Below are 56,931 nucleotides of genomic sequence, written 5' to 3' on the forward strand. Positions count from 1 at the left end.
GGTGCCGGCGGTGATGACCCCGGCGTTGGCCACGGCCGCGTCGAGGCCGCCGAGCTCCGCGGCCCCCTCGTCGACGGCGGCCTTGAGCGCGTCGGCGTCCCGGATGTCGACGACCCGCGACACGGCCCGGCGGTCCAGGGCCTCGACGAGCCGGACGGTCTCGGCCAGGTCCTCCTCGGTCGCCAGTGGGTACTCCAGCTCCGGCACCGGCCGGCAGAGGTCGACGAGGACGACGTCCGCGCCCTCCTCCGCCAGCCGCAGCGCGTGGCTGCGGCCCATCCCGCGTGCGGCCCCGGTGACGAGGACCCGCTTCCCGGCGACCCGGCCTGCTGCGGCGGTGGTCATCGGACCGTGAAGCCGGCGTCGAGCGGCCAGGCGATGCCGGTGATGAACTTGGCCTCGTCGGACACGAGGAAGGCCACCGCGTTCGCGATGTCCTCCGGCTGGAGCATCTCGATCGGCAGCGCGTTCTGCATGCCGGCGATCATGTTGTCGCCGGAGGCCGCGGCCTGCTCGAACTGCTTCGCCATCGCCTCGTTCATCGTCATGCCGCTCATGACGCCGGTCGGGTGGATGGTGTTGACCCGGATCCACTCCTTCGCCAGGTGGCCGGCCAGCGACTGCGCCAGACCGACCAGACCGCGCTTGGACGCCATGTAGGCGAGGCCGCTGGCCTGGTCGGCGGGGGAGGACTTGATGCCCGCGGTCGAGCTGGTGATCACGATCGAGCCGCCGCGCCCCGCCTCGCGCATGGCCGGCAGCGCCGCCCGGATCGTGTGGTAGACGCCGGTCAGGTTGGTGTCGATGACGTCCTGCCACTCGGCGAGCAGGTCCTCCTCGTCGCCGAGGCGGATGATGCCGGCGTTGGCGATGACGATGTCGACCCGGCCGAACTCGGCCAGGCCCTCGTCGAAGGCGGCCTTCAGGCCGGCGTAGTCCCGGACGTCGGCCTTGCGGGCGACGATCCGCCGGTCCTCCTTCTCGACGAGGGCGACCGTCTCGGCGAGGTCGGCCTCGCTGGCGTTCGGGTAGGTCATCGTCGGGATGTCGGCGCAGATGTCGACGGCGATGATGTCGCAGCCCTCGCGGGCCAGGCGGACGGCGTGCGCGCGCCCCTGGCCGCGGGCGGCTCCGGTGATGAAGGCGACGCGGCCCTCGAGTCCGGGCATGGATGAGCTCTCCTCCTCCGACCGGCGGGATGCCGGTCGGTGCTGGGGTGGTCGTGCGGGGATGTGCGGCGTCGGGCGGCTCAGCGGGCGGCGAGCATCTTCCCGAAGAGGTCGTCCTCGACGGCCTTCGCGAGCGCCGTGCTCCTGACCTCGGGGGCGTAGGCGGCGTAGTGGCGGACCAGCTCGTCCATCTCCGGGCGGCTGATGTCGCCGGAGTGCAGGGCGGAGCCGACGTGGCTGAGGATCGGCATCGGCGCCTCGGCGTTGGCCACGCACGGCACGGTGATGAAGCGCCGGTCGCGCTGGGTCAGGCCCGGACGCTGCCACAGGTGGCCGAAGACGAAGTTCAGGATCCCGGCCTGCTGGTAGGGGGTGTTGCGGGCCGGCGCCGGCGTGATGTTGATGTCGGCGAAGCACTTCTCACCGGCCTGCAGCCGCTGCTCCCAGTCGTTCTCGCCGAGCGTCTCGTTCGGGATCTCGGGCCAGTCGGTGACCTCCTCGCCGCGCTCCTGGCGGATCCGGGTCCACTGCTCCTTGATGCTCATCTCCACGCGGGAGGCCTTGGGCCAGCCGCTGTAGACGGCGAAGTGGAGGACGAACTCGAGCAGCTCCTCCAGCGTCATGTCGCCGCTGTTCATGGCGGCGTAGAAGTGCTCGTCCATCGCCTGCTGGTCGGTGGCGAAGCCGACGCAGACCAGGGTCACCCAGCGACGCTCACGGCGGGTGAGGCCCGGAGCCGCCCACAGGTCGCCGAACAGGCTGTCGCGGCGCGCCTGCTCGGCGCCGTCCGTGGTCGCCGGCGGGTCGACGGTCATGACCTCGCGGTAGACGTCGTCGGTCGTGAGTGTCATGTGCAGCCTCTTCCGATGTGATCCCGATAACTGTTCTGCAATGTAAGTCACCTGTCTTCCGGCTGTCCAGCATGGTTCCATGCCCGCATGACAGGAGTGGTCCCCTCGACGCAGGAGCAGCTGGTCCGGGTGGGGGAGCGGCTGTTCGCCGCACACGGACTGGACGGGGTCTCGCTGCGGCAGATCGGCGTGGCCGCCGGGAACGCGAACAACTCCGCCGTCCAGTACCACTTCGGGTCCAAGGACCAGCTGGTGCGGGCGATCTTCGAGTACCGGCTGCCACGGCTGCACGCCCGGCGGGCGCTGCTCATCGAGCAGGCGGCTGCCGGTGACCTGCGGGCGTGGGTGGAGTGCCAGGCCCGGGCCATGCTCGAGCAGAGCGAGCTCGACGACAGCCACTACGCCGGTTTCCTGACCGTGCTGCACCACTACGGGCGGTCCGACGTCTTCGACGGCCTGCCGGAGCCGTACGCGAGCAACTCCCGCTCGTACTTCGACCACCTGCGGTCGCTGCTGCCGCACCTGGCCGACCCACTGCGCGGCCACCGCATCTCCCGCGCCAGCAACCTGGTGGTGCACACCGCCGCCGACCGCGAGCGTGCGCGGGAGCAGGGGATCCCTGTGCTGCCGTTCGCGCTCGAGCTCGAGAGCCTGGTGGACGGGCTCGTCGGGTTCCTGCAGGCGCCCGCGTCCGACCGCACGACCGCCGCCCTGGAGTCCGCCGGCGACACGGCGGTCGGCTGGGCGCTCAGCATCTGACGTGCCGAGCATCTGAGCGGCGGCCCCCCGCCCCGGCCGGGCGGGGGGCCGTTCCGTCAGCTCCCGAGTGTGATGCGGGTGTTCTTGACCTGGGTGAACTCGTGCAGGCCCTCGATGCCGCCGAGCCGCCCGTAGCCGCTCTCCTTGTAGCCGCCGTAGGGACCGCTCGGCTGGATCTCGCTGAACGCGTTGATCCACACCGAGCCCGCCTCCAGTCGTCCCGACACCCGGTGCGCCCGCTCGAAGTCCGAGGTGTGCGCGTAGGCGACCAGGCCGAAGTCGGAGTCGTTGGCGATCGCCACGGCCTCGTCCTCGGTGTCGAAGGGCATCACCGAGACGACCGGACCGAAGGTCTCGATCTGCGCCAGGGGGCTGCTGTTGGGCACGTCGGCGAAGACGGTCGGCTCGATGTAGTAGCCCTCGGCGAGGTCGCCGCCGAGTCGCTTGCCGCCGGTCAGCAGCCGCCCGGTGCCGGAGCGCACGGCCTCGTCGATGGTCCCGGTGATCCGGTCGGCGGCCGCCGCGCTGACGACCGGCCCCATCATCATGGAGGGGTCGAACGGGTCGCCGATCGGCACGTGCGCGACGGCGGCCACGAGCCGCTCCTGGAACTCGGGGTAGATGCTGCGCTCGACCAGGATGCGGCTGCCGCACGCGCAGCTCTGACCGGACTGGGTGAGCGGCCCCATGAATGCGGCGATCATGACCGCGCGGTCCAGGTTCGCGTCGGCGAACACCACGTTGGCCGACTTGCCGCCGAGCTCGAACGACAGCGGCTTGAGGGTGTCGGCCGCGGCGACCGCGATCTTCTTCGCCGTCGCCCCGCTGCCGGTGAAGTGCAGCTTGCCGATGCCGCGGTGCCGGACGAGCGCGTCGCCGGCCTCGGGGCCGCCGGGGACGACGTTGACCAGGCCGGCGGGCAGCCCGACCTCGCGGCAGAGCTCACCGAAGCGCAGCGGGGCCAGCGGGGCGAGCTCCGGCGGCTTGATGACGACGGCGTTGCCGCCGGCAAGGGCCGGTGCGACGGCCATGGCGATGCCGACGAGCGGGCCGTTCCAGGGGACGATGACGCCGATCACGCCGTAGGGCTCGCGGGTGATCATGTTGACGTCGTGCGAGCCCATGACCGGGGCGGTCTGGCCGGTGACCTTGTCGATCCAGCCGGCGTAGTAGTCGAAGAACTTCGACAGCAGCCCGACCTGGCCCGGCGCCATCATGATCGGCACGGCGTAGTCGTGGACGTTGAGCCGGGCGAGGTTCTCGGTGTCGGCGTCGATGGCCCGCGCGAGGGCGATCATCAGCTCGCGCCGCCGTTCGACGGGCAGGGCCGCCCACTCCCGCTGCGCGGCCGCCGCGCTGCGCACGGCCCGGTCGATCTCCTCCGGGCCGGCCATCGGGATGACCGCGTTGACCTGGCCGGTGCCCGGGAAGACGTGGTCGAACGTGCCGCCGGAGGCCTCCGCGAGGCGGTCCTCGCCGATGAGCAGTGCAGGCTCGGTGTCGATCGTGGGTGTCGCTGTCATGGTTCCTCCGTCGGGTCGGCCTTGTGCACCCTGTCACAGTCGTCATCAGAGTAAGACACCTGTCTTGAGCGGGGAAGACCCGTAGCCGGCACCGGGCGCGATCCGCGGAACGCCGGCCTGGGAAGTCGGCCATGAGCGGCGATGGGTGCTGGGAACTCGTGACGATGCAAGCTCGCCACCCCGCCCCGCACGCCTCCGGTACCTGCACTGGCGCCTGGATCCGGCCCGCCGACGTCATCTGCACCAGGACCGCCATCCATCACCCCGAGACGCCGAGGTCCGGGCGGGTGCTCATCGCCGACGTCGAGACGACCCGGGTCGACCGGAGCTGCACCGCCGAGGCGCCCACATGCCCCCGACGGCCACCGACGTCCTCGGCACGTGGGCGTGTTCCGGCGGGGCTTGTGCCGGACTGTTGACCTCGACGTCGAATTCGGCCAGGCTCCGCCGGGCACCTGTGCTGCGGTTATTGCGACCGACATCACTTTCATGTTTGACTAAGACATCTGCCTTATCGAGGACGGTCGCGGGCGGACGCCCTCGTGACGCGCACCCACGATGCCCGAGCCCAGATGGACGACGAGCCCCGACACAGGCCGGTGACGGTCGATCGAGCGGGCTCTCGACGCCGCGGAGAGGACAGCCTGATGAGCATGGACAGTGCCCAGACCGAGGAGGCGGTGGAGCGACCCCCCATCGACTTCCGCCGTCCCGTCGCGGCCGACATGGTCGAGCACCCGCCCGGCTGTCCCTTCGACCCGGCGCCCGGGATGGTGGCGCGGCGCGGGCAAGGTGCCGTCCAGCCGTTCCAGCTGCTGACCGGGATGACCGCCTACCTGGTCACCGGGTTCGCGGAGAGCCGCTCGGTGCTCGCCGACCCGCGGTTCTCGGCGGACAAGTTCCGCAATCGCGAGGCCACCTCGTTCCGGCCGGAGGAGGTCGCGGCCATGGGCGCGGCGGCCGAGCGCGGCGGCTGCCCCGTCGTCTCCCCGGCGGACGCCGCGCCACGAGGCGACGGCTACTTCATCTTCATGGACCCGCCCGAGCACACCCGGCTGCGGCGGCTCCTCACCGGGCACTTCACCGTGCGCCGCATGCAGAAGCTCGAGTCGCGGTTGCGTGAGATCGCGGCCGAGCAGATCGAGGCGATGCGGGCGGCCGGCACCGAGGCCGAGCTGATCCGCGACTACGCGCTGCCGATCCCCTCGCTGATGATCAGCGAGCTGCTCGGGGTGGACCCCGACGACCGCGACCACTTCCAGGAGTTCACCTCGGTCGGCACGAACGTCGAGGCCACCGAGGAGGAGCGGATGGCCGCCAGTGCTGTGCAGCAGCGCTTCATGCGGAAGCTGGTGGCCGACAAGCGGGCGGACCCGGGCGAGGACATCATCTCCGACCTCGTGCGTGCCACCGACGCCGGACTGACCGACGCGCAGCTGGTCGACATCGCGATCGTCCTGCTCGGCGCCGGCCACGAGACGACGGCGAACCTGCTCGGTCTGGGCGCGCTCGCCCTGATGACGCACCCTGACCAGCTGGCGGCCCTGCGCGCCGACCGGGAGTTGTTCGACAACTGCGTCGAGGAGCTGCTGCGGTTCATGAGCATCGCGCAGCTGGGCGTCACCCGGATCGCCACCGAGGACGTCACCCTCGGCGGCGTGGAGATCCCGGCGGGCGCGACGGCGATCGTGGCCATGCCCGAGGCCAACCGGGACCCGCAGCACTTCACCGACCCCGACCGGTTCGACGTCACCCGCCCGCGCCCCTCCCACCTGGGCTTCGGCCACGGCGTGCACCAGTGCCTCGGGCAGCAGCTGGCCCGCATGGAGCTCAGCATCGGGCTGGAAGAGCTGTTCACCCGCCTGCCGGGCCTGCGGCTCACGGTGCCGCTGGAGGAGATCCAGATCAAGACGGAGATGCTGATCTTCGGCGTCCAGTCGTTGCCGGTCACCTGGGCATGACCCGGGCCGGAGCCTGCGTGCGAGGAGGCGACTCCGCGTGCGGATAGGGGTGGACGGCGACGCGTGCATCGGCGCCGGGCAGTGCGTGCTCGCAGCGCCGGACCTGTTCGACCAGGACGAGGACGACGGCCTGGTGCGGCTGCTCGAGCCGGCGCCGACCGGCGCGCAGGAGAGCGGTGCCCGCGCGGCCGCCGCCGCCTGCCCGGCGTCGGTGATCACACTCCGCGACTGAGCGCCGGACCCCCGTTCCACTCCGCACCACTCACCTTCTGAGGAGCACTCATGGGAAAGCTCGACGGCCAGGTCGCGTTCATCACCGGAGCGGCCCGGGGGCAGGGCCGCAGCCACGCCGTCCGCCTGGCGGAGGAGGGTGCGGACATCATCGCGGTGGACATCTGCAAGCAGATGAAGACCGTCGGCTACAAGATGTCGCGGCCGGAGGACCTCGAGGAGACCGTGCGTCTCGTCGAGGCACTGGACCGCAGGATCGTCGCCGTCGAGGCCGACGTGCGCGACGGTGACGCCCTGCAGCAGGCGTTCGACGACGGCTCCGCGCAGCTGGGCGCGGTCACCATCGTCGTGGCCAACGCCGGCGTGGGGCCGGGCGCCGTCGCTCCTCCCGCGGAGCAGTGGCAGGAGGTCGTCGACGTCAACCTCACCGGCGTCTGGAACACCGGTCGCGTCGCCATCCCGTCCATGATCGAGAACGGCCGGGGCGGGGCGATCGTGCTGACGAGCTCCACCGGAGCGGTGATCGGCTCTCCCACCAACTACCCCGGCATGCTCGCCTACACCGCCGCGAAGCACGGGGTCCTCGGCCTCATGCGCTCGTGGGCCAACTTCCTGGGCCCGCACAACATCCGGGTCAACAGCGTCGCGCCGACCACGGTGCGCACGCCGATGGCGAACAACGGGGACGTCTCCCTGATCGTCAAGCACGCCCCGGAGCTGGCGAACTCCCTCGCGAACGCGCTGCCGGTGGAGGCCGTCGAGCCACGGGACATCTCCAACGCCATCGCCTGGCTGGTGTCCGACGACGCGCGCTACGTGACCGGCTCGCTGATCCCCGTGGACGCCGGCAACATCAACTGGCGCTGAGATGACGGCCGCCGCCCGGTATGCGGGCGCCCGCGTCCAGCGGGTGGAGGACGCGCGGCTGCTGACGGGGCACGGGAGCTTCGTCGACGACGTCGTGCGTCCGGGGATGCTGCACGCGCACTTCGTCCGCAGCCCGCTGGCGAGGGGGCGGATCACCGGGATCGACGTGTCCGCGGCGCTCGCGCTGGACGGCGTGCACGCGGTGTTCACCGCCGAGGACCTCAACCCCGGCGTCCGCGAGCCGTGGTACTCCCTGGTGGGACCGAAGGTCCCGGACACCCCGCGTCCGGCACTCGCCGAGGGCGAGGTCCGGTTCGTCGGTGATCCGGTGGCTCTCGTCGTCGCGGTCGACCGCTACGTCGCCGAGGACGCGGCCGCGCTGGTCGTCGTCGACTACGAGCCGCTGGAGCCGGTCGTCGACTACAAGACGGCGACCGGGTCCGAGGAACTGGTGCACGCGGCCTACCCCGGCAACGTCGCGGGGACGATGAGCGGGCGCCCCGCCGAACAGCTCGCCGAGGTCTTCGCGTCGGCGGCGCACGTGGTCGAGGAGACGATCCACCAGCAGGCCTACCAGGCGGTGCCGATGGAGACCCGCGGGTTGATCGCGGAGTACTCCGCCCACGACGGCGGGATGACGATCTGGGCGTCGACGCAGGTACCGCACGAGGTGCGGCTGTTCTGCTCCCGGGCGCTGGGCCTGTCCGAGCACCGCGTCCGCGTGATCATGCGCGACACCGGGGGCGGGTTCGGGCAGAAGGCGCTGCCGCAGCGCGAGGACCTGTGCGTGATGCTGGCAGCGCTGAAGGTCCCGGCCGCGGTCAAGTGGATCGAGGACCGGCAGGAGAACCTGTCGTCGGCCGGGCAGGGCCGGCACGAGCACGGCACGGCGCGGCTGGCCTTCGACGCCGACGGCACGATCCTGGCCGCGGCGCTGGACCACGTGCAGGACGCCGGGGCCTATCCGGTGCCGTGGCCGGTGATGACGGCCGTGGTGGTGGGGATGCTGTTCCCGGGGCCGTACCGCGTCCCGGCGGCCACGTTCACCTGCACCTCGGTGTTCTCCAACACCAACGGGCGCACCGCGTACCGGGGGCCGTGGCAGTACGAGACGCTGGCCCGCGAGGTGCTGCTGGACGTCGCGGCGCGCGGGATGGGGATCGACGCCGTCGAGCTGCGACGGCGCAACCTGCTGCGCCACGACGAGCTGCCGGTGACCAACCCCAACGGGATGCCGTACAGCGACATCAGCCCGCTCGAGACGTTCGAGCACGCGCTGGAGATCCTGGACCACGAGTCCTTCCGCCGGGAGCAGGCGGCCGCCCGCGCGGCCGGGCGCTACATCGGTGTCGGGACCTCCAGCTACGTGGAACCGACCACCAGCGGCCGCGGGTTCCACGGCACGGAGGGCGCGACGATCCGGATCGAGCCCTCCGGCGTGGTGAACGTGTACGTGTCCGGCGGGTCCAGCGGCAACAGCCTGGAGACCACGGCCGTCCAGCTGACCGCGGACGCGCTCGGCGTGGACATCGGCCAGGTCAACACGATCCAGGGCGACACGGCGGTCACGCCGTTCGGCGGCGGCACCGGGGGGAGCCGGTCGGGCTCGATGATCGCCGGCGCGGTCGCGGAGACCGCGGCCGGGCTGCGCGAGCGGCTGCTGGCGATCGCCGCGCACCGGCTGGAGGCCGCGGTCGAGGACCTGGAACTGGCCGACGGCCGGGCCCAGGTCCGGGGTACCCCCGGCGCCGGGCTGTCGCTGGCCGAGATCGCCGACATCGCCTACTTCGACACGCGCAAGCTGCCCCCCGGGGTGCCGCCCGGCCTCGAGGCCAGCGGCCGGTACCAAGCCCAGAGCCCCACGATCTGGGCGAATGCCACCCACGTGTGCACGTGCGAGGTCGACGTCGTGACCGGCGCGGTGACGATCCTGCGCTACATCGTCAGCGAGGACTGCGGCCCGATGATCAACCCGAACGTCGTCGAGGGGCAGATCGCCGGCGGCACGGTCCAGGGGATCGGCGGCGCGCTGCTGGAGAACAGCGTCTACGACGAGGACGGCAACCCGATCACCAGCACCTTCGTGGACTACCTGCTGCCCACGAGCACCGAGGTGCCGGTCATCGAGTACGGCCACGTCGAGACCCCGGGCCCCGGACCGGGTGGGTACAAGGGCGTCGGAGAGGGCGGCGCCATCGGCGCACCGCCGGCGGTGGTGAACGCCGTGGCCGACGCGCTCGCGCCCTTCGGCGTCACCATCACCCGGCTGCCGATGACGCCGGCCTCCATCGTCGCCCTGCTGCAAGAGGCCGAGGCGAACCAGGGGGTGCGGGTGTGAAGCCGGCCGCGTTCGACTACCACCGGCCGGACAGCCTCGAGGAGGCGGTCACCCTCCTGGCCGAGCTGGGCGACGACGCCAAGGTCATCGCCGGCGGCCAGAGCCTGATGCCGATGCTCGCGATGCGCCTGGCCGCGGTCGACCATCTGGTCGACCTGCGCCGGGTGGGTGAGCTCCAGGGCGTCGTCGACCGCGGCGACGCGCTGTGGATCGGCGCAGGCACCACGCAGGCGGCGATCCAGCGCTCGGCGGACATCGATGCCGCGGTGCCGCTGCTGACGCGCTCCACCCCATTGATCGGGCACTTCCAGATCCGCAACCGCGGCACCCTCGGTGGCTCCGTCGCCCATGCGGACGCCGCCGGCGAGTACCCCGCGGTGGCCCTGACCCTGGACGCCGAGATCGAGGCGTCCTCCGTCCGCGGACGGCGGGCCATCCCCGCCGGTGACTTCTTCAGCGGCTGGTGGACCACCGCGCTGGAACCGGACGAGGTGCTGACCGGCGTCGCCTTCCCGCGCTGGCACGGACGCTCCGGGTTCGCGATCGAGGAGTTCGCCCGCCGCCACGGTGACTACGCCATCGCGGGGGCGACGGTGGCCGTCGAGCTCGACGACGACGACAGGGTGCGGCGCTGCTCCATCGGTCTGTTCGGGCTCGCCCCCCAGGTCGAGCGCGCGGCTGCCGCGGAAGCGGCCCTCGTCGGGACCGTCGCGGGAGACGTCCGCGCCGACGAGGTCGGGGAGACAGCCGTGTCCGGGTTGGACTCCGTGCCCTCGGACCTGCACGGTCCGGCGGAGTACCGCACGCGAGTGGGCGCGGCCATGGTGGCGCGCGCCTGGGAGAAGGCCCTCCAGGAGGCGCGCAATGGCTGATGTGGACGTCCGGATGACGGTCAACGGCGTCGCCCGGCGGAGCACCGTGCCTCCGCGGCTCACGCTCGCCGACCACCTGCGGAGCACCTGCGGGCTGACCGGCACCCACCTGGGCTGCGAGCACGGGGCCTGCGGGGCCTGCACGATCCTGGTCGACGGCGACGCGGTCCGGGCCTGCCTCATGTTCGCCGTCCAGGCCGACGACACCGAGATCACCACCATCGAGGGCATCGCCGACCGCGACGGGCGGCTGTCGGTGGTGCAGGAGGCCTTCCGGGAGCACCACGGACTGCAGTGCGGCTTCTGCACCCCCGGCTTCGTCGTCTCGGTGACGGCATTCCTGCGGGACAACCCCGATCCGTCCGACCAGGAGATCCGCGAGGCGCTGTCGGGCAACCTGTGCCGCTGCACCGGCTACCAGGGGATCTTCGCGGCGGTCCGGGCGGCGGCCGACGCGCTGCGAGCCACCGACGCGGACGCCGGTGCGGCCGCCCGGGACGGCAGCCACCCGTGACCGGCACGAGTCCCCGGAGGGGTGCGGTCCTGCTGGCGGCGGCCCTCGTCCTCGTCGGGTGCAGTTCGTCGGCCGATGACTCGGCCGACGCGACGGACGCGCCCGGCACGGGCGTGGTCGAGATGTCCGTTCCGGACATGACGTCGGCGCCATCGGCGTCTGCCACGGCCGATGTCGCGTCCGCGGAGGTGATCATGCTGAAGGTCCACGTCGACGACATCGACGAGGCCGGCGACTTCTACGGGACCGTCTTCGGGGCGACGCTCGCCATGGACCTCGGCGAGGGTCACCGGGTGATGACGATGCCCGGCGGGCCGGGCTTCATCCTGATCCAGGACCGGGCCGACGAACGGAACGACTGGAATGCGCAGTTCCTCATCCAGGTGTCCGACCTGGAGCGGACCGAGGCGTTGGCCCTCGAGAACGGTGCCGAGCACCAGCAGGCGTTCGAGGGGTCGCCCGGTGGCGAACAGGCCTTCTCGGTCGACCTCCTGGACCCCTGGGGCAACCAGATCGAGATCCTGCAGCGGGGCTGAGCCGGGCCGACCCGGACGACCCCGCGGGCAGGGCTACGACGCGAGCAGCCGGCGCAGCCACTGCAGCCGTGCGGCGCGGGCGTCCCGGGAGACCTGGGCGTCCGGCGCCATCTCCGTGAAGCCGTGGAACGCGCCCTGCCACACGTGCAGCTCGGCGACGCCGCCGGCCTGCCAGATCCGGCCGGCGTAGGTCACGTCCTCGTCGCGGAAGGTCTCCGCGGAGCCGACCTCGATGAACGCCGGAGGCAGCGCGGACAGGTCGGTCGCGCGGGCCGGGGCGGCATAGGGGGAGACGTCGGGACCACCGCAGGCGTCCCCGAGCAGCGCCGTCCAGCCGGTCTGGTTCGCGTCGCGGTCCCACAGCCCCACGCCGGCCATCTGCCGGGCGGAGGGCGTGTCGTTGCGGTCGTCCAGCATCGGGCACAGCAGCAGCTGGCCGAGCAGGGCCGGGCCCCCGCGGTCGCGGGCCATCAGCGCGAGCGCGGCCGCGAGACCACCCCCCGCGCTCTGCCCGGCGACGACGACCCGTGCCGGGTCCAGGCCCAGCTCCGCGGCGTGCTCGACGGTCCAGGACAGGCCGGCGTAGCAGTCCTCGACCGGTCCCGGGTGCGGGGTCTCCGGCGCCAGGCGGTACTCGACCGAGACGACGGCCGTCCCGAGCTCCTGCGCCCAGTCCAGGGCGTCGTCCACCCCCATGCCGTTGTTCCCGACGATCATGCCGCCGCCGTGCATGGTGTAGACGACGGGGACGGGCGCCGGCGCCGCCGTCGGCCGGCAGACGAGCAGCGAGATCTCCGGTGCGCCCGCCGGCCCCGGGACGGTCCGCTCCTCGACGGTGAAGGCCCCGCCGCGGCTCAGCTCGTCCGCGGTCGGCCGTGGGATCCCGACGGCGGTGCGCATCGCCGGGATCAGGTCGGCGGTGATGCGCACCGCCGTCAGCATCTCCGCCATCGGTGCGAGTACCGCGGCGCACTCGGGATCGAAGGGCGGCGGCGGGCCGACCGGCCCGGACGGTCGTGCGGTGGGCGAGGACGTCGACGTCACGGGGACCTCCGGGTCGGAGCGGTCTGCGGGATCGGGCGGCGCAGGACGTGGGTCCCGCCCGCGAGGGTCACGGGGGCGCCGTCCCCGAGGTCCACCCGGGCGGTGGTGCCCGGCGGCACGGTGACCTCGAGGGCGACCTCGTCGCCGTCGAGGCGCCAGCTGCTCGCCGCCCGGCCGTACGGGGTCTGGATGCCGGCGCGTGCCCAGGTGAGGCCGCCCCCGACCAGGGGCCGGACGTCGAGGACACCGAACCCCGGCTCGGCGGGGGCGATCCCGGCGACGTGCTCGGTGAGGAACCGCGCGACCGTGCCGAACGCGTAGTGGTTGTGGCTGTCCGTGGCCTCGCCGGTGGGGGTGTGGCCCTCCCAGGTCTCCCACACCGTGGTGGCCCCCCGTTCGACCTGGTACAGCCAGGAGGGACTGGTCGTCTGCAGGAGGAGCCGCCAGGCGACGTCGGGGCGGCCGCCGTCGACGAGCACGGGCAGCAGCATCGGCGTGGACAGGAAGCCGGTCCCGAGGTGGTCGCCGGCCTCCTCGACGAGGGACACGAGGCGGTCCACCGCGGCCGGCCGCTCCGCGGGCTCGAGCAGGTCGAAGGCCAGGGCGCGGACGTAGTCGTCCTGCCGGTCGGTGCCGATCCGGCCGTCGGCGGCGAGGAAGACCTCCCGCCACGCGCTGCGGACGGCATCCGCCAGCTCGCCGTAGCGCTCCGCGTCGGCGTCCTCCCCGAGGATGCCGGCGATCCTCGACAGCAGCCGCGCCGAGTGCTCCAGACAGGCCGTCGCGATGACCGGGCCGTGCCGGTGGGCGTCGGTCACGGACGCGATCGGGTCCTCGCCGGGCCGCAGCCACTCGCCGTAGTGGAAGCCGGTGTCCAGCACGAAGCGGTCGACGTCCGGCCGCCCGGTGACGGCTCCCCGCGCGAGGTCCTGCTCGTTCCGGGCCCGGCGGGCCAGCTGGTCGACCCACGCGGTCATCGAGGGGTACTGCCGCCGCAGGACCGTGCGGTCGCCGTAGTAGCGGTACAGGGTCCACGGGAGCAGGACGGTCACGTCGCCCCACCCGACCGAGGTGGCCATGCCCGCCCACATGTCCTCCAGGCCCCCGGAGAACCGCGACGCCTCGGCCGGGACGACGACCGGCACCCGGCCGTCGGGCAGCTGCTCGGCGGCGACGTTGCGCAGGTAGCGCCGCAGGTAGGCCTGGGCGTCGACGAACGTGGTGGCGGTGGGGCCGAAGACCTGGATGTCGCCGGTCCAGCCCGAGCGCTCCCGCGTGGGGCAGTCGGTGGCCGTGTCGACGAAGTTGGACCGCAGCGACCAGCCGACGTTCGCGCGCAGCCGGGTCAGGCGGGGGTCCGAGCAGTCGAACTCCCCGGTCCACGGCATGTCGGTGGACAGGACGACGCCCTCGACGTCGGCCGGGTCCAGCGGGTCCGGGAGGCCGTCGACGGCGACGTAGCGGAAGCCGTGGATCGTGAACCACGGGGACCACCAGGTGTCGGTGCCGTCGAGCACCACCTCGTCCCGCTGCGGCCGGGCCTCGACCATCTCGTTGGCGAGGTAGTCGAGGTCGAGCTCGCCGTCGGGCCGCAGCAGCTCGCTGTGCAGGAGTCCGACGGTCGTCCCGGCGGGCCCGCGGAGGCGGATGCGGACGACCCCGGCGACGTTCTGCCCGAGGTCCACGACCTGGGCGCCCGACGGCGCACGGCTCACCGAGACCGCCGGCAACCGGCCGACCTCGGTGACCCGCCCGACCTCCTCGGCGACCAGCCGGCGCTCCCCGGGCAGGACCTCGGCGGCGGCGAACCGCGCCGGCGCGACGGATGTGGTCGACCAGTCCGCGTCGGGGACGCGCAGGTCGACGCGCTCGCCGAGCTTCGGGTCGCTGGTCAGGATGCGCCCCGCACCCGCCAGCCAGGAGCCGTCCGATCCGACGGTGAGCGAGCTGCCGTCGGCGAGGTCGACCTCCAGCTGGACGAGTCCGGCCAGCCGGTCGCCGTACACCGCCGGCCGGTTCCCCACGCCGTTGCGCCCCCGGAAGCGACCCTCGGCGACGACCATGCCCAGCACGTTGCCGCCGGTCCGCAGCGCGTCCGTCACGTCGTACGTCTGGTACTCCACGTACTCGTCGAACGGGGTCCACCGGGGGACGAGGGCCGGCCCGGTCAGGTCGGTCCCGTTGACGAGGAAGCGGTACCAGCCGAGCGCGGAGACGTACGCCCGGGCCCGCACGACCGGCGCCGGGACCTGCACGTCGCCCCGCAGGTACAGCGATTGGACGTCGTCGGGTCCCGTCGGAGCCGGCCCGGTGACCCAGTGGGCCTGCCACTGCGCGTCGTCCAGCAGTCCGGTCTCGAACCGGCCCTCGCCCCACGGCCCCGGCTCGCCGGCGGGGTCGGTCCAGACCCGCACCCGCCACCGGTAGGAGCGGCCGGACGCCAGCGGCGACCCGGCGTACCGCACGCCGAACGGCTCGCCCGACTCGACCCGGCCGCTCTCCCAGGCCAGCTCGTCCTCGCCCTCGTCGCCCGGGGACACCTGCACGGCGTAGGCGACCTGTGCCTCGCTGCCCGGAGGCAGGCGCCAGGCGAACTCCGGACGGGCCGAGCCGATCCCGCGGGGATCCACCCGCGTGTCGGTCCGCAGGTCGACGGGGGCGGCCGGTGTCATGCCGTCCTCCGGTCGTGGGACCCGAGGTACCCGATCGACGCCTCGAGAGCGGCGAAGACGTCGCCGTCCACGGAGTCGAACTCCAGGACGTCGAACGCGACGGCCGGCGCCGCGGCGAGGATGCCGGCGAGGTCGAGCTCGCCGTCGCCGAGCGGCCGCAGGTCCAGCGCCTCCGGGTCGTAGGCGGTGCCGGCGGCGAAGGGATCGGGCCCGACGGCGCCGTCCTTCAGGTGCAGGGCGTGCACGCGGTCGCCCAGGCGGTGCAGCAGCGCGGGCACGTCCTCACCCGCCGTGGCGGCCCAGAAGACGTCGAGCTCGAGGACGACGCGGGGGTCGAGCAGCGCGACGAAGTGCTCGTAGGCGGTCCGGTCGCCGAACCGGCGGGAGAACTCGAACGTGTGGTTGTGGTGGCCGACCCGCATGCCCCGCTCGGCCGCGCGGTCGGCGGCCGCGTTGAGCCGGTCCGCCGTGCGTGCCACGTCGTCGGCCGTCTGCCACCGCTGCGCCGGGACGACGGGGTCGATCAGCACCTCGACGCCGATGTGGCGTGCGGCGTCGAGCGTGACCTCCAGCGGCGGCAGCGGCACCATCCGGCCCTCGTACTCGATCTCGTCGGACAGGAACGGGCCGTGCCCGGTCGGCGCGGTCATCCCGTGGCGGGCGAGGGCGGCGGGGAGCTCGAGGGTGCGGTCGTACACCGAGAACGGCTCGACGGTGTCGACGCCGAGAGCGGCGAGACGGGCGAGGGTGCCGTCGAGGTCGGCGAGTTCCTCGCGCACGCTGTAGAGCTGCACCGAGAGACGGGGCATGGTCGCGCGCTCCTAGAGGGCGATCGGGATGTCGCGGTACGGCGCGAGGACGACCGGGCCCATCAGGCCGGTCCGCTGCCAGTCGGGCGTGGCGTAGTTCGGGTTCCCGCCGGCCCGGACGGCGTTGAACATCGTGGTGGCCACCCGGACGGTGAGCGTGTTCGTGCCGGGGACGAGCAGCCGGCCGAGGTCGATGCGGCCCCGGTCGGACTGGTCCACGACGACCGCGGTGCCGTTCACGGTCACCTGCACCGTGTCGACGGCGTCGCCGAGGTCGAGCCAGGCGCCGTCGTCGTCCCCCCAGGACGCCGGGAGTTCCACCGTCGTGGTGTACGTGCCGACGCCCGAGGCGCGGCTGAGGTCCACCGGCGCGGTGGTCTCCAGCCAGGAGGGCAGCCGGCCGTCGTCGTCGGCGGCCACGGGGAACGGTTCGTGATCGGTCTTCCGGCTGGTCCACTGCTCGTCGCCGGCGGTCCAGCTCTGCGCCCGCAGCGTCCAGTCGGTGAGGTGCCGGGGCGGCGCCAGCCCCTCGGTCCGGACGGTCCGTTCCGTGCCGTCGCTCAGTCGTGCCCGGTGCTCGCCGTCCGCCGGAGCGCGCAGGAGCAGCCGGCCCGCGTCGTCGACGAGGACCTCGGCGTCGGCGGCGACGGCGTGCACCCGCGGAGCGGGGGAGAGGCCCGCCGCGCCGGGCGCGAGGGCGATCACCACCGTGTCGTACGGCGCGATCCGCACCGGGAGCGTGACCCGGCCACCGTCCCGGGCGTACCGCCCGATCGGCGAGATCCGCCCCGTCCAGGTGTCGAGCAGGTGGGGGACGCCGTCGCCGGTCAGCGAGAGCTCGCCCGCGTACACGTCGGCCGACCGGTTGTAGACGACGTCGTAGACCACGCCGTCGGCCTCGCGGCGCACCAGTCCCAGGGCCGGCGTCGGCTCGGACGGGGCGACCCGCGGGGAGATGCCCACCGCGGCCAGGGCGCCGGGCAGCTCGGCCTCGGTGGCGACCCGGATCACGGTCGGCTCGTCGAGCAGCGCGGCGACGGTGGTCCGGAGCCGGCTGTCGTCCGGGTCGGCGGCGTCGTGGCCGGTCCCGCGGGAGGGCGGCTCGCCGACGACGAACAGCCGCAGCCCCTGACGAGCCAGGTCGAGCAGCCGGTCGGCGTGCGCGCAGTCCATCGTGCGCTGCTCGTTCAGCACGAGCGCCGCGTGGCCGGACCGGTCGGCGAACAGCCCGCCGTCGGGCTCGACCGTGACGCCGTCCAGGAAGGCCGGCGCGACGTACTCGTAGGTGTAGCCCGCGGCGGAGGTGGCGGAGTCGGTGCCCAGCATGTGCCGCGGCTCCTGCTGGTCGCTGACGGCCTGCCCGGCCAGGCCGAGGTCCTCGTAGTAGACGCCGAGGTCGAGGACCGCGCGGCCCTGCCGCAGCACCAGCTGCTTCCGGGCGAGGCTGTCGTTGACCGCGCGCACGTCCGGCCAGCCGGGCTGCCGCGGGCCGAAGTACTCCCCGGCGTTGAGGACGCCGAAGATGTCCCACGGGTGGTAGCCCGGCCACGCGCCGCCCCGGCCGTTCGAGCCCTCCTCAGCCTCGGGTGCGTCGCGGTAGGGGAAGCCATGCCAGACCACCTGGTTGACGCCGCCGGCGAACGCCTTGTGCACGCTGTCGAGCAGGCCCTGCGCGTACTTCCCGCCGAGGGAGGACCCGTCGCCCCCCTCGGCCCAGCCGCCGGGCACGTTCGGGCCGGCCACGGTCGACCGGTAGGCGCCGAAGAAGTTGGCCGCCAGCTCGGCGGAGACGATCGGCCGGCCGCCGAGGTGCGCGCCGGCGGAGAGGACGCGGTGGTCCTGCTCGGCGCCGAACGGGTTGGGGCTGCCGAAGTCCAGCGACTCGCCCTCGGGGATGCCGGCGGCCGCCGCGGCGACCCCCGAGGCCAGCGGCGGCCCGTACACCTGGGCGCGGAACTGCAGTCCGTGGGACTGCGCCCAGGCCTGCATCGGGACGACGTAGCGCTCGACGTAGAGCTCGCTGAGGGTCTGCCGGTAGTCCTCCCGGACCCGCGGGCCGATCCCGGGCAGCTCGAACGCCGGCTCCGCGGTGGCGTGGATGCCGGTGCCGAGGAGCGCGGGCAGGTACGGCGTGGGGTCGTAGCCGCGGCGGGCGGTGAACTGCTCCAGCAGGTCCGCCGGCCACTTCTGGCTCTCGCCGAGCTCCAGGGAGTCCTCGAACACCGCGCCGCGCCCGATCCGCCGCAGTCCCGCGCGGACGGCGTCGGTGAGCACGTGCTCGTCCCAGAAGTCGGTCTGGATGCCGACGCCGGCCTCGCTCCAGTGGTCGACGACGTAGTTGGGCTGCGTGGCGGTGAACCCGTTCCGCTGGGCGACGAGGCCCGAGGCGGTGCGGACCAGGTCCAGGAGCACCCACGGGTTGCCGTTCCCGGCCGGGAAGGTGTGCGTCAGCCCGCCGTCCACCACGAGGTCCGTGACGTCCCGTACCGAGGCCGGGTCCAGGACGACCGGCCCGCCGTCCGCGGGGGAGGGCTCGGCGTACTGGGCGACGAGCGTGCGGACCCGCGTCGTCCGGGCGACGTCGACGACCGGTTCGCCCGTGTCGTGCGACTTCACGAGGGGGGAGACGGAGAGGACGCCGGGGACGGCGGTGCGGTCGCCGAGCCCCGTGACGGTGACCTGCTCCGCCGTGGCCCCCTCGCCGACGGTCACGGTGTCGCCGGCGGCGAACCCGCCCAGGTCGTCGACGGCGAGGGTCCGGTCGCCGGCCGCCGCCGGGGCGCGCAGGGCGGTCGTGACCGAGGGCGGGTCGACCGCGGGGAGCGGGCCGCTGCGGGTGCTGCCCGGCGCCGCGGACTCGCAGCCGTTCAGCAACTGCTGCTCGGCCTCGGGCTGGTTGAAGCTGCAGAGCGTCGGCACCGTCGGCGGGTACTGCGGGCCGAGGTTCTGGTCCACCGACAGCCCGAGGGCGGCCGCCGCCTCGATGACGACCTCCATCCGGTGCGCCCACAGCGGCGTGCCCCACCCGTGCTCGGCGAGGAAGTCGTTGGACTGGTGGCCCGCGCCGGCGACGACGAACGGGGACACCTCGACCCCACCCGCCCCGGCGTCGGCCAGCTGCTGCAGCTGCTCGCGCAGGACGTCGTCCTCGGTGTACGCCAGCGGCAGCCACCAGCGGTAGAGCGGCCGCACCCCGACCGGCGGCTCGGCGAAGGTCTCCGGGGTCAGCTGCGGTCGGGACGGGTCCGGCGGCGCTGCCGTCATGGTCGTGCTCCTGTCGCCCGGGCGGGGAGGGGGAGGGGCGTCAGCTCGGGCGCGATGCGCCGTCCAGCCGGATGACCTCGCCGTTCAGATAGGGGTTGTCGACGACGGCCAGGGCCAGCTGTGCGAACTCCTCGGCCCGCCCCAGGCGCTTGGGGAAGGGGTTCACCTGCGCCGCCCACTCCTGCAGCATCTCGGACGGGGCGGCACCCATGATGGGCGTCTCGATGAGGCCGGGCGCGATCGCGCAGACCCGGATCCCGACCGCGGCGAGGTCGCGGGCGGCGGGCAGGGTCATGGCGACGACGCCGCCCTTGGACGCCGCGTAGGCGAGCTGGCCCGCGGCCCCGTCGTAGGCGGCGATGGAGGCGACGTTGAGGACCACGCCCCGTGCGCCGTCCTCGCCCGGCTCGGTGGCGGCCATGGCGGCCGACGCGAGGCGGAGGACGTTGAAGGTGCCGGTCAGGTTGACGGCGAGGGTCCGCTGCCAGAGGTCGACCCCGTGCGCGGCGCCGTCGGCCCCGACGATGTTCTCCACGTTCGCGATCCCGGCCGAGCTCACCGCGATCCGCAGGGGCCGGCCCTTGCTCGTCGCCTCGTCCACGGCGGCCCGGACGGAGGCCTCGTCGGTGACGTCGGTGCGGACGAAGGTGGTCGCACCGCCGAGCTCGGCAGCCAGGGCCGCACCGCGGGCCTCGTCGAGGTCGAGGATCGAGACGGCCGTGCCGCGGGCGGCCAGTGCGCGCACGGTGGCCTCGCCGAGGCCGGAGGCCCCGCCGGTGACGATCGCGGCGACGTCGTAGTCCAACACGTCTGTCTCCATCCTGAGGCTTCTGACTTAAAGTCGCGTCACCGTACGACCTGGGCGGCCGGATCGCGAGGACGCGATCACGGGCGCCCGGTCCCGGCCGACGATCACGGCAACACGCGGCAACCCGTCGTCGACGGCGTCCTCCGGGGGCTGGCACGACGGCGACCCGGCTCCGCCGTACGGCGGGTCGACAGGACCGACGACGAGACCACAGGCAGAGACGAGGTCGCGATGACGTTGCCGGCGGACGGTACCGACAGGGAGCCCGAGCCCTCCCTCGGCGAACCCCAGGGCCCGGGGATCCCCCGCCTCGTGCGGGCGGGGCAGACGTGGCACCTGCTGGTCGACGGCGCCCCGTACCTCTCGGTGGGCGGGGAGCTGCACAACTCGAGTCCCTCGAGTCCGGCGTACATGGCGCCCATCTGGGACCGGCTCGAGCGCAACGGGGTCCCCTCCGTGATCGGAGCTGCCAGCTGGCAGCTCGTCGAGCCGGAGGAGGGGACGTTCGACTTCACCGCCGTCGACGATCAGGTCGAGCAGGCCCGCAGCAGGGGGATGCGACTCGTCCTCATCTGGTTCGGCTCGTACAAGAACGCCGATTCTGCCTATGCACCCACGTGGGTGCGCCGGGACGAGGAGCGTTTCCCCCGAGCCGAACGCGACCCCGAGCGGCTCCTCACCGGTCGCTTCACGATCGACGGGCCCGCCCTCAGCGTGTTCGCCGAGGAGCTGCTCGAGGCCGATGCCCGTGCGTTCGCCGCTCTCCTGCGTCACCTGCGCGAGATCGATCCCGGGCACACGGTGATCGCGGTGCAGGTGCAGAACGAGGTCGGACTGCTGGGTGACAGCCGCGACCGCAGCCCCCTGGCCGAGGCGGCGTGGGCGGCGCCCGTGCCCGTCGAGCTGCTCTCCGGTCTGGCAGCACGGGCCGGCCACCTCCACCCCTGGGTCGCGGACCTGTGGGCCCGCCACGGCTCGCGGACGCAGGGCACCTGGGCGGAGGTCTTCGGAGAGGGGCGCGATGCCGAGGAGGTGTTCATGAGCTGGGCGTTCAGCCGCTTCGTCGGGCGGGTCGCCGAGGCGGGCATGGCCGAGCACCCGCTCCCGATGTACACCAATGCGTGGCTCGGTCCGCAGCCGAACGCACCCGAACCCGGCCAGTACCCCAGCGGCGGGCCGGTGTCCCGCATGATCGACGTCTGGCAGATCGGTGCGCCCCGGCTCGCGTTCCTCTCCCCGGACATCTACGTCGACGACTTCGCCGGCGCGGCGAGCGGCTACGCCGTCGCCGGCAACGCGGTCTTCGTCCCCGAGGCACGGCCGGAAGCCGGGCTCCTCTTCCTCACCCTCGGCCGCTTCCGGGGCATCGGATTCCACCCCTTCGGCGTCGAGGACCTGCCCGACGGCCACGAGCTCTTCGACGCCTACGCCGCGATCCGGGGGATGCACGGGATCATCGCCCAGGCGCAGGAGTCCGGCGCGATCCACGGCTTCTCCGTCGAGTCCGGCCAGGAGGAGCGGGTCTCCTTCGGCGGCTACGACCTGACGATCTCCGGACCGCTCGACACCCGGGGCATGTTCGGGGAGGGAACCGGGTCGGCGGCCGAGCCCCTGACGGGCTACGGCCTGCTCATCCACACGGCGCCGGACGAGTTCCTCGTCGTCGCCCGTGGCGCCTGGGTCCGGTTCTCCCGGCCGGACGCCGTCGTCGAGCTCGACCGGCTGACCGAGGGCACCTACCGGGACGGGGAGTGGACGCCGGGGCGGGTGCTGAACGGGGACGAGCGCTACTTCATGTTCCCCAGGGACGGGATCCGGACGGTCCGGATCGAGCTCCTCCGACGCCCCCGTCGATCGTGACCGGCACGCCCCCGGGGGCCGGACCGGTGGCGGCCGCCGCCCGCTGTCCCAGACGTACCGGCACGGCGTGGCCCGGACCGCCGCCGGGGCCATCCGCTCGTCCCCGCTGTGACCGGGGCTACAACGACGGCAACTCGTGGCAACCGATGTCGTGCGTGTTGCCAGGCTGCTTCCCTCATGCACGTCGGAGGACCTGCATCCGCGCGGCCCCAGCCCACGGCAGCGCGCAGTCCCCGGATCCCGGTCCACGCGGACCCACCACACGGGCATCACAAGGGAGTGGTCCATTGCTCACCCAGTCCTCGCGCCGGCGACAGCTGTCGCGGCGCCTCACCGCGGTCCTGGGGGCTTCGGCGGTCCTGGCGACAGCGGCCTGCACCGGAGGGTCGGACTCGTCCGGCGGCTCCTCGAGCGACGGCGGCACGGGGGCCAGCGATGCCACCATCGCCCTGTCCATCCAGGCCCAGCCGGCGTCCCTGGACCCGTCGCTGCTCCAGGAGGGGCAGCAGGGCTACATCTGGGGCTCGATCTTCGACACCCTGCTGTACCTGGACAACGACGGCCAGGTCCAGCCGAACGCGGCCGAGAGCTGGGAGTACTCCGAGGACCTCAAGACCCTGACGCTCACGCTGCGCGAGGGGATGACCTTCACCACCGGCGACCCGGTGACCGCCGAGGCCGCGCGGGCGACGCTGGAGCGCACCCGCACGACCGCCGGCCCGCTGCAGTCGCGGCTGGAGTCGGTGACCTCGGTCGAGGCGCCCGACGACCGGACCGTCGTCATCGGCCTCGACGCACCCGACGCCGGCCTGCTGATCGCGCTCGCCACCGGCGCCGGCGTCATCGGTGACCCGGCCACCTTCGACGCTCCCGAGACCGCGTTGGACCCGGTGGGCTCGGGCGCCTACGAGCTCGACGACGCCGCCACCTCCGTCGGCTCGACGTACGTGCTGAAGCGCCGCGACGACTACTGGAACGTCGACGCCTACCCGTTCGAGACGGTCACCGTCCGGGTGATCGCCGACGCCACGGCCCAGTTCAACGCCCTGCTGGGCGGCCAGCTGGACGCCGGCCGGATCAACCCCGACCAGGAGCAGCAGGCCTCCGGGGCCGGCTTCACCGTCAGCGACCTGATCCCCACGGCGAGCGCCACGCTGCTGCTGCTGGACCGCGACGGGGCGATCGTGCCGGCGATGGCCGACGTGCGGGTGCGCCAGGCGATCAACCTGGCCCTGGACCGGGAGGGCTTCAGCACCGCCCTCCTGCAGGGCAACGCCCAGCCCACCGAGCAGTTCTTCAGCCCGCAGGGGCCGGCCTACGTCGAGGACCTCGCGGGCACCTACGACTTCGACCCGGACCGCGCCCGCGACCTCATGGCCGAGGCGGGCTACGCGGACGGCTTCTCGATGACCCTGCCGAGCACGGTCTTCTCCACGACGTTCGAGCCCACGGTGACCCAGGCGCTGGGTGACATCGGCATCGACGTCACGTGGGAGCCCCAGCCCCCGCAGAGCAACCTGGCCTCGATCCAGTCGGGCAAGTACCCGGCGGCGTTCTGGTTCGAGGGCCTGGACCCCGCACCCCGGCAGGTACAGGGCCACTACACGACCGACGCCACGATCAACCCCTTCCACACCGACTTCTCCGAGATCGAGGGGTTGCTCGCGGACGCTGCGTCCACGACCGACGAGGACCAGCAGCGCGACGCGTACCAGCAGATCGGCACCATCGCCGTGGAGGAGGCGCTCGACGCACCGATCGCCTACGTCGGCACCCGGTGGGCCACCGCCGACGGTGTCGAGTACCTGCAGAACGGTGCCAACGTCTTCAGCACCATCCGGGCGTTCGGCGTCTCCTCCTAGTTCCGCCGGTCCCGGGCGGCGGACCCGACCCGCCGCCCGGGACCCGGTCCCCCTGTCGAAGGAAGCTGCGATGACCCTCTACGTGCTGCGGCGCCTGGCCATCGGCCTGGTCCTCGCGGTCCTGGTCACCTTCATCACCTACCTGCTGCTGAGCCCGTCGTTCGACGACATCGTCGTCAGCAAGCTCGGCCCGACGGGCGCGACGCCGGAGGCGGTCGCGGCGGTGAAGACCGATCTCGGGCTCGACCGGCCGATCGTCGTCCAGTACCTGGACTGGCTCGGCGGGGTGCTCCACGGGGACTTCGGCATCTCGTACTTCACCAGCCAGCCGGTCGGTGACGCGGTGGCCTCCCGGCTCGCGGTGACCCTGTCGATCGTGCTCGTGGCGCTGGCCATCAGCGTGGTCGTCAGCGTGACGCTCGGCGTGCTGGCCGCCTACCGCGGCGGGGCGGTGGACCGCATCGTGCAGTCGGTCTCCCTCATCGGGCACCTGGTCCCGTCGCTGCTGATCGCCATCGCGTTCGTCTACATCTTCGCCGTGAAGCTCGGCTGGCTGCCCGCGACCGGCTACACGCCGCTGTCGGAGGACCCGGTCGGCTGGCTCAAGAGCATCACGATCCCGGTCATCGCCCTGGTCATCGGCGGCATCGCCAACCTCTCCGCCCAGATCCGCGGCGCGATGATCGACGAGCTGCACAAGGACTACGTCCGGACGCTGCGCACCCGCGGGATCGGCACCCGGTCCATCGTGCTGAAGCACGTGCTGCGCAACGCCGCGGGGCCGGCGCTCACCGTCCTCTCCCTGGAGTTCCTCACCATGCTCGGCGGCGCACTGATCATCGAGAGCGTGTTCGCGCTGCCCGGCTACGGCCAGTTCGCGTTCACCTCGTCCCTGCAGGGCGACATCCCCGTGATCATGGGGATCACGCTCTTCGGCACGCTGCTCGTGGTCGGCGTGAACCTGCTGACCGACCTGGTCAACGGCTGGCTCAACCCGAAGGCGAGGGTCCTGTGACCGAAGTCGGAGTGCTCGACGCGGAGGTCGCACCGGAGCCGGCACCGGCTCCCGGCCCGGGCCGCCGGTCCCCGTGGCGCCGGTTGCTGCAGGACCCGCAGGCGATCGTCACGCTCGTCGTCCTCGTCGCCTACGTCGTCCTCGGGCTGCTCGCCGACGTCATCGCCTCGCACGGCCCGAACGAGGCGTCGCTGCAGGCCTACAACGCGCCCTTCGGCACCGACGGCCATCCCCTGGGCGCCGACAGCAGCGGGCGCGACATCCTGTCCCGGCTGCTGCACTCGATCAACACGAGCCTGGTCTCGGGGCTGATCGGCGCCGGCGTGGCCCTGCTGGTGGGCGTGACCTTCGGTCTCATCGGCGGGTACTACGGGCCCCGGCTCCGGTCGGGGACCGAGTGGGTGTTCGCCCTCATCCAGACCTTCCCCGGCCTGCTCCTGCTGATCGTCCTGATGCCGATCACCAAGGGCGACTACCGCTTCACGATGCTGATCTTCGGCTTCCTGCTCGCTCCGGGCGTCTACCGGATCACCCGGAACCAGGTGCTCGGGGTGAAGAACGAGCTCTACGTCGACGCCGCGCGTGTCTCGGGGCTCACCGACCGGCGCATCCTCGGCCGGCACATCCTGATGGCGGTGCGCGGCCCGGTGATCATCGCGGCGGCCTTCATGTTCGGCACGGCCATCGCGGTGCAGTCCGGACTGGCCTTCCTCGGTGTCGGCAACAACCAGGTGCCCAGCTTCGGCGCGATGATCTCCGAGGGCTTCAAGAACCTGTACTCGGAGCCGATGCAGTTCGTCTGGCCGAGCCTCGCGCTCGGGATCCTGACCGCCGCCCTGGTGCTCCTCGGCAACTCGTTGCGGGACGCGCTGCAGGGCGCCCGCCGCAAGCCGGCCAAGATCGCCGCCCCGGTGGTCGCGCCGGGTGCGGCCGTCGGCTCCGCGTCGCCGGCGGGTGCCGACGACGCCGGCGCCGTCCTGGTCGTCGAGGACCTCGCGATCGCCTACCCGACCCCGTCGGGCGAGCTGCGCGAGGTCGTGGACGGCGTGTCCCTGCGGCTGGGCCCGGGGGAGACGCTCGGCCTGGTGGGCGAGTCCGGCTCGGGCAAGACGCAGACGGCCTTCGCCACCCTGGGCGTGCTGCCCCCGGAGGCGGTCGTCACCCGCGGGTCGATCCGGCTGGAGGGCCGCGAGGTCCTCGGGTTGAGCGAGCGCGAGCTCCGGACGCTGCGCGGACGGTCGATCGCCTACGTGCCGCAGGAGCCGATGTCCAACCTGAACCCGTCGTTCACCGTCGGCGCCCAGCTGGTCGAGGGCGTCCGGGCCTCGACCGACGTCTCCCGCGCGGAGGCCCGGGAGCGGGTCATGGCACTGCTGACCCGCGTCGGGATCCCCGACCCCGAGCGCACGTTCCGCTCGTACCCGCACCAGATCTCCGGCGGCATGGCCCAGCGGGTGCTCATCGCGGGTGCGGTGGCCAGCCGGCCCAAGGTCCTCATCGCCGACGAGCCGACCACCGCGCTCGACGTGACCGTGCAGGCGGAGATCCTCGACCTGCTGCGCGACCTGCAGTCCGAGCTCGGCATGGCCGTCCTGCTCGTCACCCACAACTTCGGTGTGGTCGCCGACATCTGCGACCGCATCGCGGTGATGCAGGAGGGCCGGGTCGTCGAGACCGGCGAGACGACGGAGATCTTCACCGCTCCCCAGCACCCGTACACGCGGATGCTGCTGGGGGCCATCCTCGACGAGGAGACGGTCCGGACCGACGGCCCCGCCGCCGTCGCCGTGCCGCTCGGGACGGACGCGTGATGACCACACCCCTGCTCGAGGTCAGCGACCTGCGGGTCGCCTTCCCCGGCCGCGGTTTCCGGGCCAAGCCGGTCGAGGTCCTCCACGGCGTGGACCTGTCCATCGCCTCCGGCGAGGCGGTCGGCGTGGTCGGCGAGTCCGGGTCGGGCAAGACGACGATCGGCCGCGCCATCCTCGGTCTGGTCAAGCCGAGCGGCGGCCGGATCGCCTTCGCCGGGCAGGACATCACCGCGGCCCCGGCCAAGGCCCGCCGGGCGCTGGCCCGCGAGATCCAGGTGGTCTTCCAGGACCCCTACACATCGCTGAACCCGGCGATGGAGATCGGCGACATCCTCACCGAGCCGCTGGTCATGCACGGTGCCACCGCTAAGGACGCCCGTGCCCGCGTGCGCACCCTGCTGGACCAGGTCGGGCTGCCCTCGGACGCCGTGCGCCGGCTGCCCCGCGAGTTCAGCGGCGGTCAGCGCCAGCGGGTCGCCATCGCCCGCGCGCTCGCCCCGGGGCCGAAGCTCATCGTCTGCGACGAGCCGGTCTCGGCGCTGGACCTGTCCACCCAGGCGCGGGTGCTCGACCTGTTCATCGACATCCAGCGCCGCACCGGCGTGGCCTACATGTTCATCTCGCACGACCTGGCCGTGGTCCGCCACGTCAGCCACCGGGTGAGCGTGCTGTACCGCGGCGACATGGTGGAGACCGGTCCGGCCGACAAGGTGACCTCGGCACCCGACCACCCCTACACGCAGAAGCTGCTGCTGGCCGCCCCGGTGTCCGACCCGGTCGCCCAGCGAGCCCGCCGGGAGGAGCGGCAGCGCCGGGCACAGGCCGAGGCGGCAGGAGCCCCGGCCGGCGCGGCCTGACCGCGGTGGGCGACGTCCCGGTCCTCCCGGGCTTCCACCCGGATCCCTCGATCTGCCGGGTGGGGGAGGACCACTACCTCGTCACGTCGAGCTTCGAGTACTTCCCCGGGGTGCCGCTGTTCACCAGCCGCGACCTGGTGCACTGGGAGCAGGTGGGCAGCGTGCTCGACCGGCCCGACCAGCTGCGGGTGCGGCCCGGCCAGGCCGGCGCCGACGGCGGGATCTACGCCCCGACGATCCGGCACCACGGCGGCCGGTTCTGGCTGGCGACGACGAACATCGACCAGATCGTCGACGGGCACCTGATCGTGCACGCCGAGGACCCGGCCGGGCCCTGGAGCACCCCGGTGTTCACCGCCGGCACGCTCGGCGTCGACCCCGACCTCGCCTGGGACGACGACGGCACCTGCCACCTCACCTGGTCCGACCCCTTCGGCGGGATCGCCCAGGCGACCGTCGACCCGTTCACCGGCGAGCTGACGTCGCCGCCGCGCCCGCTCTGGGAGGGCACCGGCCTCGCCCATCCGGAGGGCCCGCACCTGCACCGGCGGGGCGCGTGGTGGTACCTCGTCGTCGCCGAGGGCGGTACCGGCCCGGGGCACGCCGTGTCGGTGGCCCGGGCGCCGGCGCCGACCGGCCCCTTCGAGAGCTGCCCGGCCAACCCGGTCCTGTCCCACCGCAGCACGGGCTCGGCGGTGCAGAGCACCGGGCACGCGGATCTGGTGGAGCTGGCCGACGGCAGCTGGGCGATGGTCCACCTCGGCGTCCGGCCCCGGGGCAGCTTCCCGAAGTACCACGTGAACGGCCGGGAGACCTTCCTGGCCGGGATCGACTGGGTCGACGACTGGCCGGTGGTCGTGGAGGACCGCTTCGAGGTGCCGCCCGCGGAGACCTCCTTCGTCGACGACTTCGCCGGACCGGCCCTGCACCCGCGGTGGATCGCGCCAGGCGTGGACCCGACCGGCTTCGCCCGGCCCGGCGAGGGCGGCCTGCGCCTGGCCGCCGGCCGGGCGCCGGAGAGCCGCGAGGCCGAGCGGCTGCTCGCCGTCCGGTGCCGGGACGAGCAGTGGACGGCGACGGCGACGGTCCCGCACGGGGACGCCGCGCTCGTCGTCCGCCTCGACGACGCCCACCAGGTCTGCCTGGAGCGGGTCGGGGACGCGGTGGCCGTGCGCATGGTGGTCGGGCCGCTGGACCAGGTCCTCGCGCGGACGACGGGCGTGCCGGCGGACGCGCCGCTGGCCGTCCGCGCCGTCGACGTCGCCGGGGAGCCGGGGTTCCGCAAGGGCCCCGACCGCCTGGAGCTCGGCGTCGTCGAGGACGGGGACGTGCGCGTGCTCGCCTCGGTCGACGGCCGCTACCTCTCCACGGAGGTGGCCGGCGGCTTCACCGGCCGGGTGGTCGGCGTCGAGGCGCTGGGCGGCGACGCGGTCGTGTCCCGCGTCACCTACACCGGCGGTGCCGCGCTCAGCTGACGGGCAGCGGCTGCCGGGGCTCCATCCCCGCGGCGCGGTAGACCGCGTCCAGCACCCGCATCGTCGCCGTGGCCTCGCGGGCGCCGGTGACCACGGGAGCGCCGGACAGCACGGAGTCGCGGAAGGCCTCGACCATGTACGAGTACGTGGTGCGCTCCTCGGGGCCCTCGGTCTCCGTGCCGTCGGGCGTGGTGAGGACGAGCTCGCCGTAGAGGTAGGGGTGGTAGGGCATGCGGACGGCGAGCGTGCCCGCCGTCCCGGTCACCCGCAGGTCGGCGCCCCAGTCGGCGCCCTCGGCCATGCTCGCCACGACCCGCCCCTCGACGCCGCCGGCGAACGCGAGCTCGGCGGTCATCGCGGCGTCGACGCCGGCCTCGTCCTGCGCCGTGGCCGACCGCACCTCGGGCTCGCCGAAGAGGTGGCGCAGCAGGGTCACCGGGTAGACGCCGAGGTCCATGAGCGCCCCGCCGCCGAGCGGCAGCTGCCAGCGGATGTCGCCGGCGCGGTCGGCGTGCGGCGTGACGAAGGTGGCCTCCGCCGTCGTGACGTCGCCGAGGACGCCGGACCGCAGGATGCCGGCCATGCGCTCCCAGCGCGGGGAGAAGCGCGAGTGCATGGCCTCCATGACCACCAGTCCGCTGCCGTCGGCGCGGTCGGCGATCCCGGCCGCCTCGTCGGCGTTGGCGGTGAACGGCTTCTCGCAGAGCACGTGCTTGCCGGCCTCGATCGCCCGCCGGGTCCAGTACCCGTGCAGCGCCGCCGGGGTCGGGACGTAGACGGCCGTCACCTCCGGGTCCTCGACCACCGCCTCGTAGGAGTCCAGCACCCGCGGGATGCCGTTCTCGGCCGCGTACTCCTCGGCCCGGCTCCGGTCGCGGGCGGCCAGGGCGACCACCTCGACGTCGTCCAGCCCGGCGGCGGGGTCGAGCAGCCCGCCCTTGACGATCTTCGCCGCGCCGAGGACGCCGAACCGGACGGTCACTGGTCCAGCTCCGGCACGAGCCCGCCGAGGAAGGCGTGGATGGCGGCCGGCATGCCGACCGACTCCCGGTCGAGCAGCCACTGCGTCTGGACGCCGTTGATCAAGGACACGGTCATGGTCGCGAGGGTCTCCGGATCGATCGGGGAGGAGAGCAGGCCGCGCTCGGCGAGCGCGGCGAAGATGTCGCGGAAGAAGCGGCGGAAGGCGCGGGAGCGCTCCACGTAGTAGTCGTGCGCGGGGTGGTCCGGCGAGGTCGCCTCGGCCGAGAGCACCGTGTGCAGCTCGACCAGGCCGGGCTGCTGCTCGTTGCGGTCGAGGACGGCGAGCATGCCGCGCAGGGCCTCCAGCGGGTGCTGACCCGGGTCGAGCGCGGCGGCCGACCGGAGGTGCTCGGTGCTCTCGTCGGAGCGCAGCTGCAGGACGGCGACCAGCAGGTCCTCCTTGCGGCTGTAGTGGTGCAGCAGGCCGGTGTAGCTGAGCCCGGCACGGCGGGCGATGTCCTTCATCGTCATGCCGTAGAAGCCGGTCTCGCCGAGGGCGTCCGCGCACGCCGCGACGATCCGGCTGCGGATCTCGGCGGACTTCGCGTAGGGCCCTCGGGCGGCGGGCGCAGTCATCCGGGACCTCCTCCAATGAATGTCGTATTGCGGTTCGAGATTCATGCTAGCGTGACCTGGACCACGCGGGCCAGTGGCCCCGCGGTGCGTCCCCCCGCATCGAGATCTCCAGCCAGAACGAGGACGACTCCGACATGACGCAGCTCCGGCCCGGGTTCCTCTGGGGCGCCGCCACGGCCCCGCACCAGATCGAGGGCAACAACGTCAACAGCGACTGGTGGGCCCGCGAGGGCTTCATGCCCGGCATGGAGCGCAGCGGCGACGCGGTCGACAGCTACCACCGCTACCGCGAGGACATGACCCTGCTGGCCGAGGCCGGGCTGAACTCCTACCGCTTCGGCATCGAGTGGGCCCGCATCGAGCCCGTGCCCGGCGCGTTCTCCCGCGCCGAGCTGGCGCACTACCGCCGGATGATCGACACCGCGCTCGAGCTGAGGCTGTCCCCGGTGGTGACCCTCAACCACTTCACGCTGCCGAAGTGGTTCGCCGACGAGGGCGGCTGGCTGGGGGAGCAGGCGATCGACCGCTTCACCGCCTACGTCCGCGAGGCCACCACGATCCTGGGCGACGTCCCGTGGGTCGCCACGCTCAACGAGCCCAACATGCTGGCGATGATGATCACCGCGATGCGGGCGTTCATGTCCGGCGACCTGGGGGAGTGGCAGAGCCCCACCGTGGAGGCCGACGCAGCGGGCGACGCGGCCGGCGACTCCGAGGAGCTGACTGCGGGCCGGCCCTCGGTCCTCCCGCCGCCGGACCCCGAGATCGGCCGGAAGCTGGCCGAGGTGCACGCCGCGGCCCGCGAGATCGTCCGCGAGCGCACGGACGCCGGCGTCGGCTGGACCGTCGCCAACGGCGCCTACTACGCGCTGCCGGGCGGCGAGCAGAAGCTCGAGGAGATCCGCTACATCCGCGAGGACCTCTACTTGGAGGCCGCCCGCGGCGACGACTTCATCGGCGTCCAGTCCTACTCCAGCCAGGGCGTCGACGAGAACGGGCTGGTCCCGCACCCCCCGCACCCGGACAACACCCTCGTCGGCACCGCCTACCGTCCCGACTCCCTGGAGACGGCGATCCGGCACAGCTGGGAGGTCACCGGCGGCGTGCCGGTCATGGTCACCGAGAACGGCATCGCCACCGCCGACGACGAGCGCCGGATCGCCTACACCGGTGCGGCGCTGCGCGGCCTGCTCGCTGCGGTCGACGACGGCATCGACGTCCGCGGCTACCTGCACTGGACCGCGCTCGACAACTACGAGTGGGGCCACTGGGAGCCGACCTTCGGCCTCATCGCCGTCGACCGGCAGACCTTCGAGCGGAAGCCGAAGCCCAGCCTCGGCTGGCTGGGGGACGTCGCCCGCCGCGGCGGCCTGCCCGACTGACCGCCCGACCCGCGACCACACCGACCCGGAGAGAGACCCCTGTGCTGAAGCCCCGTCCCACCCCCACCCGCGAGCTCGTGAACCTCGACGGCCTCTGGCGCTTCGGCGTCGCCGGCCGCGTGCAGGACGAGCCGTGGACCGGCCGCCTCGAGACGCCGCTCGAGGCGCCCGTGCCGGCCAGCTACAACGACCTGTTCACCGACCCGGCGATCCGCGACCACGTCGGCTGGGCCTGGTACCAGCGCCAGGTCCGCGTCCCCCGCGGCTGGGACGGCGAGCGGGTGCTGCTGCGCTTCGACGCGGCCACCCACGCCGGCCGCGTGTACGTCGACGACCGGCTGGTCGCCGAGCACGTGGGCGGGTACACGCCCTTCGAGGCGGACATCACCGACGTCGTGAGCGCGGGGCAGGAGTTCCGGCTCACGGTCGGCGTCAGCAACGAGCTGACCAACGTGACGATCCCGCCGGGCAAGATCACCGTGGACCAGTTCGGCACGCGGAAGCAGACCTACCTGCACGACTTCTACAACTACGCCGGGCTGGCCCGGTCGGTGTGGCTGTACAGCCGCCCGGCCACGCACGTCGAGGACGTCACCATCCGGACCGGCGTGGACGGCTCGGCGGGCACCGTCGACTACGCCGTCCGCACCAGCGCAGCCGCCGACGTGCGGGTCCGGGCGCTCGACGAGACCGGCGCCGAGGTCGGGTCCGGCACGGGGGCCGAGGGCACCCTGCGGATCGACGGCGTGACGCTGTGGCGCCCGGGTGCGGCCTACCTCTACGACCTGGTCGTCGAGGTGCTGGACGGCGACACGGTCGTCGACAGCTACACCGAGCCGTTCGGCGTCCGGACCGTGGAGGTCCGCGGCACCGAGTTCCTGATTAACGGCGAGCCGTTCTACTTCACGGGGTTCGGCAAGCACGAGGACACCCCGGTCCGGGGCAAGGGCCACGACGACGCCTACCTGGTGCACGACTTCCAGCTCATGGAGTGGATCGGCGCGAACTCCTTCCGCACCGCCCACTACCCGTACGCCGAGGAGGTGCTGGAGTTCGCCGACCGGCACGGGATCGTCGTGATCGACGAGACCGCCGCGGTGGGCATCAACCTCGCGGTCCAGGGTGGGCTCACCGGCCTCGCCCCGGAGCCGACCTTCTCGCCGGAGACCTTCAACGACGAGACCCGCGCCGCCCACGCCCAGCACCTGCGCGAGCTGATCGCCCGGGACAAGAACCACCCCAGCGTCGTGATGTGGTGCATCGCCAACGAGCCCTCCTCCAACGAGGAGGGAGCGCGGGAGTACTTCGAGCCGCTCATCCGGCTCACCCGCGAGCTGGACCCCACCCGCCCGCTCACCTCGACGGCGGTGATGTTCGCCCGGGCCGACAACGACCTGATCGCGGACCTGCTCGACGTCCTCTCGATCAACCGCTACTTCGGCTGGTACGTCGCCACCGGGGACCTCGCCACGGCCGAGACGTACCTGGAGGGCGACCTGCGGGCCTGGGCCGCTCTCGGCAAGCCGGTCATGATGGCCGAGTACGGCGCCGACACCATGCCCGGCCTCCACTCGGTGTGGGACCAGCCGTGGTCGGAGGAGTACCAGGCGTCCTACCTGGAGATGAACCACCGGGTCTTCGACCGCGTCGAGGCCTTCGTCGGCGAGCACGTGTGGAACTTCGCCGACTTCCAGACGTCGAACGGCATCCACCGCGTGGACGGGAACAAGAAGGGCGTGTTCACCCGGGACCGCAAGCCGAAGACCGCCGCGCACACGCTGCGCAGCCGGTGGCGCGGGCTGCAGAACCGCAAGCCCGGCACCGCGGGCTGACCCGGCCGGCCGGCGCTCGCGTCAGCGGGCGCCGGCCCCCGCCGTCAGCCGGCCCAGGGCCTCCAGGAGCGCGGGGAGCCGGGGCCGCAGCCGGGCGGCGGCCTCGATCTCCTCGGCCGAGGGGACGACGAGCGGCGGCTCCCCGGCCTCCGGCAGCAGCACGCCGGGTGCGTCCTCCAGCCGGGTGGTGTGGCCGAGGGCGTAGAGGGCGAGCGCCGCCGCGCCGAGCGCACCGCCCTCGGCGTCGGACCCCACGCGGACCGGCCGGCCCAGGGCGGCGGCGACGGACGTCCGCCACAGCGGCGACCGGAAGGCCCCGCCGGTGGCCCGCACCGTGCTCACCGGGGCGACGGTGTCGAGGACGTCGACCACCGAGGCCAGTTGGGCGGCCACGCCCTCGACCGCGGCCCGGACCAGGTGTGCCCGGGTGTGCGCCCGGCGCAGCCCCAGGAAGGCGCCGGGGATGTCGGGGTCCCACAGCGGTGCCCGCTCGGCGACCAGGTACGGGACCATGACCAGCCCGTCGCTGCCCGGGGGCACGCTCCCGGCGAGGGCCAGCAGCGCCTCGTCGGCGCCGCCGTCCGCCAGGTCCGGGGCCAGGGCGTCGGCCGCCCACCGGACGACGTGCGCGCCGTTGCTGATCGCCCCGCCGACCACCCAGTGGTCGGCGGTGAGGGCGTAGCAGAACAGCCGGCCGGCGGGATCGGTCGCCGGCCGGTCGACGACGGTCCGGACCGCGCCGCTGGTGCCGAGGTTGAGCCCCGCGGTGCCGCGCTCCATGGCACCGGTGCCGAGGTTGCCCAGCGGTCCGTCGGCGGCACCGGCCACGACCGGCGTCCCGGCGCGCAGCCCGGTGCGCGCGGTCAGGGCGGGGGAGGAGCTGAGGATGGCCGTCGTCGGCAGCACGTCGGGCAACTGGCCCCGGTCGACCCCGGCGACCTCCAGCGCCCCGGGGTACCAGTCGCCCGCGACCAGATCGAGCATCCCGGTGCCCGACGCCGAGGAGAGCTCGGTGACGAGGAAGTCGGTGAGGGCCAGCAGCACGTACTCCTTGAGCCCGACCCACCACCGGGCCCGGGCGCAGGTGGCCTCGTCGGAGGCGGCGAACCACATCAGCTTGGTCAGCGGCGACATCGGGTGCACCGGCGTCCCGGTCACCCGGTGCAGCTCCGGGGCCAGCCCCGACTCGCGCAGCCACCGCGCCTGCCCGGTCGCCCGGGAGTCCGCCCAGGTCAGCAGCGGGCTGACCGGCCGGGAGTCCCGGTCGAGCGCGAGCAGGCCGTGCATCGCGGTGCCGACGGAGACCGCCGTGACCGGCGCACCCGCGGTGGCGGTCACGCACTCCCGCAGCGCCTCGAGCGTGGCGGCCACCACCGCGTCGGGGTCCTGCACCTGCCAGCCCGGCCGGGGCTCGGAGAGCGGGTACTCGCGCAGCGCGGTGGCCCGCCAGGCCGAACCGGGGGAGAAGGCGACGGCCTTGGCCGCCGTGGTGCCGACGTCGAGCCCGATGACGACGTCCCCGGGCGGCGGACCTCCCGGCGCACCCACCGGCAGCCCGCTCACCGGCGGCCCAGCAGCCCGGCGGTCTCCGCGCGGACGGCGCCCACCAGCTCGGCGTCGTCGGCCAGCGCCGGGTCGAGGGCGGCGAGCGCCCGGGCGACGTCCCCGGTGAGGTGCCGGAGCTCCTCGGCCCGCACGTCGCGGACCGGCAGCCCGCTGCCGCTCAGGTGGGCGACCCACGCGCCGAGGACGGCGACGACCGGCGCCGGGAGCCGGCCGGCGGCCCGTTCGAGGCGGAGCACCGGCAGCAGCCGGACGGGGAGCTTCTGCGAGCCGTCGGTGGCGATCTGGGCGAGCGCGTGCCGCATCCGGGGGTTGGCGAACCGCTCCAGCAGGGCCGCGCAGTAGCGCTCGGCCTCGTCCCGGGGCACGGAGAGGTACGGGATGCAGACCGCCCACCACTGCCGCAGGAGGGCGGCGCAGTGCTCGTCGGCGACGGCCTCGGCCACGGACGTGCAGCCGCGCAGCCCGCCGACGTAGGCGAGCAGGGAGTGCCCGCCGTTGAGCAGCCACAGCTTGCGCTGCTCGAACGGGGTGACGTCGTCGGTCAGGACGGCGCCGGCCCGCTCCCAGGCCGGCCGGCCGCCGGGGAACGCCCCGGCGACGACCCACTCGCTGAACGGCTCGGTGACCACCGGCGCGCGGTCGTCGGTGCCGGTGGCGGCCCGCACGGTCGCGACGTCCTCGGGAGTGGGCTCGGGGGTGATCCGGTCGACCATCGTCGTGGCCGTGGCGACGTGCGCGCCGATCCAGTCCGGCAGCGTCGGGTCGACCGCCGCGGCGAACTCCCGGACGACCCCGGCGAGCGCGGCGCCGTTGTCGGGGAGGTTGTCGCAGGGCACGAGGGTCAGCGGACCGGCGTCGGTGGCCCGGCGGGCGAGCAGGCCGGCCACGAGCCGGGCCGGCACCGACCCGACGGCGGCGCGGGGGTCGGCCCGCAGCGCGGCGAGGTCCCGGGCCACCTGCGGGGCGCCGGTGTCCAGGGCCCCGTCGGGCCGGCGGGCGTAGCCGGCCTCGGTGACCGTGGTCGTGACCACCCGGACCGCGGGGTCGGCGAGCAGGTCCAGCCAGGCGCCGGTGTCGGCCGCGGCGTGCGCCCGGACGACCGAGCGGACGACGTCGAACCGGTCGCCGTCGGGAGCGCGGGTGACCAGCGTGTACAGCCCGTCCTGGGCGGTCAGCGCGTCGGCGAGGTCGGGGCGCCGGCCGGTGAAGGCCGCGATGCCCCAGTCCTCGCCGTCCCGGGAGCCGGCGCGGTCGGTGTACCAGGCCTGGTGGGCGCGGAAGAAGCTGCCCAGCCCGAGGTGGACGGCGCGCACCGGTGCCGCCGCGCCGGGCCCGCGGCGCAGCGGACGGGCGGTCACAGCTTGAAGACCTCGCGCGGCCGGCGGTCGACGAGGTCGACGGCGATCTCGCCGGCCTCGTCCTCGCCGAGGACGTGCTCGGCGACGAGGCGGGCCAGGTAGCCGCTGTCCAGGCGCCGGGACATGTCGTGCCGGGCCGGGATGGAGCAGAACGCCCGGGTGTCGTCGATGAACCCCGAGGTGCGGCGGAAGCCGGCGGACTCGGTCACCGCCCCGCGGAAGCGGCGCACGGCGTCCGGGGCGTCGAGGAACCACCACGGCGCCCCGACGTACACGGCGGGGTAGAAGCCGGCCAGCGGGCCGAGCTCGCGGGAGAAGACGGTCTCGTCGAGGGTGAACAGCACCAGGTGCAGCGAGGGGTGCGTGCCGAAGCGCTCGAGCAGCGGGCGCAGCGCGTCGGTGTACTCGACCCGCAGCGGGATGTCGTGGCCGGTGTCGGGGCCGTGCGCCTCGAAGGTCGGCCGGTGGTGGTTGCGCCGGACGCCGGGGTGCAGCGTCATGACCAGCCCGTCGTCGCACGACATCCGGGCCATCTCCAGCAGCATGTGCCGGCGCAGCGCCACCCGCTCGGCCGCCGACGCCGTCCCCGCCAGGGCGGCGCGGTAGACGCGGTCGGGGTCCGCGAGGGGTTCGGTGCCGACGTCCTCGTGGCTGTGGTCGGCCGAGGTCGCGCCGTGCGCCCGGAAGTGCGCCCGGCGGCTCTCCATGGCCTCGACCCAGCCGGCCCAGCTGCCGGTGTCGACGCCGCTCACCTCGCCCAGCCGCGCCACCGCGTCGGCCCAGCCGGGGGCGGCTGCCTCCAGGTACCGGTCGGGCCGGAAGGTGGGGATCACCCGCCCGGGGAACGCGGGGTCGGCGGCGAGCTCGGCGTGCGCGGACAGGTCGTCGCACGGGTCGTCGGTGGTGGCCAGGACCTCGATGCCGAAGCGCTCGAACAGCGCCCGCGGCCGGTAGGCGTCCTTGGTCAGCCGCTCGGCGACCTGGTCGTAGATGGTGTCGGCCGTGGCGGCCGACGGGCGCACCGCGATGTCGAACACCTCGGCGAGCTCGGACTCCAGCCAGTAGCGCGTCGGGGTGCCGGCCAGCACCGACCAGTGCGTGCAGAGCCGGCGCCACACCTGCCGGGACTCCGCCTCCGGCAGCGGCCCCTGCCCGACGCCGAGGTCGGCCAGCGACACCCCGCTGGCGTGCAGCAGGCGGGTGACGTAGTGGTCCGGCGTCACGAACAGACCCGCCGGGTCGGCGAACGGGACGTCGTCGGCGAGCATCCGGGGGTCGACGTGCCCGTGCGGCGACAGGATCGGCAGTCCGCGTACCGCGTCGTAGAGCCGGCGGGCGATCGCCCGGACACCGGGGTCGGCCGGCAGCAGGCGGTCCGGGTGCCGGTCGAGCGCGGCGGGAGCGGACATGCCGACCATGCTGTGGATCAGGACACGTCCCCCGGAACGGGTTGCCACGAGTTGCCGCCCGCCCTCCCGGCCGTCGCCGGTGAACGGCGCCGACGGTTGCCCCCGCTGCGCCGGCAGCGCATGGTGCGGCCATGACGCAGGTGTCCTCGCCCCGGTTCCGCACGGCCGCCTCCGTCACCACGCTCGGCGGCGCGGGCGACGTCCTGCCCGACGACCGGGTGACCGACTTCCTCGCCGAGTGCCTGGCCGGCCAGGACCTCGACGGGCGCAGCGTCTGCGTCGTCGTCCCGGACGCCACCCGCAGCTGCCCGCTGCCGCTGCTGCTGTCGGCGGTGCACGGCGCGCTGGTCGGGCGGGTCAGCCGGCTGACCGTGCTGATCGCGCTCGGCACCCACGCGGCGATGTCGGAGGCGCAGCTGGCCCGCCACCTCGGCTACCCGGCCGGGGACCTCGCCGCCCGCTATCCCGGCACCACCGTGCTCAACCACGAGTGGGCCGACCCGGACACCTTCGTCTCGCTCGGGACCATCCCGGCCGAGCGGGTCGCGGAGCTGTCGGAGGGCCGGCTGGCCGAGAGCGTCGACGTGCGGCTCAACCGCGCCGTCGTCGAGCACGACGTCGCGCTGGTCCTCGGTCCGGTGTTCCCGCACGAGGTGGTCGGCTTCTCCGGCGGCAACAAGTACTTCTTCCCGGGCGTCGCCGGCCAGGAGATCATCGACCTCTCGCACTGGCTGGGCGCGCTCATCAGCAGCGCCGACATCATCGGCACCCGGGGCACCACCCCGGTCCGGGCGCTCATCGACGAGGCCGCCGCGCTGGTGCCCGCCCAGCGGCTCGCCGTCTGCGTCGTCGCCCAGTCCGGCAGCGGCGCCCTGCACTCGGTGGCCTTCGGCGAGCCGCAGGGCGCGTGGGCCGCGGCCGCCGACGTCTCCGCGCAGACCCACGTCCGGTACCTCGACGCCCCGGTCCGCCGGGTGGTGTCGGTGGTCCCGGAGAAGTACGACGACATGTGGACCGCGGCGAAGGGCTTCTACAAGGTCGAGCCGGTCGTCGCCGACGGCGGCGAGGTCGTGGTCTACGCCCCGCACATCACGCAGATCTCCGCGATGCACCCCGAGATCGAGGAGATCGGCTACCACTGCCGCGACTACTTCGTGCAGCAGTGGGACCGCTTCTCCCACCTGCACTGGGGCGTGCTCGCGCACTCCACCCACCTGCGCGGCGCCGGCACCTACGACGCCGCCACCGGGGTCGAGCAGCCGCGGGTGCGGGTCACGCTCGCCACCGGCATCCCCGAGGACGTCGTCCGCGCGGCGAACCTGGAGTACCTCGACCCGGCCGAGGTCGACCTCACCGCGGCCGCAGCCGACGCGGACACCCTGCTGGTGCCCGAGGCCGGCGAGGTCCTGTTCCGGCTGGCCCGCCCGTGACGGCGGACGCGGAGCTTCGGCGGCTGCGGGAGCGGCTGGCGGAGGTGCCGCTGCGGGCGGTGGCCTGCAGCGGCGGGGTGGACAGCCTGCTGCTGGCGACGGTCGCGCACCGCGCGGACCCGGCCGGCACGGTCGTCGTGCACAGCGTGACCCCGGCGGTCCCGGCCGCCGCCACCGCCCGGGTGCTCGAGGCGGCTGCCCGCGAGGGGTGGACGCTGCGCACGGTCCGCTCCGGCGAGTTCGACGACCCGCGGTACCTCGCCAACCCGCGCGACCGCTGCTACGTCTGCAAGTCCCACCTCTACGACGCCATGGGCGAGCTGGTCGACCGCGTCGGCGGCACCCACGTCCTCCTCTCCGGCGCCAACACCGACGACCTGGGCGAGTACCGGCCGGGCCTGCGCGCGGCCGCCGAGCGGGGCGTGCGCCACCCCTACGTCGAGGCCGGCATCGGCAAGGCCGGCATCCGCGCGGTCGCCGCCTCCCTCGGCCTCGACTGCGCCGACCTGCCGGCCGCCCCCTGCCTGGCCAGCCGCCTGTACACCGGCACGCCGGTCACCCCGCTCCGGCTGCGGGCGGTCGAGGTGGGGGAGGAGCTGGTCACCCGGCTCACCGGGATCCGCGTCGTACGCTGCCGGCTGCGCGACGACGAGGTGCGGATCGAGGTGCGCGACGCCGACCGGTCCCTGGTGGACGACGCGGTGGTGGCCGCCGTCCTGGCGGCGATGCGCGCCGTCGACCCCGGCGTCCGGGACGCGGCGCTGGACGGGGAGGCCTACCGCCCGGGCCGCGCCTTCGAGCTGACCCCGGTCGGCCGATGAGCGACCCCGACCCCGGGTACGTCGACCTGGGCTTCGCGCGGGTCGACACCGACCGCCTGGAGCGGACCGGTGACCCCGAGGTCGTGTACGGCGCGGGCAAGACCACCGAGGAGGTGCTGGCCGTCGTCGCCACGCTCCGCGAGACCGCGCCCGGCCGCCCCGCTCTGGTCACGCGGGCGACGCCGGAGACCGTGGCGGCCCTCCGCGGTCGCTGGCCCGGCGCCACGGTCGACCGGACGACGGTCGCGGTGGGCGAGCTGCCCGAGCCGCGTGGCACCGTCGCCGTGGTCACCGCCGGCACCTCCGACGAGCCGGTCGCCGCGGAGGCGGCCCTCACGCTGCGTGCCTCCGGTGCCGGTGTCGTCCGGGTGACCGACGTCGGCGTCGCCGGCCTGCACCGGGTGCTCGCCGCCCGGCCGGTGCTCGCCGGCGCCGACGCGGTGGTGGTCGTGGCCGGCATGGAGGGCGCGCTGCCCAGCGTCGTCGGGGGGCTGGTCGGCACGCCGGTGATCGCCGTGCCCACCAGCGTCGGCTACGGCGCCAGCTTCTCCGGTCTGTCCGCCCTGCTCGGGATGCTGAACTCCTGCGCGCCCGGCGTCGTCGTCTGCAACATCGACAACGGGTTCGGCGCGGGCGTGGCCGCCGCGCGGATCGCCCGGGGCCTGGCCGCGGCCCGGGAGAGCAACGCGTGAGCCGGATCGGCTGGCTGGACCTATCCAACGGCGTCTCCGGCGACATGCTCCTCGGCGCGCTCGTCGACGCCGGCGTCGCACTCGACGACCTCCGCGCAGCGCTCGCCCCGCTCGACGTGCCGGTGACTCTGCGCGCGGAGGAGGTCCGCCGGGGCGGGCTGCGTGCGGTCCACGTGCACGTCGACGCACCCGAGGCCGGCCAGCCGCACCGCACCTGGGCCGACGTCCGGCTGCTGCTGGACCGGCTGCCCGAACCGCTGCGCTCCTCCTCGGCGGCCGTCTTCGAGGCCCTGGCCCGGGCCGAGGCGCACGTGCACGGCGTACGGCCGGAGGAGGTGCACTTCCACGAGGTGGGTGCGCTCGACGCGATCGCCGACGTGGTGGGCGTCTGCGCCGGGTTCGCCGAACTGGGCCTCGACCGCCTCGTCGTCTCGCCGATCGCGCTCGGCGGCGGCTCCGCCGACACCGCGCACGGCCGCATCCCCGTGCCGGGGCCGGCCGTCCTCGCGCTGCTGGCCGCCACCGGGGCGCCGGCGCACGGGGGACCCGACGACCAGGAGCTGGCCACCCCGACGGGAGTGGCCCTGGCGACCACCCTGGCCGACGGCTGGGGCGCGATGCCGGCGGTGCGGGTCGGCCGGACCGGCGTCGGCGCCGGCGGGCGCGACCCGGCGCACCGGCCCAACGCGGTCCGGCTGGTGGTGGGGGAGTCCGCCGCTCCGTCGACCGGTGCCGAGGAACTGCTGCTCGTCGAGGCCACCGTCGACGACCTCGACCCGCGGGCCTGGCCGGGCGTCCTCGCCGCGCTGCTGGCCGCCGGTTCGCGGGACGCCTGGCTGACGCCGGTGCTGATGAAGAAGGGGCGCCCGGCTCACCTCGTCACGGCGCTGACCGAGCCCGCGGCCACCGACGCGGTGCGCGCCGTCCTCTTCGCCGAGACCCCCACGCTGGGGGTCCGGGAGACGCCCACCCGCCGGTACGCGCTGGCCCGGGCCTTCCGCACCGTGGACCTGGACGGGCAGCCGATCGCGGTGAAGCTGGGCCTCGCCGCCGACGGCCGGGTGCTCAACGCCATGCCGGAGTGGGAGGACGTCGTCCGCGCGGCCGCGGCGCTGGACCGGCCGGTCAAGCAGGTGCTGGCCCAGGCGCAGGGCCTGGCGGCGGGGCTGGACCCGGCGGGCGACGGCTAGCGGGTCAGGCCTCGGGTGCCGCCGCCGGTGCGGGCACGCTGCGCCGCCGGCCGCGCCGCGCGGTCGAGCCGCGGACGACGAGCTTCACCGGCAGGACGGCGGACAGGCTCGTGCCCCGCTGCCCGCTGGCGACGAGGGTCAGCAGGTGGCGGGTGGCGGTCGCGCCCTCGGTGTAGAGCGGAGCCGCGACGGTCGTGAGGCCGGGCGTGATCAGGTCCGCGACCGGGATGTTGTCGAAGCCGACCACGCTGACGTCGCGCGGCACCCGGACGCCGCGGGCGGTCAGCCCGCGGACGAGACCGATGGCCAGCTGGTCGTTGTAGGCGATGACGGCCGACGGATAGCGGTCGCCGAAGTCCTCGGCCGCGCGGACCCCACCGGCGAGGTCCGGCGGGAAGGGCCCGGCGCGGCGTGCCCGCAGCGACAGGGCCGCCGTCGCCTCCAGCACCGCCCGCCACCGGGCGCCGTCGGCCCAGGAGGCCTCGGGACCGGAGAGGTAGGTGATCGACCGGTGCCCGAGGTCGGCGAGGTGCTCGACGGCCAGCCGGATCCCTCGGGCGTTGTCGGGCACCACCGAGGGGACGTCGACGATCGTCCGGTTCAGCACGATCACCGGCTTCTGCTTGGACAGCATGCGGATGGCCGAGTCCGACAGGCGGGTGCCGGCCAGCAGCACCCCGTCGACCGAGGGGAGGGCGCGGTCCAGCGTCGCCCGCTCCAGGCGCTCGGACTCCTGCGCGTCGATCAGCAGCAGCGTGTAGCCGGCCGCCGTCGCCGCCGCCTGCGCGCCGTGGATGACCTCGGCATAGAAGGGGTTCGCGACGTCGGAGACCACCAGGGCCATGAGCCGCGTCCGTGAGGACGACACCGCGCGGGCCAGCGGGCTGGTCCGGTAGCCGAGCTCGTCGGCCACCTTGCGGATCCGGGCCGCGGTCTCGGAGTTCACCCGGCCGGGACGGGAGAACGCGCGGGAGACCGTCGACGGCGCGACCTCGGCCACCCGGGCGACGTCGTAGATGGTGACCGACGGGCGCTCGCGCTCTCCGTCGGCCATGCCGAGATGCTAGGCGGAGCGGCCGTCCGACCGGGCCTTCCTCCCCCGCGCGGGGGAGCGCGCCGGGCCGGTCAGTCCAGCCAGCCGACCGGGTCGGCGAGCACACCGGCGAGGGTGTGCAGGGCGGCGCCGGTGGCGGCGGGTGCGGCGTCGGCCCCGGCGGCCTCGATCCGCGGCCGGCGCCAGCGCGCCGAGAGCACCCGCACGGCCAGGTCGTCCTCCAGCCCGGGCCGCAGGACGGCGGCGAGGCGGCCGAGGTGCCCGCCCAGCACCACCGTCGGGATGTCGAGGACGTTGAGCACGCCGGCCAGCGCGATGGCCAGCGCCCGCCGTGCGCCGTCGAGCGCCGCTCCCGCCCGGGGGTCGCCGGCGGCCGCGTTGTCGAGCAGCACCTCCGGGGACGCGTCGCGCGGCAGCCCGGCGGCCGCCAGCAGGGCGTGCCGGCCGGCGTACTGCTCCAGGCACCCGGTCGAGCCGCACCGGCAGGCCGGCCCGGCCGGGTCGACGCAGACGTGCCCGACCTCGCCCGCCCAGCCGGCGCTGCCGCGCATCACCTGCCCGTCGAGCACGACCGCGCCGCCGACGCCGATCTGGCCGGAGACGTAGAGGAAGTCCCGGTGCGGGCCCGCGCGACCGGGCGCGGTCTCCGCGACGGTGCGCGCGGCGAGGTCGGCCTCGTTGCCGAGCAGCGGGTGCAGGCCGGCGGGCAGGGACGGCGCCAGGACGGCGGCCGGGGCGACGTCGTGCCAGCCCAGGTTCGGCGCCCGGAGCAGGACCCCCCGGCCGGCGTCGACGATCCCCGGCAGCGCGAGGCCGGCGCCGGCCAGGCGCACCCCGGCGGGCACGCCGGCCAGGACCGTGGCGGCCAGCCGGCCGAGCCGCTCCAGCGTCGGGCCGGGCTCGCTGCCCACCCAGTCGCCGTCCTCGAGCCGCTCGGCGAGCACCCGGCCGCGCAGGTCCAGCACGCGGGCGGCGAGCAGGCCGGCGTCGACCTGCAGGCCGAGCGCGGCCACCCGCCCGCCCGCCAGCAGCGGGGTGCCCGGCCGTCCCCGGCGTGGCAGCGGGTCGCGCTCGCCCTCGGCGAGGAGCCCGCCGGCGACGAGGGCGTCGACGAGCCGGGCCGCGGTGGCCCGGGTCATGCCCGTGCGGGCGGCGACGTCGGCGCGCGACGGCGGCCGGTCGGCGGCGCACACGGTGCGGAGGACGAGCCCGAGGTTGCTGGCGCGCAGCGTCGACTGGCGCGCGCCCTGCTGCGCCGCCTCGCCGTCCGCCACAGGTCGAGACTAGTGGCGCCGACCACTTTGTCCTATGGTCAAACAAAACCGCATCACCCGAAGGGGACCCGTCATGAGCGCGCCGCAGCCCACCCGCGAGGACAAGTTCACGTTCGGTCTCTGGACCGTCGGCTGGCAGGCCCGCGACCCCTTCGGTGACGCCACGCGCGAGCCGGTCGACCCGGTCGAGACGGTGCACCGGCTGGCCGGCATGGGCGCCTACGGCGTGACCTTCCACGACGACGACCTGATCCCGTTCGGCAGCGACTCGTCGGACCGCGACAAGGCGATCCAGCGGTTCCGCGCCGCCCTCGAGGAGACCGGCCTGGTCGTGCCGATGGTGACCACCAACCTGTTCACCCACCCGGTGTTCAAGGAGGGCGCGCTCACCGCCAACGACCGCGACGTCCGCCGCTACGCGATGCGCAAGGTCATGCGGAACATGGACCTCGCCGCGGAGCTGGGCGCGGAGACCTACGTGCTGTGGGGCGGCCGCGAGGGCGCCGAGGTCGACGTCGCCAAGGACCTCGGCGCCGCACTCGACCGCTACCGCGAGGGCATCGACACCCTGGCCCAGTACTCGATCGACCGCGGCTACGGCCTGCGCCTGGCGCTGGAACCCAAGCCCAACGAGCCGCGCGGCGACATCTTCCTGCCCACGATCGGCCACGCGCTGGGCTTCATCTCCACCCTCGAGCACGCCGACATGGTGGGGCTGAACCCCGAGGTCGGGCACGAGCAGATGGCCAACCTCAACTACACGCACGGCATCGCCCAGGCGCTGTGGCAGGGCAAGCTCTTCCACCTCGACCTGAACGGCCAGCACGGCCCGAAGTTCGACCAGGACCTGGTCTTCGGCCACGGCGACCTGCTGTCGGCGTTCGCCACCGTCGACCTGCTGGAGAACGGCTTCCCCTCCGGCGGCCCGCGCTACGAGGGGCCGCGGCACTTCGACTACAAGCCGCTGCGCACCGAGGACATGGACGGCGTCTGGCACTCGGCCGCGGCCAACATGCGCACCTACCTGCTGCTCAAGGAGCGCGCAGCCGCCTTCCGCGCCGACCCCGAGGTGGCCGAGGCCCTGGCCGCGGCGCGCGTGCCCGAGCTGGGGCAGCCGACGCTGGCCGCGGGCGAGACGTACGAGGACCTCCTGGCCGACCGGTCGGCGTTCGAGGACTTCGACGTCGAGGCGGCGGCCGCGCGCGGGTTCGGTGCCGTCCGGCTCTCGCAGCTGGCGGTCGAGCACGCCCTCGGCGCCCGCTGATCCGATGACGCTCGTCGCGGGGATCGACACGTCGACCCAGGCCTGCAAGGTCGTCGTCCGGGACGCGGGCAGCGGCCGCCTGGTCCGGGAGGGCCGGGCGCCGCACCCGGAGGGCACCGAGGTCGACCCCGCGGCGTGGGCGGCGGCGCTGGACGTCGCGGTCGAGCGGGCCGGCGGGCTGGACGACGTCGCCGCCGTCGCCGTCGGCGGGCAGCAGCACGGGATGGTGTGCCTGGACGCCGACGGCGAGGTGGTGCGGCCCGCGCTGCTCTGGAACGACACCCGCTCCGCCGGCGCGGCGACCGACCTGATCGAGGAGCTCGGTGGCGGCGACGCCGGCCGGCGGGCGTGGGCGGAGGCGGTCGGGCTGGTCCCGGTCGCGTCGTTCACCGTGACGAAGCTGCGCTGGCTGGCCGAGCACGAGCCGGCGAACGCCGGGCGGACCGCCGCCGTCTGCCTGCCGCACGACTACCTGACGTGGCGGCTGGCGGGCTCCGGGCACCTGGACGCCCTCGTCACCGACCGTGGCGACGCCAGCGGCACCGGCTACTGGTCGGCGGCGACGGGGGAGTACCGCCCCGACCTGCTCCAGCGCGCACTGGGGAGCACGCCCGTCGTCCCGCGGGTCCTGGGTCCCGCCGAGGCGGCCGGGACCATGCCCGCGGGCGCGGTGCTCGGGCCGGGCACGGGCGACAACGCCGCCGCCGCGCTCGCGCTGGCCGCGCGCCCCGGCGACGTCGTCGTCTCGATCGGGACGTCCGGCGTGGTGTCGATGGTGTCCACGGCTCCGGTCGCCGACCCGTCCGGCACGGTGGCCGGGTTCGCCGATGCCACCGGCAACTTCCTGCCGCTGGTCGCCACCCTCAACGCCGCCCGCGTGCTGGACGCCACCGCCCGCCTGCTGGGCGTCGACCACAGCCGGCTCTCCCGGCTGGCGCAGTCGGCGCCGCCGGGCTCCGGCGGGCTGGTCGTGGTGCCCTACCTGGAGGGTGAGCGCACGCCGGACCGGCCGACGTCCACCGGCGCGCTGCACGGCCTCACGCTGACCACCGCGGAGCCCTCCTACCTCGCCCGCGCCGCGGTCGAGGGGATGCTCTGTGGCCTGGCCGACGGGCTGGACGCCGTCGCCGCCGGTGGCACGCCGGTCCGCCGGGTCTTCCTCGTGGGCGGTGCCGCGCGGTCGTCGGCGGTGCGCGCGCTCGCCCCCGCCGTCCTCGGGGTGCCGGTCCTCGTGCCCCCGCCGGGCGAGTACGTCGCCGACGGCGCGGCGCGGCAGGCCGCCTGGGTGCTCGCCGGCGGGGACGGCCCGCCGGACTGGCCGCTCCCGGGCACCGAGGTGCACGAGGCCGATCCGCAGCCCGGCGTCCGCGCCCGCTACGCCGAGGCCCGCGACCTCACCCTCGGCCGATCGGGAACAGACCCCAGCTCGCGGTGACCGACCCGCCCGGGGCCAGCCGCTGCACGGCCTCGCCGGTGGCGAAGGCGCCGGGCGGGCACGTCATGGGCTCGACCGCCAGGCCGCGGCGGGAGTCCTCGCCCGGGATCGAGTCCCCGGTGAACAGCTGCAGGTAGCCGAAGGACCCGTCCATCCAGAGGCCGGCGCCGGTGCCGTCGGGGCGGGTGAGCCGCACGACCGCGCGGCCGTCGGCGTCCCGCTCGAGGTCGGTGAAGCAGTCGTCGAGCCGGAGGTCCCCGATCCGCCGTCCGGCCCGGAGGTCGGCGGGTGTGCCGGCCACCGGCACCCGTCCGGTCGGGATCAGCCGCTCGTCGGTCGTCAGCCGGGTCGCTGCCGGGGCGACCAGGGTGCAGTCGTCGACGTGCAGCCCCGGCCCGGCGGCGAGGTAGGGGTGGTGGCCCTCGCCGTAGGGCAGCGGGACGTCGCCCTCGTTGGTCGCCGTCGTCGTCACCCGCAGGCCGTGCGCGGTCAGCTCGTGGCGGATGCGCAGCCGGAGCGGGAAGGGGTAGCCCGGCTGCGGGTACAGCAGGTACCCGAGCTCCAGGCGGTCGGACGCGCGGTCGAGGACGGTCCAGGGCACGTGGTTCACGAGGCCGTGGATGGCCGTGGCCCGGTCGGGCTCGGTCAGGGCCAGCTGGTGCTCGGCGCCGTCCCAGGTCCAGCGCCCGTCGGCGATCCGGTTGGGCCAGGGGGCGAGCACCTCGCCGCGGCTGTAGCGGGGGATCTCGGCCGCGTCGTAGCCGTCGAGCAGCTCGCGTTCCCCGTGCCGGTAGGACCGGAGTCCGGCGCCGACCTCCACGACGGTGACCTCGTCGTCCCCGCTGCGCAGGACGTACTGCTCACCGGTCGGGCTGACGGCCACGCGGACTCCTCGGGGTGGGGACCCGGCGATCCTCCCTCAGCGGCCCTGCCGGGCCCGGTAGCGGGCGGCCCGCTTCGCGGCCGCGTCGCGGCGGCGAAGCGCGGCGAGCACCTCGCGCTCGGCGGAGCGGCGGTCGCGGCCGGCCTGGGCGCTGCCCACCGGGTAGCCGGCCTTCGCGACCCGGTTCTCCACGGTCTCGGTCATGTAGGCCAGCGAGAACGCCAGCCCGAGGATGACGCCGATCAGCGACATGCCCAGCCGCAGGCCCAGCGACCCGGGGACGAGGGCCACGATCAGCAGCACGGGGACGGCGAGCTGCACCATCGTCCGGCCGGCGTGCCGCAGCACCCAGGTGCCGGTGGTGACGTCGTGCAGCACCCAGCTGCGGTGCCGCGCGGGCAGGCCGGCGCCCAGCGCGTAGAGCACCCAGCGCAGCGGGTTCGGCCGGACCGGCGACGAGTCGGTGACCGGGCTGCTCATGCCGCTCCTCCCGCCCGCGCGAGGGCCACCTGCGCGGCGGCGTTGACGCGGGTCAGTGCCTGCTGCAGCGCCACCAGGTCGGCCACCGGCAGACCCAGGGAGGCCACGATGCCCTCGGGGATCCGCTCGGCGCGCTCGCGCAGCGCCCGGCCGGGATCGGTGAGGGCGATGGCCAGGTTCCGCTCGTCGCGGGCGTCGCGGTCGCGGCGGACGTAGCCGGCCGCCTCGAGCCGCTTGACCAGCGGGGAGAGCGTGCCCGGATCGAGCTGCAGCATGCGGCTGAGGTCCTTCAGGGCGAGCGGGCCGTGCTGCCACAGCGCCAGCATGACCAGGTACTGCGGGTGGGTGAGCCCCATCGGCTCCAGCCACGGCCGGTAGACCGACACGACGGTCCGCGCGGCCACGGAGAGCGCGAAGCAGACCTGCCGTTCGAGAGCGAGGGGGTCGTCGAGGACGTCGGCCCCGGCTGCGGTGGTCATGGCTCGATGGTACGCCAACCGTTGGTGCCCCAACTGTTTCCGCGACCGTGATCTCCGTCCTGTCGGCCGGGCCGTCGATACTCCTGCGGTGACCCTCGACCTCTCCGCCGTCGTCCTGCCCGACCGCCACCCGGTGTCCACGTTCCTGGACGACGTGCGGGCCGCCGAGGCGGCGGGTGTCGGCACGGTCTGGACCTACGACCACCTGCGCTGGCCGCTGCTGCGGGACAACCCCTGGTACGGCGCCGTCCCGCTGCTCGCCGCGGCCGCCGGGGTCACCGGCCGGGTGCGGCTGGGCACGCTGATCGCCTCGCCGAACTTCCGGCACCCGGTCCCGTTCGCCAAGGAGCTGATGACCCTCGACCAGCTCACCGGCGGCCGGCTCGAGCTCGGCGTCGGGGTGGGCACCGAGGGCCTGGACGCCCTGGTGCTGGGTGAGTCCCTGACGCGCGCGGAACGCAGCGACCGGTTCGCCGAGTGGCTGTCGCTGCTCGACACGCTGCTGCGGCAGCCGGTGACCACCGTGCACGGGGAGCGGTACTCGGCGGTGGAGGCCGGCCAGATGCCAGGCTGCGTGCAGCAGCCCCGCGTGCCGTTCACGGTGGCCGCGACCGGCCCGAAGGCGCTGCGCCTGGCCGCCCGGTACGGCTCGGGCTGGGTGACCTACGGCCCGTTCGGCGCCGACGTCCCGGCGGAGGAGTGGCTGACCGCGGTCGCCGACCAGAGCGGGCGGCTGACCGATGCCCTGGCCGAGGAGGGCCGGGAGCCCGCGGCGCTGCGGCGGGTGGTGCTCGTCGGGCTGGAGGTGGTCTGGCCGTTCGAGAGCGCCGAGCGGTACGCCGACACCCTGGGCCGGCTGGCCGACGCCGGCATCGACGAGATCGCCGTCCACTGGCCGCGGCCCGACGACGGCCGGGGCATCCCCGTCGAGGCGCTGCCGACCCTGCTGGCCGCCCACGGGCTCGCGTGACCGGCCGCTTCCCGCGCCGGGTGTACGGCGTCGGCGAGGAGCCGGACGCGCGCGCCAGCCTGGCGAACGAGCGCACCTTCCTCGCCTGGATCCGCACCGGTCTCGCGCTGGCCGCCGGCGGCGTCGCGCTCGAGGCGCTCGATCTCGACGTGCAGCCCGGCCTGCGCCGGGCGGCGGCGCTCGTCCTCGTGGGCCTCGGGGCGCTCACGCCCGCCCTTGCCTGGGTGCGGTGGGCGGCGGTGGAGCGGGCGTTGCGGCTGCGGCGGCCGCTGCCGTCGTCCCTGCTCGGCCCGGTCGTCGCGCTGGGGGCCGCGGCCGCGGCGGTCCTCGTCCTCGTCGCCCTGCTGGCCGCGTGACCGAGGCGCCGCCCGGTGCGCAGGCCGAGCGCACCTCGCTGGCCTGGCGGCGGACGGCACTGGGCATCGCTGCCGGAGCGGTGGTCGCCGCGCGCCTGGTCGCTCCTTCCTCGGGACCCTGGGCCTGGGTGGTCGCGGGCGTCGGCGGTCTGCTCGCCGCGCTGCTGTTCCGGACGGCGCGGCAGCGGTACCGCTCCACGGCGCGGGTGCTGGCGGGGGAAGCCCCCGCGGACGTCCCCGGACCGGGCCGGCCGGCCGCGCTGCTGGCCGGTCTCGCCGCGATGCTCGGGGTCCTGGCCTGCGGCTACGTGCTGCTCGGCGGCTGAGACCGCGGACCTCGCCCCGCCGCCCGGCCCGGCGGGTGCCCGGAGCCTCTTGTCCGTCTCGCGGCCGAGGAGGAGCCTCGGGGCGCGTGGGCCCGGCCGGTGGCGGCTGCGGTGACGGATCGTCCGGACCCTCCCGAGCGAGGGCGGCGGTGCAGCGATGGATCTCCCCACTCCCGAGGGGCCGGACCCCGGTGAGCGGGTGCTGGCCGGCACGCGGTGGCTGCTGTCCGCCTTCGCGGTCTTCACCCTGCTCGCGGTCGTCTCCCTCCTCGGCTTCCCGGGCCGGGCCCGGGAGGACTTCGCCTGGAGCATCGGCTCGGAGCTGACCGCTGCCTTCCTCGGCGCCGGGTTCGCGGCCGGCCTGGTGCTGTCGCTGCTGTCCCTCCGGCAGGAGCGGTGGAGCAGCATCCGGACGCCGGTGCTCACGGTGACCGTCTACGCGACGCTGGTCCTCACCGCCTCGCTGATCCACACGCACCGCCTGCACCTCACCGACGGCGGCGCGCTCGCCCGGTTCGCCGCCTGGCTGTGGTTGGCGGTCTACCTCGTCGTCCCAGTGGTCGGGATCGTGGTCGTCCTCCGGCAGGACGACCGCCGGACCTGGCTGTCCGAGGGGCGCCGGCCCATGCCCGCGGTGCTGGTCGCGGTGCTGGCCGTCCAGGGCGCGGTCATGCTCGCGGCGGGTGCGGTCCTGGTACTCAGCGGGTTGACGGTCCACCACATGGTGATGAGCGTCGCCGGCTTCTGGCCCTGGGAGATCACCCCGCTCAGCGCCATGGTGATCGGTGCCTGGCTGATCGCCTTCGGGGTCGCCGCCGCGCTCGCGATCGGCCAGCGGGACATGGACGACCTCCTGGTGTCGGCCGTGACGTACACGGTGTTCGGGGCACTGGAGCTGGTGGTGCTCGTCCGGTACCGGTCGGAACTCGACGCGGCCGACCCGTGGGTGTGGGCCTACGTCGCCGTGCTCGTCTCGGTGGTCGGCGCCGGCGGGTACGGCTGGTGGGCGGCGCTGCACGTACCGGTCGACGTGTCGGTGGGTCGGTACGCCGGCGCGGACGGCCCGGCGGAACCGCTCCGTCCGCCGGCCCTCCCTCACCGTCCCGGCGCGGGGTAGCGTCGCGGGGGTGACGCTGGTCCGTCCGACCGGGAGCTGGGACGGCACCCGGCTGGCCCACGAGGGTTTCGTCTTCGGCACCGATCACGAGCTCGTGCACCGGGTGGTGCCGTTCGTCCTGGAGGGCTTCTCCCGCGACGAACCGGTGCTCGTCGTCGCCGGTGACCGCGTGCGCAGCCTGCTCGCCGCGCACCTGGGCGCCGACCTCGCCCGGCTGCAGGTCTTCGCGCCCGCCGAGACCTGGTGGCGCGGCGGCCACCGGACGCTGCAGGCCTACGACCGGGACCTGCGGGCCCTCCGCGCGTCGGTGCCCCACTGGCGGCTGGCCGCGGAGCCGGTGTGGCTGGCCGACGACGAGGGCCGGGAGTGGAGCCGCTTCGAGGCGGTCGCCAACCGCTGCTACGACGACATGCCGTACTACAGCCTCTGCCTGCACGACCGGCGCCGGCTGCCTGCCGACGTCCTGGAGGCGGTGGCGCGCACCCACCCGCTGACGTGGGCCGACGGTGCGCCGGTCCCGGCCGCCGCCTACGAGGGCCCGGTCCGCTTCCTGCGCTCCGCGCAGCCGGCGTGGACGGCGCGACCGGCGGACGCGGCGACCACGGTGATCACCTCGCCGTGGGCGGCGCGCCGGCTGCTGTGCGCCGCGGTGCCCGCCGACCGGCGGACCCGCGTGGGCGACGTCGTCCTCGCCGCGCACGAACTGGTCCTCAACGCGCTGACGGTCGCCGCCTACGCCGAGGTGACCACCTGGACCGAGGGTGACCTGTTCGTCGTCGAGGTGTCCGACACCGGACCCGGGCTGCGCGACGAGACCCTGGGGTACGTCCCGCCCGACTCCGGCGACGGCCCGCACGGCATGTGGCTGGCGTGGAGCCTGGCCGAGGACGCCGCCGTGGTCACCGGCCCGTCGGGCACCGCCGTCCGCCTCTACTTCGGCCCCTGAGCGACCGGAGGAGATCCGTCGGCGTCACGCCGACGGATCTCCTCCGGGTCGGGTCAGACGCGCAGGGAGTCAGTGCTCCCGCTGCCGGCCTCCGCCGGGACGACGACGACCTCGGTCCCGTCGGGCGCGACCGCGGCGACCGGCTGCGCGGCCGGCAGGTCCTCGTCGCCGTAGACGGCCTCGCCGCGGGCGACCATGCCGGCCGTGTCCGACAGCGGGACCTCGCGGAGGAACAGGGCGAGGACGAGCGCCACGGCCAGGATCGGCACGAGGTACCAGAACACCGGCGCCAGCGAGTTCGCGTAGGCGTCGACGATCGCGGCCTTCAGCGGGTCGCCGGCCGCCTGCACCGCCGCCGGGGTGAGCGAGTCGGCCGAGGTGATGCCCGCCTCGACCGCCTGCTGCCCGTTGCCGGCCAGCGCATCGGCGAGGTTGTCGGCCAGCCGGCTGGTGAACAGCGTGCCGAAGACGGCGACGCCGAGGGTGGCGCCCACCTCGCGGAAGTAGTTGTTCGTCGAGGTGGCGGTGCCGATCTGCGCCGCGGGCACGGCGTTCTGAGCCGCGAGGACGACGTTCTGCATGATCAGCCCGAGGCCGGCGCCGAGCAGGAAGAACATCGCGCCGACGGTCCACAGCGAGGTGGCCCCGGACAGCGTCGTCATCCAGACCAGCGCGGCGAGGATGACCGCGACGCCGGCGACGGTGAAGACCTTGTACCGGCCGGTGCGCATGATGAAGCCGGCCGACCCCTGGATCGTGATGATGATGCCGAGGGTCATCGGCAGCATGAGCAGACCGGAGTTGGCCGCCGACAGCCCGGAGCTCATCTGCAGGTACGTCGGCATGAAGGCGATGGCGGAGAACATGCCGAGGCCGACGGCCAGCCCGAGCGCCGTCGCGACGACGAAGGTCGGGTTGCGGAAGAGGCTCATCGGGATGATCGGCTCGGGAGCCCGCAGCTCGACGGCCACGAACAGGATCGCCGAGACGACGAAGGCGGCGAGCATGAGCAGGGTCTGCGCCGCCCCCCAGCCCTCGCTGCCGCCGAAGTCGGTGAACAGCACCAGCGAGGTCGTGGTCGCCGACAGCGTGACGATGCCCGCCCAGTCCAGCGGGGTCGTGCTGCGCTTGCGCGGCAGGGTCAGCGCGAACCAGCCGATGGCGAAGGCGGCGAGGCCGACCGGGACGTTGACCCAGAAGCACCACTGCCACCCGAACAGCTCCGAGTCGGTGAAGAAGCCGCCGACCAGCGGTCCGGCCACGGCCGACAGGCCGAACAGCGCGCCGATCGGGCCCATGTACTTCGCGCGCTCACGCGCCGGGACGATGTCGGCGATGATCGCCTGCGCCAGGATCATCATCCCGCCGCCGCCCAGGCCCTGGACACCGCGCCAGATCACCAGCCAGGTGAAGTCGGGGGAGAGCGCGGCCCCGAGGCTCGCGACGGTGAACAGGCCGATGGCGACGAGGAAGAGCGTGCGCCGGCCGAACAGGTCGCCGAACTTGCCGTAGAGCGGCATCACCAGGGTGGTGGCGAGCAGGTAGGCCGTGGTCATCCAGGCCATGTGCGAGACGCCGCCGAGGTCACCGACGATGGTCGGCATCGCCGTCGCGACGATCGTCTGGTCCAGGGCGGCCATGAGCATGCCGGCGAGCAGGGCGCCGAAGATCAGGTTGATCCGCCGCCGGGTGAGGACGATCGGTGCCGCGGTGGGAGCGGGCGGGGCGTGCATGGTTCTCCTCGGGGAGCGGGGTGGGAGCGGGTGCGGGAGGTCAGGCGCGCGGGTCGGACAGGCCGGCGGCGAGGGCGTCCCAGGCCTCGCCGACCAGGTCCGGCAGCGACCGCGTGAAGTCGGTGGCGAGCCAGCGGTGCAGCGCCGTGCGCATGGCGACGCCGGAGACGCCGGCCAGCAGCGCGGGGTGGGCGTCGACGCCGGCGTCGGTGCCCGTGCGGGTGGCGATGGCCGCGGCCAGGTCCCGCTCCGCCGCACCGAAGACGGCGTGCAGCCGGGCGATGAGCACCGGCTCCGCCTCGATGACGGTCAGCCGCAGGGGCCAGAGGCCCTCGGGCTCGGCGGCGATCTCGGTGGCCTGCTCGACCTGGACCGCCCGCAGCGCCGCCAGCGTGGACTCCCCGGCCGGCCGGGCCGCGAACCGCTCGGCGAGGTCGGGGGTGCTGGTGGTGTCGAAGCCGAGGACCGCGTCGTCCTTCGCGGGGAAGTAGTTGAAGAACGTGCGGGGCGACACGTCCGCGCGGGCGGCGATGTCGTCGACCGAGACGCCGTCCAGCCCGCGCTCGGCCACCAGCTGCAGCGCCGCCTGGTGCAGCGCGAAACGGGTGGCGAGCTTCTTGCGCTCGCGCAGGCCGGAGGTCACCGGACGAAGATAGCTGCAGAGACTGCAAGTTTGCAGCAACCGCAAGAGTGAGTCGCGTCTCGGTCCGGGGGAGGCGCCGCCGTGCCGACGTGGGTGATGGAGTAGGCAGGGACCCGGCAGCGACGCGCCCCGCTCGGGGCCCGGACGGGAGGTGGCCGGTGGACCGGGAACAGTGGAGCCACGTGGTGGAGGCCGCCACGCGCGCGCCGTCGATCCACAACACGCAGCCGTGGTCGTTCGCCGCGGCCGGGGACCGCCTCGACGTGCGCACGGATCCGTCGCGGGCGCTGCACACCCTGGACCGCAGCGGGCGGCAGCGGGTGATCAGCTGCGGCGTGGCGGTGGAGTTCGCGCTCGTGGCGCTGCGGGCCGACGGCGCCGAGGTGGCGGTCGAGCTCCTGCCCGACCCGGCCGACGGCGACCTGCTGGCGACCCTGACGGTGACCGGCACCGGCGAGCCCGCCGAGGAGGACCGGGTCCTGGGAGCGGCGATCGCGAAGCGGCACACCGAGCGGGCACCGTTCCGCCCGGAGGCGGTGCCGGCCGAGGTGGTCGACGACCTGCAGCGGGCCGCGGCGACCTTCTCGGTGTGGCTGAAGCCGGTCAGCGGGTCCGACGAGGAGGTCGCCACGGCGTTCCTCGTCTCGCGGGCCGAGGAGTTGGAGCAGGGCGAGCCGGAGTACCTCGCCGAGCTGCAGCAGTGGCTGCGCACCGACCCGGCCGCGGTCGACGGCATCCCGGTCGGCGCGGTGCCGGAGCAGGACCCGGCGGCCCGCCCCTCCAACTGGCTGGTCCGCGACTTCGTCGTCGGCTCCCGCCCCGCGGACCGGCCCCCCTTCCACAACCCGGCCGACCCGGACGCCCCGCCACCGGAGGTCGAGCGGCCGGCGGTGGTCCTGCTGGGCACCGACAACGACGACGCGATGGCCTGGCTCACGGCCGGACGGGCGCTGGGCCAGGTGCTCCTGCGGGCCACCGCCGCCGGGCTCGCCGCCTCGCCGCTCACCCAGGCGCTGGACTGGCCGGCCACCCGGACCCAGCTGCGCAGCCGCCTGTCGCTGATCGGGCACCCGCAGATGCTGCTGCGGCTGGGCTACCCCGGCACCGACCGCACGCCGTCGACCAACCGCCGTCCCGTGGCGGAGGTCCTCACCTTCAGCGGCTGAGCGGCGGAAGGACCCCGTCCCCCTCACGCCTCGCGAGCTCGGCGCGAGCCTCTGGACGGGGCCATCAGAGGTCAGGCGAGTGGGTCTCTCCCGTCGAGCTGCCCGGCGGTGGAGAGGACGGCGAGGCGGGCGAACAGCTCCTCGGCGTACCAGCCCTCGGACGCCGTCCGGGCCACGACGGCGGCGTGCGGCGCCCGGTCGTAGGCGAAGGCGTTGAGCGCCGCGCCCGACTCCCAGACGCTGAACGTCCCCTGCAGCCCCAGGGGGGCCTCGCCGATGCCCAGCGCCATGCGGAGGCCGTGGGAGCGGTGCAGGTCGGCGGAGACCGGAGGGACGGCCGACCAGAAGCGGACCGCCTTGCGGGTGACCAGCCGGGCCCGGGTGACGGCGGCGACCGGGCCGTCCCACCGGGTGGGGTCGGGACGGCC

At 74.4% G+C, this 56,931-nt stretch carries 50 protein-coding genes (2 of these 50 cut by a window edge); 28 read left to right on the forward strand and 22 right to left on the reverse strand.

The window, feature by feature from the left end; all coding sequences use genetic code 11:
* The 3 genes from N555_RS0113770 to N555_RS0113780 form a co-directional block, all read right to left on the reverse strand.
* Nucleotides 1-345, reverse strand: the start of a protein-coding gene (locus N555_RS0113770; protein ID WP_029432075.1) for a mycofactocin-coupled SDR family oxidoreductase. It extends 474 nt beyond the left edge of the window; 345 of the gene's 819 nt are visible here — the first part of the coding sequence; the start codon lies at nt 343-345; its stop codon lies off the left edge, out of view.
* Entirely contained in the window at nt 342-1,169 is an 828-nt protein-coding gene (locus tag N555_RS0113775) for a mycofactocin-coupled SDR family oxidoreductase (protein ID WP_029432076.1), read from the reverse strand. The genes N555_RS0113770 and N555_RS0113775 overlap by 4 nt, the downstream gene beginning before the upstream one ends.
* An 80-nt stretch (nt 1,170-1,249) precedes the next feature.
* Entirely contained in the window at nt 1,250-2,020 is a 771-nt protein-coding gene (locus tag N555_RS0113780; protein WP_029432077.1) for a carboxymuconolactone decarboxylase family protein, read from the reverse strand.
* 87 nt (nt 2,021-2,107) lie between these two features.
* On the opposite strand from N555_RS0113780, the gene N555_RS0113785 reads away from it, so the two are divergent.
* Nucleotides 2,108-2,779 carry a TetR/AcrR family transcriptional regulator gene (locus N555_RS0113785; protein WP_034510423.1) on the forward strand — a complete coding sequence of 224 codons (672 nt, stop codon included), beginning with the start codon at nt 2,108-2,110 and terminating at the stop codon, nt 2,777-2,779.
* Between the two features lie 56 nt (nt 2,780-2,835).
* Here the strand turns inward: N555_RS0113785 and N555_RS0113790 are convergent, their stop codons facing one another.
* Nucleotides 2,836-4,302: an aldehyde dehydrogenase family protein gene (locus N555_RS0113790; RefSeq protein WP_029432079.1), complete on the reverse strand. Its 1,467-nt coding sequence runs from the start codon at nt 4,300-4,302 to the stop codon at nt 2,836-2,838.
* Nucleotides 4,303-4,949: 647 nt separating this feature from the next.
* Here N555_RS0113790 and N555_RS0113805 point away from each other — a divergent pair.
* The 7 genes from N555_RS0113805 (at nt 4,950) to N555_RS27940 (ending at nt 11,621) form a co-directional block, all read left to right on the forward strand.
* Entirely contained in the window at nt 4,950-6,263 is a 1,314-nt protein-coding gene (locus N555_RS0113805) for a cytochrome P450 (RefSeq protein ID WP_197029013.1), read from the forward strand.
* A gap of 37 nt (nt 6,264-6,300) precedes the next feature.
* A complete protein-coding gene (locus N555_RS0113810) occupies nt 6,301-6,495 on the forward strand; it encodes a ferredoxin (RefSeq protein WP_029432081.1) in 195 nt (64 codons plus the stop codon).
* A 50-nt stretch (nt 6,496-6,545) separates the two neighbouring features.
* The gene (locus tag N555_RS0113815; RefSeq protein ID WP_029432082.1) at nt 6,546-7,361 is read left to right on the forward strand and encodes a mycofactocin-coupled SDR family oxidoreductase; all 816 of its coding nucleotides are present in this window, start codon (nt 6,546-6,548) and stop codon (nt 7,359-7,361) included.
* Nucleotide 7,362: 1 nt separating this feature from the next.
* Nucleotides 7,363-9,699 carry a xanthine dehydrogenase family protein molybdopterin-binding subunit gene (locus tag N555_RS0113820; RefSeq protein WP_029432083.1) on the forward strand — a complete coding sequence of 779 codons (2,337 nt, stop codon included), beginning with the start codon at nt 7,363-7,365 and terminating at the stop codon, nt 9,697-9,699.
* Nucleotides 9,696-10,571, forward strand: coding sequence for an FAD binding domain-containing protein (locus tag N555_RS0113825; RefSeq protein WP_029432084.1), 876 nt, complete (start codon nt 9,696-9,698; stop codon nt 10,569-10,571). The genes N555_RS0113820 and N555_RS0113825 overlap by 4 nt, the downstream gene beginning before the upstream one ends.
* Nucleotides 10,564-11,085, forward strand: coding sequence for a (2Fe-2S)-binding protein (locus tag N555_RS0113830; RefSeq protein ID WP_029432085.1), 522 nt, complete (start codon nt 10,564-10,566; stop codon nt 11,083-11,085). The genes N555_RS0113825 and N555_RS0113830 overlap by 8 nt, the downstream gene beginning before the upstream one ends.
* 194 nt (nt 11,086-11,279) lie before the next feature.
* Nucleotides 11,280-11,621, forward strand: coding sequence for a VOC family protein (locus N555_RS27940; protein WP_029432086.1), 342 nt, complete (start codon nt 11,280-11,282; stop codon nt 11,619-11,621).
* Between the two features lie 33 nt (nt 11,622-11,654).
* On the opposite strand, the gene N555_RS0113840 is transcribed toward N555_RS27940, so the two are convergent.
* From N555_RS0113840 to N555_RS0113860, 5 genes are all read right to left on the reverse strand, one after another.
* Entirely contained in the window at nt 11,655-12,572 is a 918-nt protein-coding gene (locus N555_RS0113840; protein WP_081866224.1) for an alpha/beta hydrolase, read from the reverse strand.
* A gap of 89 nt (nt 12,573-12,661) precedes the next feature.
* Nucleotides 12,662-15,337 (reverse strand): alpha-L-rhamnosidase, encoded by a 2,676-nt coding sequence (locus N555_RS0113845; RefSeq protein WP_051684059.1) that lies wholly within the window; start codon nt 15,335-15,337, stop codon nt 12,662-12,664.
* Nucleotides 15,334-16,146, reverse strand: a complete 813-nt coding sequence (locus tag N555_RS0113850; protein ID WP_029432089.1) for a sugar phosphate isomerase/epimerase family protein — start codon at nt 16,144-16,146, stop codon at nt 15,334-15,336. Before N555_RS0113850 ends, N555_RS0113845 begins: the two co-directional genes overlap by 4 nt.
* 12 nt (nt 16,147-16,158) lie before the next feature.
* On the reverse strand, nt 16,159-19,410 hold the full coding sequence (locus N555_RS0113855; RefSeq protein ID WP_029432090.1) for a glycosyl hydrolase: 3,252 nt from the start codon (nt 19,408-19,410) through the stop codon (nt 16,159-16,161).
* 40 nt (nt 19,411-19,450) lie between these two features.
* A complete protein-coding gene (locus N555_RS0113860) occupies nt 19,451-20,218 on the reverse strand; it encodes an SDR family NAD(P)-dependent oxidoreductase (RefSeq protein ID WP_156036355.1) in 768 nt (255 codons plus the stop codon).
* A gap of 231 nt (nt 20,219-20,449) precedes the next feature.
* Here N555_RS0113860 and N555_RS0113865 point away from each other — a divergent pair, with 231 nt between their 5' ends.
* From N555_RS0113865 to N555_RS0113890, 6 genes are all read left to right on the forward strand, one after another.
* Nucleotides 20,450-22,078: a GH35 family beta-galactosidase gene (locus tag N555_RS0113865; protein WP_197029014.1), complete on the forward strand. Its 1,629-nt coding sequence runs from the start codon at nt 20,450-20,452 to the stop codon at nt 22,076-22,078.
* A 287-nt stretch (nt 22,079-22,365) separates the two neighbouring features.
* Nucleotides 22,366-23,940, forward strand: coding sequence for an ABC transporter substrate-binding protein (locus N555_RS0113870; RefSeq protein ID WP_029432093.1), 1,575 nt, complete (start codon nt 22,366-22,368; stop codon nt 23,938-23,940).
* 70 nt (nt 23,941-24,010) lie between these two features.
* Nucleotides 24,011-24,955 carry an ABC transporter permease gene (locus tag N555_RS0113875; RefSeq protein ID WP_029432094.1) on the forward strand — a complete coding sequence of 315 codons (945 nt, stop codon included), beginning with the start codon at nt 24,011-24,013 and terminating at the stop codon, nt 24,953-24,955.
* Nucleotides 24,952-26,766 carry a dipeptide/oligopeptide/nickel ABC transporter permease/ATP-binding protein gene (locus tag N555_RS0113880; RefSeq protein ID WP_197029015.1) on the forward strand — a complete coding sequence of 605 codons (1,815 nt, stop codon included), beginning with the start codon at nt 24,952-24,954 and terminating at the stop codon, nt 26,764-26,766. Before N555_RS0113875 ends, N555_RS0113880 begins: the two co-directional genes overlap by 4 nt.
* On the forward strand, nt 26,766-27,623 hold the full coding sequence (locus N555_RS0113885) for an ATP-binding cassette domain-containing protein (RefSeq protein WP_029432096.1): 858 nt from the start codon (nt 26,766-26,768) through the stop codon (nt 27,621-27,623). The genes N555_RS0113880 and N555_RS0113885 overlap by 1 nt, the downstream gene beginning before the upstream one ends.
* A 5-nt stretch (nt 27,624-27,628) precedes the next feature.
* Nucleotides 27,629-29,098: a glycoside hydrolase family 43 protein gene (locus N555_RS0113890; RefSeq protein WP_034510428.1), complete on the forward strand. Its 1,470-nt coding sequence runs from the start codon at nt 27,629-27,631 to the stop codon at nt 29,096-29,098.
* On the opposite strand, the gene N555_RS0113895 is transcribed toward N555_RS0113890, so the two are convergent.
* Together N555_RS0113895 and N555_RS0113900 are read right to left on the reverse strand one after the other, a co-directional pair.
* Nucleotides 29,091-30,080, reverse strand: coding sequence for a Gfo/Idh/MocA family protein (locus N555_RS0113895; RefSeq protein WP_029432098.1), 990 nt, complete (start codon nt 30,078-30,080; stop codon nt 29,091-29,093). The genes N555_RS0113890 and N555_RS0113895 overlap by 8 nt on opposite strands.
* A complete protein-coding gene (locus N555_RS0113900; protein ID WP_034510430.1) occupies nt 30,077-30,697 on the reverse strand; it encodes a TetR/AcrR family transcriptional regulator in 621 nt (206 codons plus the stop codon). The genes N555_RS0113895 and N555_RS0113900 overlap by 4 nt, the downstream gene beginning before the upstream one ends.
* 134 nt (nt 30,698-30,831) lie before the next feature.
* On the opposite strand from N555_RS0113900, the gene N555_RS0113905 reads away from it, so the two are divergent.
* Together N555_RS0113905 and uidA are read left to right on the forward strand one after the other, a co-directional pair.
* Nucleotides 30,832-32,079 carry a family 1 glycosylhydrolase gene (locus tag N555_RS0113905; RefSeq protein ID WP_029432100.1) on the forward strand — a complete coding sequence of 416 codons (1,248 nt, stop codon included), beginning with the start codon at nt 30,832-30,834 and terminating at the stop codon, nt 32,077-32,079.
* A gap of 41 nt (nt 32,080-32,120) precedes the next feature.
* The gene (uidA, locus tag N555_RS0113910) at nt 32,121-33,911 is read left to right on the forward strand and encodes a beta-glucuronidase (RefSeq protein ID WP_029432101.1); all 1,791 of its coding nucleotides are present in this window, start codon (nt 32,121-32,123) and stop codon (nt 33,909-33,911) included.
* A gap of 21 nt (nt 33,912-33,932) precedes the next feature.
* Here uidA and N555_RS0113915 read toward each other — a convergent pair whose 3' ends face one another.
* The 3 genes from N555_RS0113915 to uxaC are packed head-to-tail and all read right to left on the reverse strand — an operon-like array spanning nt 33,933 to nt 38,244.
* Complete coding sequence (locus N555_RS0113915; protein WP_197029016.1) at nt 33,933-35,474, reverse strand: gluconokinase; 1,542 nt, start codon at nt 35,472-35,474, stop codon at nt 33,933-33,935.
* Nucleotides 35,471-36,835: a mannitol dehydrogenase family protein gene (locus N555_RS0113920; RefSeq protein WP_029432103.1), complete on the reverse strand. Its 1,365-nt coding sequence runs from the start codon at nt 36,833-36,835 to the stop codon at nt 35,471-35,473. The genes N555_RS0113915 and N555_RS0113920 overlap by 4 nt, the downstream gene beginning before the upstream one ends.
* On the reverse strand, nt 36,832-38,244 hold the full coding sequence (gene uxaC / locus N555_RS0113925; RefSeq protein WP_034510612.1) for a glucuronate isomerase: 1,413 nt from the start codon (nt 38,242-38,244) through the stop codon (nt 36,832-36,834). The genes N555_RS0113920 and uxaC overlap by 4 nt, the downstream gene beginning before the upstream one ends.
* Nucleotides 38,245-38,375: 131 nt before the next feature.
* Here uxaC and N555_RS0113930 point away from each other — a divergent pair, with 131 nt between their 5' ends.
* The 4 genes from N555_RS0113930 to larC are packed head-to-tail and all read left to right on the forward strand — an operon-like array spanning nt 38,376 to nt 42,377.
* Nucleotides 38,376-39,674 (forward strand): lactate racemase domain-containing protein, encoded by a 1,299-nt coding sequence (locus tag N555_RS0113930; protein ID WP_029432105.1) that lies wholly within the window; start codon nt 38,376-38,378, stop codon nt 39,672-39,674.
* Nucleotides 39,671-40,495, forward strand: coding sequence for an ATP-dependent sacrificial sulfur transferase LarE (locus N555_RS0113935; RefSeq protein ID WP_051684060.1), 825 nt, complete (start codon nt 39,671-39,673; stop codon nt 40,493-40,495). Before N555_RS0113930 ends, N555_RS0113935 begins: the two co-directional genes overlap by 4 nt.
* Nucleotides 40,492-41,187 (forward strand): nickel pincer cofactor biosynthesis protein LarB, encoded by a 696-nt coding sequence (gene larB, locus N555_RS0113940; protein ID WP_029432107.1) that lies wholly within the window; start codon nt 40,492-40,494, stop codon nt 41,185-41,187. The genes N555_RS0113935 and larB overlap by 4 nt, the downstream gene beginning before the upstream one ends.
* Nucleotides 41,184-42,377 carry a nickel pincer cofactor biosynthesis protein LarC gene (gene larC, locus N555_RS0113945; RefSeq protein WP_034510433.1) on the forward strand — a complete coding sequence of 398 codons (1,194 nt, stop codon included), beginning with the start codon at nt 41,184-41,186 and terminating at the stop codon, nt 42,375-42,377. The genes larB and larC overlap by 4 nt, the downstream gene beginning before the upstream one ends.
* Before the next feature lie 4 nt (nt 42,378-42,381).
* On the opposite strand, the gene N555_RS0113950 is transcribed toward larC, so the two are convergent.
* Nucleotides 42,382-43,431, reverse strand: coding sequence for a LacI family DNA-binding transcriptional regulator (locus tag N555_RS0113950; RefSeq protein WP_034510435.1), 1,050 nt, complete (start codon nt 43,429-43,431; stop codon nt 42,382-42,384).
* Nucleotides 43,432-43,502: 71 nt separating this feature from the next.
* A complete protein-coding gene (locus tag N555_RS0113955) occupies nt 43,503-44,705 on the reverse strand; it encodes an ROK family transcriptional regulator (protein ID WP_029432110.1) in 1,203 nt (400 codons plus the stop codon).
* A 73-nt stretch (nt 44,706-44,778) separates the two neighbouring features.
* On the opposite strand from N555_RS0113955, the gene xylA reads away from it, so the two are divergent.
* A complete protein-coding gene (xylA, locus tag N555_RS0113960) occupies nt 44,779-45,969 on the forward strand; it encodes a xylose isomerase (protein WP_029432111.1) in 1,191 nt (396 codons plus the stop codon).
* 4 nt (nt 45,970-45,973) lie between these two features.
* Nucleotides 45,974-47,404, forward strand: coding sequence for a xylulokinase (locus N555_RS0113965; RefSeq protein WP_029432112.1), 1,431 nt, complete (start codon nt 45,974-45,976; stop codon nt 47,402-47,404).
* Here the strand turns inward: N555_RS0113965 and N555_RS0113970 are convergent.
* From N555_RS0113970 to N555_RS0113980, 3 genes are read right to left on the reverse strand one after another with little or no spacing between them, the layout of a single operon-like run.
* Entirely contained in the window at nt 47,364-48,287 is a 924-nt protein-coding gene (locus N555_RS0113970) for an aldose 1-epimerase family protein (protein ID WP_029432113.1), read from the reverse strand. The two genes, N555_RS0113965 and N555_RS0113970, sit on opposite strands and share 41 nt — an antisense overlap.
* Nucleotides 48,288-48,323: 36 nt before the next feature.
* On the reverse strand, nt 48,324-48,767 hold the full coding sequence (locus N555_RS0113975) for a DUF5313 family protein (RefSeq protein ID WP_029432114.1): 444 nt from the start codon (nt 48,765-48,767) through the stop codon (nt 48,324-48,326).
* Nucleotides 48,764-49,246, reverse strand: coding sequence for a MarR family winged helix-turn-helix transcriptional regulator (locus N555_RS0113980; RefSeq protein WP_029432115.1), 483 nt, complete (start codon nt 49,244-49,246; stop codon nt 48,764-48,766). The genes N555_RS0113975 and N555_RS0113980 overlap by 4 nt, the downstream gene beginning before the upstream one ends.
* 88 nt (nt 49,247-49,334) lie before the next feature.
* Between N555_RS0113980 and N555_RS0113985 the strand changes: the two genes are divergently transcribed.
* The 5 genes from N555_RS0113985 (at nt 49,335) to N555_RS0114005 (ending at nt 52,961) form a co-directional block, all read left to right on the forward strand.
* Nucleotides 49,335-50,216: an LLM class flavin-dependent oxidoreductase gene (locus N555_RS0113985; protein ID WP_029432116.1), complete on the forward strand. Its 882-nt coding sequence runs from the start codon at nt 49,335-49,337 to the stop codon at nt 50,214-50,216.
* A complete protein-coding gene (locus N555_RS0113990; RefSeq protein ID WP_029432117.1) occupies nt 50,213-50,572 on the forward strand; it encodes a YidH family protein in 360 nt (119 codons plus the stop codon). Before N555_RS0113985 ends, N555_RS0113990 begins: the two co-directional genes overlap by 4 nt.
* On the forward strand, nt 50,569-50,898 hold the full coding sequence (locus N555_RS0113995) for a DUF202 domain-containing protein (RefSeq protein ID WP_029432118.1): 330 nt from the start codon (nt 50,569-50,571) through the stop codon (nt 50,896-50,898). The genes N555_RS0113990 and N555_RS0113995 overlap by 4 nt, the downstream gene beginning before the upstream one ends.
* Nucleotides 50,899-51,055: 157 nt before the next feature.
* Entirely contained in the window at nt 51,056-52,015 is a 960-nt protein-coding gene (locus tag N555_RS0114000; RefSeq protein ID WP_156036357.1) for a hypothetical protein, read from the forward strand.
* Nucleotides 52,016-52,025: 10 nt separating this feature from the next.
* Nucleotides 52,026-52,961, forward strand: coding sequence for a sensor histidine kinase (locus tag N555_RS0114005; protein WP_029432120.1), 936 nt, complete (start codon nt 52,026-52,028; stop codon nt 52,959-52,961).
* Nucleotides 52,962-53,014: 53 nt separating this feature from the next.
* Here N555_RS0114005 and N555_RS0114010 read toward each other — a convergent pair whose 3' ends face one another.
* Nucleotides 53,015-54,694, reverse strand: a complete 1,680-nt coding sequence (locus tag N555_RS0114010) for an MDR family MFS transporter (RefSeq protein WP_029432121.1) — start codon at nt 54,692-54,694, stop codon at nt 53,015-53,017.
* A 40-nt stretch (nt 54,695-54,734) separates the two neighbouring features.
* On the reverse strand, nt 54,735-55,337 hold the full coding sequence (locus tag N555_RS0114015) for a TetR family transcriptional regulator (RefSeq protein WP_029432122.1): 603 nt from the start codon (nt 55,335-55,337) through the stop codon (nt 54,735-54,737).
* 158 nt (nt 55,338-55,495) lie between these two features.
* On the opposite strand from N555_RS0114015, the gene N555_RS0114020 reads away from it, so the two are divergent.
* A complete protein-coding gene (locus N555_RS0114020) occupies nt 55,496-56,503 on the forward strand; it encodes an Acg family FMN-binding oxidoreductase (protein ID WP_034510439.1) in 1,008 nt (335 codons plus the stop codon).
* 71 nt (nt 56,504-56,574) lie between these two features.
* On the opposite strand, the gene N555_RS0114025 is transcribed toward N555_RS0114020, so the two are convergent.
* Nucleotides 56,575-56,931, reverse strand: the 3' portion of a protein-coding gene (locus N555_RS0114025; RefSeq protein ID WP_231502736.1) for a monooxygenase. 261 nt of this gene lie beyond the right edge of the window; 357 of the gene's 618 nt are visible here — the last part of the coding sequence; the start codon falls outside the window, past its right edge — the gene reads right to left on this strand; its stop codon occupies nt 56,575-56,577.

The organism is Blastococcus sp. URHD0036, assembly GCF_000701365.1.
In the GTDB taxonomy this organism is placed as follows: Bacteria; Actinomycetota; Actinomycetes; order Mycobacteriales; family Geodermatophilaceae; genus Trujillonella.

What these genes read in the sequence shown, in the direction of transcription:
- N555_RS0113975 (WP_029432114.1), bottom strand. Translation starts at nt 48,767, where the DNA reads ATGAGCAGCCCGGTCACCGACTCGTCGCCGGTCCGGCCGAACCCGCTG.
- N555_RS0113905 (WP_029432100.1), top strand. Translation starts at nt 30,832, where the DNA reads ATGACGCAGCTCCGGCCCGGGTTCCTCTGGGGCGCCGCCACGGCCCCG.
- N555_RS0113965 (WP_029432112.1), top strand. Translation starts at nt 45,974, where the DNA reads ATGACGCTCGTCGCGGGGATCGACACGTCGACCCAGGCCTGCAAGGTC.
- uxaC (WP_034510612.1), bottom strand. Translation starts at nt 38,244, where the DNA reads ATGTCCGCTCCCGCCGCGCTCGACCGGCACCCGGACCGCCTGCTGCCG.
- N555_RS0113875 (WP_029432094.1), top strand. Translation starts at nt 24,011, where the DNA reads ATGACCCTCTACGTGCTGCGGCGCCTGGCCATCGGCCTGGTCCTCGCG.
- N555_RS0113845 (WP_051684059.1), bottom strand. Translation starts at nt 15,337, where the DNA reads ATGACACCGGCCGCCCCCGTCGACCTGCGGACCGACACGCGGGTGGAT.
- N555_RS0113785 (WP_034510423.1), top strand. Translation starts at nt 2,108, where the DNA reads ATGACAGGAGTGGTCCCCTCGACGCAGGAGCAGCTGGTCCGGGTGGGG.
- N555_RS27940 (WP_029432086.1), top strand. Translation starts at nt 11,280, where the DNA reads ATGCTGAAGGTCCACGTCGACGACATCGACGAGGCCGGCGACTTCTAC.
- N555_RS0113790 (WP_029432079.1), bottom strand. Translation starts at nt 4,302, where the DNA reads ATGACAGCGACACCCACGATCGACACCGAGCCTGCACTGCTCATCGGC.
- N555_RS0113850 (WP_029432089.1), bottom strand. Translation starts at nt 16,146, where the DNA reads ATGCCCCGTCTCTCGGTGCAGCTCTACAGCGTGCGCGAGGAACTCGCC.
- N555_RS0113900 (WP_034510430.1), bottom strand. Translation starts at nt 30,697, where the DNA reads ATGACTGCGCCCGCCGCCCGAGGGCCCTACGCGAAGTCCGCCGAGATC.
- N555_RS0113950 (WP_034510435.1), bottom strand. Translation starts at nt 43,431, where the DNA reads ATGGCCGACGGAGAGCGCGAGCGCCCGTCGGTCACCATCTACGACGTC.
- N555_RS0113865 (WP_197029014.1), top strand. Translation starts at nt 20,450, where the DNA reads ATGACGTTGCCGGCGGACGGTACCGACAGGGAGCCCGAGCCCTCCCTC.
- N555_RS0113780 (WP_029432077.1), bottom strand. Translation starts at nt 2,020, where the DNA reads ATGACACTCACGACCGACGACGTCTACCGCGAGGTCATGACCGTCGAC.
- N555_RS0114010 (WP_029432121.1), bottom strand. Translation starts at nt 54,694, where the DNA reads ATGCACGCCCCGCCCGCTCCCACCGCGGCACCGATCGTCCTCACCCGG.
- N555_RS0113830 (WP_029432085.1), top strand. Translation starts at nt 10,564, where the DNA reads ATGGCTGATGTGGACGTCCGGATGACGGTCAACGGCGTCGCCCGGCGG.
- N555_RS0113775 (WP_029432076.1), bottom strand. Translation starts at nt 1,169, where the DNA reads ATGCCCGGACTCGAGGGCCGCGTCGCCTTCATCACCGGAGCCGCCCGC.
- N555_RS0113855 (WP_029432090.1), bottom strand. Translation starts at nt 19,410, where the DNA reads ATGACGGCAGCGCCGCCGGACCCGTCCCGACCGCAGCTGACCCCGGAG.
- N555_RS0113815 (WP_029432082.1), top strand. Translation starts at nt 6,546, where the DNA reads ATGGGAAAGCTCGACGGCCAGGTCGCGTTCATCACCGGAGCGGCCCGG.
- N555_RS0113820 (WP_029432083.1), top strand. Translation starts at nt 7,363, where the DNA reads ATGACGGCCGCCGCCCGGTATGCGGGCGCCCGCGTCCAGCGGGTGGAG.
- N555_RS0113805 (WP_197029013.1), top strand. Translation starts at nt 4,950, where the DNA reads ATGAGCATGGACAGTGCCCAGACCGAGGAGGCGGTGGAGCGACCCCCC.
- larB (WP_029432107.1), top strand. Translation starts at nt 40,492, where the DNA reads ATGAGCGACCCCGACCCCGGGTACGTCGACCTGGGCTTCGCGCGGGTC.
- N555_RS0113930 (WP_029432105.1), top strand. Translation starts at nt 38,376, where the DNA reads ATGACGCAGGTGTCCTCGCCCCGGTTCCGCACGGCCGCCTCCGTCACC.
- N555_RS0113840 (WP_081866224.1), bottom strand. Translation starts at nt 12,572, where the DNA reads ATGGCGGAGATGCTGACGGCGGTGCGCATCACCGCCGACCTGATCCCG.
- N555_RS0113980 (WP_029432115.1), bottom strand. Translation starts at nt 49,246, where the DNA reads ATGACCACCGCAGCCGGGGCCGACGTCCTCGACGACCCCCTCGCTCTC.
- N555_RS0113885 (WP_029432096.1), top strand. Translation starts at nt 26,766, where the DNA reads ATGACCACACCCCTGCTCGAGGTCAGCGACCTGCGGGTCGCCTTCCCC.
- N555_RS0114000 (WP_156036357.1), top strand. Translation starts at nt 51,056, where the DNA reads ATGGATCTCCCCACTCCCGAGGGGCCGGACCCCGGTGAGCGGGTGCTG.
- xylA (WP_029432111.1), top strand. Translation starts at nt 44,779, where the DNA reads ATGAGCGCGCCGCAGCCCACCCGCGAGGACAAGTTCACGTTCGGTCTC.